We start from the raw sequence: 57,671 nt of genomic DNA, 5'->3' as shown, positions 1-57,671 counted from the left end.
CTCGCAACGCACTAAACAATTTTAAGACATCAGGACAACGCATTTATGTGGAATCCGAAGGAACATACGGTCTTCTTACGATGCCTTCGATGTTTGAGATCGGCTTCAACTATGCCCGTTGGTTCTACAAAATGGCAGACGACACACTCATTATTACAAATTACACAACCGTCGATTCGCCTGAGGTACGCCTTCACCTTCGTTCGGTTAAGGGACAAGCTTATCGATATTTGGTTACGAACCAAGTTTCCATGAACAACAATGAATATGAGCTGCCGTTCCACATGGAGCTGGTGGATGGCGTATTTACTTTCAAGGCTGACCAAGCATCCATAAGCTCCCCAATATTCCCTGATATGCAATATCGGATGTCTGTTAGCGGTGCTGACATGACAGCAGGAGACGAAAGCTTGCTTGTCAGCGGTGCAGCTACAGGTTCAGCATCGCTTGTCGTGATGCAGCTTGGTCAAAGTGCGGAGTGGACGATTACGATGCAAGGCCTCTTGCATGGCGAAACGCTGCCTCTTGCTGAGCGTAAGGCGGATATGGAAATCGAGCGCTATCGTGAGTTTTTCCGAAATGTAATGAATGGCTTCCGCCTCTCATCAGAGGGATCTGCTCAGGCTGCAGCTGAGCTGGATAAAGTTAATGCGCTGGCTTGGTGGTACACACACAATATGCTCGTCCATTATTCGGTACCTCATGGACTTGAGCAATATGGAGGTGCAGCATGGGGAACTCGTGACGTTTGCCAAGGGCCGACGGAGTACTTCATGGCTATGAACAAATATGAGCAGGTTGCAGAAATCCTGAAGACCGTCTATTCCCATCAATACGAGGATGACGGCAATTGGCCGCAATGGTTCATGTTCGACAAGTACTTCCACATCCAGCAAGAAGAGAGCCATGGCGATATTATTGTCTGGCCGCTGAAGGTGCTTGGCGACTACTTGGCTGCAACGAAGGATTACAGCATTTTGCAGGAGCGAGTACCTTACACGATCCGTCATAAGGGCGAATTTACAGCAGAGCCTTCGACGCTGCTTGACCATGCGATGAAGGAAATTGCTTATATGAAGAGCCACTTCCTGCACGATACGCATTTGTCTTCCTATGGAGATGGAGATTGGGACGATACGCTCCAACCAGCCAACGCGCAGCTTAAGCAATATATGGTCAGCAGCTGGACTGTGGCGCTGACATATCAGGTTATTGCTCAGTTTGGCCGCGTGCTGGAAGAAGTTGATGCGGTACAGGCAGCCGAGCTTAAACAGCTGGCGTCTGCTATTCAAGCAGATTTCAATCAGTATATGCTGCAGCAAGAGGTTATCCCAGGTTTCGTTTATATGGAGGAACCAGGCGATGCGAAGTTGATGCTTCACCCGACGGATACGACAACAGGCATTCAATATCGCCTGCTTCCGATGACGCGCAGTATGATTAGCGAATTGCTTACAGAGGAGCAAGCTGCTGAGCATTACCAAATTATTAAAGAGCAGTTGTATTGTCCTGATGGCGTAAGGCTAATGAATCGTCCTGCACAGTATGCGGGCGGCGTTAGCACGAACTTCAAGCGGGCAGAGCAGGCATCTAATTTCGGCCGAGAAGTCGGCTTGCAATATGTTCATGCTCATATCCGTTATGTAGAGGCAATGGCGAAGCTAGGTAAGACGGATGAAGTGTGGCAAGGCCTTCTTATGATTAATCCAGTTGGCTTGCGCGACGTTGTACCTAATGCAGAGCTGCGCCAAAGCAACTCCTATTTCAGCAGCTCGGACGGAAAGTTCAACAATAGGTATGAGGCGCAGGAGCGTTTCGGAGAGCTTCGTGACGGTACAGTGCCTGTTAAAGGCGGCTGGAGAATTTATTCGAGCGGTCCCGGAATTTATATGAACCAATTGATTTCGAATGCACTCGGCATCCGCCAGTCAGAGGGTGATCTGGTCATCGATCCGATTTTGCCATCCAAACTAGACGGCATGCACTTCGATTTCATGTGGAACGGTTTGCCGATTACTTTCGTTTATCGTCTTAGCGATGCGGGTCAGGTAACGAAGGTGACAATTAACGGCAAGGATGTTGAATGGAAGAATTCAGCTAACCGCTATCGTACAGGCGGCGTTCAAATCACCGAAGAACAATTGAAAACAAACCTTCATTCGGAATCAAACCGAATCGAAATATTTATGTAAGCAGCTGACTGGCGGTCTCCTAGAACCGCCAGTCTTTGTGATATAGTGAAGGAACGATGAAAGATAGGAGCGAATGCTGTGGTTAGTATTAAGGATATCGCTAAACAAGCGGGGGTCTCGATCTCGACGGTATCATACGCGCTTAACGGCAGCCCAAAGGTGACGGATGAGACGACAGCGCGAATATTGGCTGTTGCAAAGGAATTGAACTATATCCCGAACGCTGCTGCAAGGTCGCTCAAGACGAGAGAAACGAAAATTATCGGTGTCTTTCTTACCGACTTCAGCGGCGCATTTTACGGCGATCTCTTGCAAGGCACGAAGGAAATTTTATCAGAAAAGGGCTATGACTTGATCGTATGCAGCGGGAAGCAATCCCATCGGATGCTTCCCGAGCGAATGATTGACGGAGCCATTATACTGGACGAGACCTTCGGGAGCACAGAACTGCTGAGCTACGCGGAGCGCGGACATAAACTTGTTGTGCTGGACCGTGAGCTGCAGCATCCGAACATTAATCAGGTGCTGCTTGATAACAAGGCAGGAGCGAGGCTGGCAGCGGAATACCTCATCGAGCAGGGCCATCGGACGCTGTACGTAGTGACCGGACCTAGCGGCTCATATGATTCGAGGCAGCGGCTGCAAGCTGTTACGCAAGCGGTGGAGCGGACCGCTGGCGTTAAGCTAAGCGTTATTGAGGGCAATTTCAATAAGTCGGCAGGGGAGCAGGCTGCAGCGAAAATTATGGCTGAGAGCAGCGGTACTACTGCGGCTGTGTTTTGCTTTAACGATGAGATGGCTATCGGTATGTTTAATTTTTTGGCGGCGCATCACCCGAACATACAGATCGGTGAACACATTCATATTGTGGGATTCGATAATATGGAGCTGGCTTCGTATACACAGCCGCGCTTGTCCACAATAGATTATTCCAAGCGCCAGTGGGGCGCCCTTGCTGCTGAACAGCTGATCAAGCTTATTAGCGGCGATGCCATTGAGCATGAACGGATATATGTTTCTTTAATAAAAGGGAACTCAGTTAGGTCAGGCAAAGAAAGCTGAATAGAATGAAAGCAATTGAATCGTTGAACGGTTTGAAGTGAAGACTAGCTTCAAGCCGTTCTTTTTTTCGGAGCATGCTTGTTATGACCGCCTAAAAAAATTCGACAAGAGAGTTGACAACTGTTTCAAAATATATTATCTTTAATTCAAGATAAATTAATTAAAGATAAATCGGCGCAGAGGGGAGTGATAATCATGGCAAACGAACAACAAAATGATTCATTAGATCTCTTCATCGCGCTGTCTAGAGCGAGCCAATGGGTGAATGCTCATGCAGATCGCGATATTCGTAAAAACGGCTTAAATCGGACGGAATTTGGAGTACTTGAATTGTTGTATCATCGGGGACCGCAGCCCTTGCAGCAAATAGGCGAGAAAGTGCTTATGAGCAGCGGTAACATCACTTATGTCGTTGATAAGCTGGAGAAGAAGCAAGCGGTACGCCGCAGAGCTTCGACATCGGATAGACGTCTCATTTATGCAGAGCTGACTGACGAAGGGAAACAATTTGTAGAGGATGTTTTTCCTGCTCATACGGAAGCGATCGAGCAAGCGGTAAATGGGCTTTCGACAGAAGAGAAGCAGCTTACAAGCAAGCTGCTCAAGAAACTCGGAAAGTTCGCACAGGAGCACTACAAGTAGCTGATTTAACAAAAGTGCAAAGATACAGGGTGTAATCAGTTGCTTGGTTTCACTGCATACAATGATGGCTGTTATAGGGTAGCGGCGATCATTGATGTTTGTCATATATCTTAAAATAGAGATTCTTTAAATAGTGGTAAAAGAAGAGCTATGGAGTTCGTCTAAGTAAAAAATTTAAAACAAAATGGAGGAGTTTAAATTGAGTATTGCATTGGGATTGTTGGTTGTTCGTGTCGTTGTGGGTCTGTTGTTCGTAGGGCATGGTGCACAAAAACTGTTTGGTTGGTTTGGCGGTTATGGTCCAAAAGGAACGGGCGGCTGGTTAGAATCAGTTGGCATTAAGCCAGGGGTCGCAATGGCTGTTGCAGCCGGATTAATGGAGCTTATCGGGGGGCTGTTATTCGTCGCTGGTCTGCTTACACCTCTTGCCGCGGTTTTGATTGTGCTTACTATGCTCGGCGCAATTGTGAAGGTGCATGGTCCTAATGGAATATGGGCAACAGCAAATGGTTATGAATATAATCTTGTTCTCGTTGCCATTGCTATAGGTATCGCATTAACAGGCGCTGGCGAATATTCAATTGACGCGCTTATCGGCTAATCGGTTTTAGAGTTAGTTACATTACTTTTCATATTCATATAAAATAAGGAGTGTCATTGAAATGACTAATCAAACTGCTGGTATTCACCATATAACCGCCTTTGTTCGGAATGCTCAGACGACTGCAGATTTTTATGCAGGTGTACTAGGTTTGCGGTTAATTAAGAAGACGATTAACTTTGACGCGCCTGAGGTTTATCATTTATATTTTGGCAACGAGATCGGAAGTCCGGGCACTATTATTACGTTTTTTCCTTGGGAAAATTCGCGTAAAGGCAAAATTGGCGGCGGGCAAGTGGGAATAACCACTTACGTTGTACCTACTGGGGCATTCGATTTCTGGAAAGAGCGCTTAGTTAAGTTGAATGTGAAATTTACACAGACATCGAGATTTGGCGAGCAGTATTTGCAATTCGAAGATCCTGACGGTTTAAAGCTTGAAATTGTAGCTCGTGAGCAAGGAGCGGACAGTAAATGGTCGTTTGGCGGCGTTCCGGCGCATAAAGCGATTAAGGGTTTTGGTGGTGCTATTCTTTACACGACTGCTCCAGCCAAAACCGCTGAGCTCCTTGTTAACGTAATGGGACTGGAGAAACACGGGGAAGATGAAGGTTATGCTCGTTTTAAAGCAACCGGCGATTTGGGCAACCTGATAGACATTAATGTGGCGAGCATGGAGCCAGGTCATGGTGGTGCTGGCACCGTTCATCACATCGCATGGAGAGCAAAGGACGATGCAGAGCATGCAGAATGGAGAAGCCATGTTGAGAGCCACGGCTTACAGCCTACACCAATCGTGGATCGTCAATATTTTAATGCGATTTATTTCCGTGAAGCCGGCGGCATATTATTCGAGATTGCAACAGACCCACCGGGTTTTGCTCGCGATGAAGAGCCGGCGCATCTCGGTGAGAAGCTGATGCTTCCGGAATGGTATGAGGAGCATCGTACACAAATAGAGCAATTATTGTCACCATTTGAAGTTAGAGTATTGGAGGAGGACAAATAATGAAACATATATTTAAACAAGGAACGGATTCAACTGCATCCGTACTGCTGCTCTTGCATGGAACGGGAGGTACTGAGCGGGATTTGCTCCCGCTCGCTGATCTTGTCTCGCCTGCTTCGTCTGTGCTGAGTGTGAGGGGAAATGTGCTGGAGAATGGTATGCCGCGCTATTTCAGAAGGCTTGCTGAAGGCGTATTTGATCTAGAGGATCTTATATTCCGTACGAAGGAGCTAAATGATTTCCTTGATCATGCAGCAGTCGAATATGGATTCGACCGCAATAATATAGTGGCAATCGGTTATTCCAATGGAGCTAATATCGCAGGGAGCCTGCTGTTCCACTATCAAGGCACGCTTCGCGGAGCCATATTGCATCACCCGATGGTACCGATTCGCGATGTTAAGCTGCCTGATCTAGCTGGCGTGCCTTGTTTCATCGGCGCCGGCTCGAATGATCCGCTTTGTACACCGAAGGAAACGGAAGAGTTAGACCGTATGCTGCAAGCAGCAGGCGCGCCCGTTACGGTACATTGGGAGACATTCGGACATCAGCTGACGAGTACAGAGGTAGCTGCTGCAGCGGCTTGGTTTAACAAAACTTTTAATGGCTAATAGAAGCAAGCCATTCGCTTTGAAAGGGGAGCACATCATGTTATCCATTGATCCAACGAGCCAGAGCGTGCAGGATAATTACAAGCTGTTGATTGGCAGCATTGTGCCGAGACCGATTGCTTTTGTAACTACGCTCTCCAGTGAAGGAGTGCTGAACGCAGCCCCGTTCAGCTTCTTCAATATCATTACAGCTAATCCGCCTATGGTAGCGGTATCTGTACAACGCAAGCCGGGCGGTATTCAGAAAGATACCGCCCGAAATGCCGCCGTCACAGGCGAGTTTGTTGTTCATATCTCTGATGAAAGCTATATTGAAGCGATTAATTTAACGGCGGCACCTTTGCCTCCAGAAGAGAGCGAGGTCGAGCTTGCAGGGCTAACGGCTATTGCAAGCGACCTTGTAAGTGTGCCGGGTGTAGCTGAAGCGAGAATCCGGATGGAATGTGTACTCGATCAAGCGCTCCCGCTTGGCGGTACTGAGGATTCGCCAGCTTGCGATCTATTGATTGGCCGAGTCGTGCGCTTTCACGTAGATGAGGTTTTGTACGAGAAAGGGCGGATTAACGCTGAAGCTTTGAAGCCGGTGAGCCGGCTTGCTGGAAATGACTATGCGAAGCTAGGGGAGCAGTTCACGATTGTACGGCCAACTTGATGAGCCATAAATGTAGCGGCAGCCGCGGACATGAGAATTAGGTCCGTGGCTGCTGCTTTGTTATTGCAATTTAATGCCCAATATAGAATATGAGCCAATAAAATCAAGTATGGAGTCATTAACCAAAGCCGGATTTTCTCTAAGCATATGAGGTCTGTGACTGCCGCCCTGAACAACGAGAGATCGTGATCCTTCAATCAGGGAACTTAAATGTTTTATCTTCGCTTCACCAACAAAAGGGTCATTTTCTCCAGTAATAAGCAAGGAAGGACAACGAATGCTGCTAAGCTGTTCGCTCGTAAGCTGAGGATATAGTCGCCAATCGTTCGCAGACTTCCGCATATGCTCCTGCCAATTTCCTCGATGAGCTTCTTCGTGTCTTTCAATCATTTGATTGATGGTCGCTTGCTGCCCGTGTTCCAAAAGCCACTCCGGTTCGAATTGCTCGACACCTGTTGGATCAGCAAAGCCGCTAGTGCCTATGGTAGTCAAAGTAGCTACTCTTTCTGGATAATGAACTGCACTATACAATCCAACATTCGCACCCAAGCTGTACCCGATAAAATGTGCTCTGGCTATGCCAAGCATGTCCATAAAACCAATCGTATCCTCTACAAGCTCTGGCGTATTCCATTCGAGGCTGTTGCACCTCGTTCTTCCATGACCTCTGAAATCTGGATAATAACAAGTGTATTTGCTCTGGAAATCAAGCAATTGGCTGGCGAAGGCTAAAATCCCCCGTGAGTAGCCGCTATGCAAAAAAATGATGGGCTCACCTATCCCCATTTTTTCATAAAAAACGTCCAAATCTTTGAACTGAATGTATGGCATGGTGGCGCCTCCTCCAAAAAAAGAGAGAGTCCAGCTCTCCCTTTTAGACCTTAGTTATGGATTAATCAGTATGGATTGCTCCGGCACCTTGCCTGGGTTCTTGGCATGAGGGTTTTCTGAGCTTTCAATGGGAACTAAATAGTATTTCTCTGCTTTCAAATCAATAGGAACATATCGGTTATAAGAACTTTCAGGCGATATTTCCGCCGTATTTGGGTATATTTCGGTCCCGGATTCACTTACAATTTTAAAAGCAATGTGGTTTGCTTGTTCCGGCCAGTCATAATATAGGATCGTTGAGATGGGTGACACGACCATGCTTTTTAGATGAATCGATTGTCCGTTTCCAAGTGATATGTCCTGTTTGAATGTAATCGTTTCACTTGTCACTGCCAATTGTTTAGTTGGAACATTGATATCAAAAGTCCAAGGATTTTCTATCGGCTTCACTTCCGAGTCTATGCTCCAGTCTAAATTATCGTACGTAATTTGAAACGCTATCGTTTCACCGATAGGAAGCTCGGACATTCTAACCTCATTATATATTGTATACATGGAATCGTGTACTTTAATCGATTGCCCAGCGGTTCCTAAAGTGAGGCTCTGTCCATTCATGAGTACGGTAGGCATCGGATGCATTTTGTAATGAAAGTCGACCCCCTTGGCGGGCTCATAAGTGGAGCTGATGAGCAACCGTCCGTTATCAATCAACGCCTCATCTAATGTCCATTTACCGTACTTATTTTCAGCAGTGGCACCAATTTCAGTTTTGAACGGGGCATAATCTGTTTGCTCATTTGCATTAGTTGCCATCAACCGTTCAATTAAACCCCCGACGAATGGAACATTTGCAAAAGTCACTGTCCCCGTGCTAATTGAAATCCCTGCTGCTAAAATAATGGCCACCGCAACTCCTGCATATTTCTTTTTATTTGTGGTTTTATGATTTCTAATTTTGCTCAGTACGCGACGTTCCCAATTCTTTTTTTGGACACTGGTGAGCTCCTGTTCTTCATACTGGCTTACATCTAAATTTAGATCATTTAGCTCTTTATAAATCGACATCGTATCACTCCTTATCCTTGATTATTTTTGACTAAAAAACTCTTCAGTTTTTTACGTCCTCTGGAAAGCTTGTTGTAAACCCAAGATTCCTTGGCATTATAGTGCTCCGCGATTTCATGGGAAGGTGTTCCCTCTAAATAGTATTTTTCGAAAATCTCTCGTTCACGCGCTGATAATTGGTCAAACAGCTCATCAACTTGGCTTGTGCCTGCTGCTTGGCTTGTTTTGAGCATGCCATCATCTATTTCGGAAACAGAAAACTGTTGAGTTTGAAGCTTGATTTGTTTTCTTTGATAATCAATCGCTTTATATTTGGCAATCGCTGCAAGCCATTGTTTAAAGCCGTTTTTCTCCGGATCAAAATGATGGATGTTATTCCAGATAGATAGCAAAACGTCATCCAAACATTCCTCATAATCCTGCTGCTGGTAATTTAATTGTCGTTTAATAATTACGGTAAGCAAGCCTCCATACTGATTGATGATGAAGGAGATGGCTTTTTCGTTTTTGTTCTGTATTTGTTGTACAACATTGTCCTCTGTAATTTTCAATTGTTCACCCCTCCTTGCATTAATTATTGGCGCCTACTATGTAATACGAACGGAATGCGATAAATCTATCACAAGGGAATAAAGACATTGTTGCTATTAAAAAAAAGAGTGCTTGAGAGGTGATAATACCTCCGAAGCACTCTTCATTGTATGCTTATATGTCTATCGCTTCAACGAGCAGGTCTGCATAAAACTCTGCTCCGTGCTTTTTCAAATGCACGCCATCGGCAGCAAAGAAGTCCTTTTTCCCTTTGCTTGCTGTATACCAGTCTACGATGGTAACATTCGCTGACTTTTTCGCTGTTGCGGCGAGCATTTTGTTTACGGAATCTTGCCATTTGCGCGGAACACGTGTATTGATGAAAATAATTTGACGCTCTGTGCCTAAAGCACTTAGCAGCCCATTCATCTGTTTAGTCGTAAAAGCACCGTTCGTTCCGAGCTGAATGACAACCGTATTTCCAAGCTGATTATTTTTTTTCAAGTCCTCGATAACGGCAGAAGCCTGCCCAAACTGTCTTCCTATTTTACCATCAATTACGATACCCGGAACGAGCTTCTCCAAGAAGGGGCCGGCATCGAGCAGAACGGAATCACCGATAGCTGTAACGCTGTTTTGGTCGATAGGAGCAACAGGTTTTTTACCTGGTACAGGTTCGTTATCTTTGCTTCCCTGAGGGTTATTGCTGGTTGGTTTGTCAGTATCCGTTGGTACAGGTTTCGACTTATCAACGTCAGTGGCGGTACCAGTGCTTGGCAGCTTCGGATCGATTACAGATGGATCAGTTTGATCAGGTCTGCTGCCTGCGGGAGTTTTAGACTGATCGGGTGGCTCCGTCGCCTGCGGCGGGGTTTGTTTCTCTGGTTCTGTAGGCTTCGGGTTGCTCACTGTCTCATTTTGTCCGGTCTTGTCGGGTTCGCGCTCTGTGTCAGGAGTAGTTTCCCCCGAATCATTCGGCTTGACGGGTGTAACTACGGATGTTTCATTGTTCTTGCCATTACCGCTGGCAGATTGCAAATTCACACTGCTCGTGCAGGATACGCTCGAGAAGACAATCACAAGCACGGCGAGATAAGTACTCGCTTTTTTTAGTCCAAGCACGCGAATTCGTTGAATGGTTTGCCGTTTAAACAGGGAGTATATTTTCCCAAGCGCACCGTGCCTTATAGGCTCCTCTATAAACCGCCAAGAAAGCTCAGCAAGGGCAAAAGTAAGGATCACTTGAATGAGTGCTCTTGCAAGATGCAGCTCACCGCTCTCGGCGGTTGGAGTGGTCAACACGATGATCGGATAATGATACAAATAAATGCCGTAGGAACGGACGCCTACCCAAGCAAGAGCTTTGCTGCCGATTATATTTGCGAGTTTACTTGCAGGATGTGCCAGCGCAGCGACGACAACCGCAGTAGCAAGAGAGAGAAGCACCATGCCTCCGCGATAAAGAAAAGAATCATATTCGCTGGATTGATTAATCATAACCAAAATGATGACGAAACCGAATGTACCTACAGCATCCATAACAATACGACTGCGTTTGGATAGGGTCGCTGACAGCTTCCAACTTGGCCAAACGATAGCAAGCGCTGCGCCGATGAGTAGGGCAAAAGCTCTTGTGTCCGTTCCATAGTAGACTCGGCTCGGATCTGCGCCTGGCTGGTACAGCAGCGTCATTGCACCAGCAGATACTGCCGCTGCGGCTAGTGTCCATAGAGCAAGTTTGCCACGTTTCGGAGAGAAGCGAATAACCGCTAAAAGCACTAATGGCCAGATTAAATAAAACTGTTCTTCAACGGCTAGCGACCATAAATGACCGAACGGAGAAGCAGGGCCGAAGCTCTCAAAGTACGAAACATCATGAAAAATAAGATACCAATTGCTTATATAGAGCAATGCCGATCCGATATCCCCCTTTAGGGACAATAACCGACCAGTATCACTAATCAATAGCCATAATGAAACGACAGCTATCATGAGGAACATCGCAGGTAGCAGTCGCCTAGCACGACGAATGAAAAAAGTTTTTAGATCTAATGTTTTTGATTGACTAAGCTGTTTTAACAAAATGTCCGTGATCAGATATCCAGAGAGGACAAAAAACATGGTAACCCCTAGCAGTCCGCCTGGCACCCATTGCAAATTCAAGTGATAAGCGATGACAGCAAGAACAGCAATGGCGCGCAAGCCATCCAGTCCCGGCATATAGCGACTACTGTTGCCGATTGGTTTAGGCATGGCGGAATCCTCCTATATTGATTCGAATGGGGAGAATTGCAGCAAGGTCGATGAGAAGAAGACGGTGGGAAAAGCGATGATTACGAATAATACCGATGGTAAAAATGATGTTCAGCCCCTCTGGATGATAAATCGTTGTAAATCAATTATATGGCGAAAGCTAATAAAATTCGTAACAGAACAGTTACAAATAGTTATCAAACTGGAAACAAAAATCTTAAAAAGTTTCAGACATAATAGGTGCATGATTCAACCGCCAAAGGGAACGGTAACCATAAGTATTTTTTTAGGAGGTTCCCCAAAATGAAAATCGTAAAAGTTTGGATCGCCTTGTTGCTTGTGCTGGTCATGATGTCGAGCGGAGCGGATATCGCTGCAGCGCCGAATGGGGGACATGAGCAACTGCTAAGGGCGGCTTTTGTGCGTAATGGTGACCTTTGGTTAAAAGCAGGCAATGCAGAGAAAAAGCTGGTTAGCGGACCGCTTGTGCGTAATCCAAGGTGGTCATTTGATGGAAAATGGCTTGCTTATACATTGGGAGAAGCAGAACAAGAACTATGGGTACTACAGCTTCAAACTGGCCAAAACAGTCTCGTTGCTGTGAATGTTGGGAAATATTTTCAATGGGCACCGAATGATAAGCTGTTAGCGTATCAAACAAAGGATCGGTTGCAGTATGTCGACGTGAGCATGCCGGACAAGCCGCTAGGTTCCGCCGCTGCAATTGATAATTTCTCATGGCTGCCAGATGGCAAAGGTTTTTTTGCTTCTTCACAGTCAGAACTGCTCCCGGACGGATGGACGCCGATCCGCCTTTATCAAATACCTCTCGGTACATTGGACGATCCTCGTACCTATACAACCGTTCATGTGCTGCCAGCACCATCTGATGATTTTTTTGCGGTAGGCACTAGTATATTCAAATGGTCTGCTGATGGTCGATGTATCGCTTTCCTCGCTAAGCCAACCGCATCATTGTCCGCCGATAGCAACATGCTCTGTGTGATTTCATCTGACGGCGTTGTTTTTCGAACACTTGATGAGATGGTGAATAATCCACAGTGGTTCTCATGGGCAGAGAGCGGAAACCGACTTGCTTACATAGCAGGTATCGGGCGTGAGGCTACTCGTAATAAACAGCTAAAGGTGCTGGAAGTGACCTCAGAAAAAGGGGCCGCATATACGCCTAAAGGCTTCGTTGATCAGGCATTTGCATGGCAGGATATGCAGCATATTATCGTGTCGAGAGCAAAGGAGTCTAAACAAGAAGACGATCAGCATCCACCAGCTTATCCTTACTTAGTGAGGGTGGAACTGAACAATGGAATGCAAAAACATATGACAAAGCCCTCTCGAAAGCAAGGTGCTTATAACCCGGTAGTACTTCACTCGAAGCTAGTTTGGGTGAGGAACGATCATACAACAGCAAGTGTAATCATGGCAGACATAGACGGACGACATGTTGTTGAATGGATTAAAAGTATCGACCAAGCAGATTCCTACTACGGGCAATGGGACTGGCCTGAGGTCATCACGTTCTATTGAGTCCATAAATGCGTATAACGCAAACCATAGCATATAGATTTTTTTGGAAATATGCTCAATTGATAACATACTCTACATGCTATAAAATAGGGATGTAGTGGAGACAAGCTGGAGTATGAGCATCGAGTTCGAGTTTGGCAATTAGTCATACAAGGGAGTGGAATGAGCAATGATTAGTAAAGTTGGCCAAATTATGTTGTATGTAAACAATCAAGATACGGCAGTACAATTTTGGACAGAAAAAGTAGGTTTTCAAGTCATTTCTGAAGAAAACAATGGTCAAGGATTTCGATGGATTGAAATTGCTCCTACAAAGGGTGCAGATACAACGATCATTCTCCATAATAAGGAATTTGTTGCTAAAATGTCACCTGGATTAAATCTCGGTACACCATCTTTAATGTTTTTTACGGAAAATTTCGATCAATTACATAGTGACTTGTCAAATAAAAATGTCACAGTCGGAGATATTATAACGATGCCTTCCGGTAGAGTATTTAACTTTGCAGATGATGAAGAAAATTACTTTGCTGTAATGGAGAAAAAGGAATAGTCACCCACTTAATCATCAGACTGCAAAACCACAGAAAATGTTTCATCTAACCAATGAATATAAGAAAAAGTATGCCCTCAAGTGAATGAATCCACTTGAGGGCATATTTTGTTAAATCTGAACAAGCAGCAAAATGATAGACGATAGGCATAAGCATGTGCTGATTAGGCAAAGGAACATGACGACCTGCTTATGATTAAGTCCAGCCCGCAAAAGACGGTAATGCGCTTGGCTGGCATCTGCTTGATAGATCGCTTTTCCTTGCAGCATCCGTTTCACGACGACGAATAAATTATCGAAGATCGGTACGCCGAGCGCAAGAATGGGGATGAACAACGACATCAAGGTAGCTTGTTTGAACGCGCCATCCAGAGCAATAACTGCCAGGATAAACCCAAGAAAAGTTGCTCCGGCATCGCCCATGAAGATTTTTGCGGGAGGTTTGTTATATCGCAAGTACGCAATCGTGACACCTACTAAAATAATGGCCATGATAGCGGAGTTGGATTGCCCTTTTGCCAGTGCTACAACGAACAGCGTAACGGCAGAAATAGCCGATAGTCCGCCAGCGAGCCCGTCCATGCCATCCGAAAAGTTAATGACCGTCGTTACACCAAAAATCCACAAAATCGTAAGTGTAAATTGCAGAATAACAGGAAGCAGCACATATTCGCCTGAAAGCGGATTGTAAAAGCCAGTAAATGCTATGCCAGAGGCATAAACGAGCACAGCTGCTGATATTTGTACAATAAATTTAGGAAGAGACGGAAAGTCTTTGCCTTTTGTCTTATACCAATCATCAACAGTACCGATGAAGAGCAGCAGTACGCCCCCTAAAAATATTGCGCCAGTTTGTAGGGAGAAATCTCTTGTTACAAGCAAATAGGTAAAGAAAAAACCGATGAAGATAACATAACTAGCCGTGAGTGGAATCGGTTCCCGATGAAGCTTGCGCTCAACATCCTTGCGGGGCTTGTCCACAAAATCAAGACGAAAAGCTAGCTTTGCAAACGGAGGAATTAAGAAATAAACGATTGCAAAGGAAACTAACAAAGAGAATGCGTATAAAATAATAGTCACCACCGTTAGTTAATGAAGGAACAACAGAATTATACAATTCGTGAAGAAAATTGTCGATTGGAGATTACATAAGTGAGAATATATTAATGTTTAAAAGCGGCTTGCAGCGAGTACTCCATTAAACAATCATGATGCATCCTTCCTGCGATAATTGAATAAAGATAAGCGATAATTTGTTTAAAAGCAGCGGATTATTAATAGTTCAACTATAAAGGAGTGATAGATATGAAGCTGGATTGTGCTATCATCGGCGGCGGGCCTGCTGGTTTAAATGCTGCGCTCGTGCTTGGCAGATCGCGTAGAGTTGTTATTGTATTTGATCACAATAAGCCTAGAAACGCGGTTACGCATGAGTCGCATGGCTTCATTACACGAGATGGCATCGAGCCGCGCGAGCTTCGTCGATTAGCCCATGTGGATATTGCCCAATATCCTTCGGTCACCATTAAGCCAGACAAGGTGACGGAAGTGCAGCGCAGTGAAACGGGCTTTCAACTGATGACAAGCAACGGCGTTATCTATCAAGCTCGTACGCTTATTTTGGCAGCAGGTTTGAAGGAATCATTGCCTGCTATTCCTGGCATACGTGACTTTTATGGGAGAAGCTTATTCAGCTGTCCATACTGCGATGGATGGGAGCTGCGCGATAAACCGCTCGTCGTCATTTCGGAGGGCTCGAATATTTTCAATTTGGCAAAAACAGTGTTTAACTGGAGCAAAAACGTGCTCGTTTGTACAAATGGAGCGAACAGCCTTAGTCCTCAGCAAATTGGTCAGTTAGGACAAAGAGGTATTCTGGTGACTCAGCAAAGGATTAAAGCTCTGCATGGTGAGAATGGCCGCCTTCATCGTATCGTATTTGCGGATAATACCGAGATGGCGCGCGCAGGCGGCTTTGTTACCCCATCATGGGACCAAGCGGCTCACTTCGGGGAAGCGCTAGGCTGTGCGATGACACAGGCAGGCGGCTTCGTTACTGACGACTACGGTAGAACGAGTGTAAGAGGCGTATATGCGGCTGGCGATTCTTCCATCATTGTACCTGCGCAGCTTGTTGTCGCTGCCGGTGAAGGCAGCAAAGCAGCAATCGGGGCCAATACCGATTTGACGCATCAGGATTTTGGATTTTAGCAGCACAAGATCGTCAATAGAAGCGTAATCGTATAAAATTCCACCCATTAAGATTGAATTTTGCTAAAATTAGGATCATCCAATTGTCGTGTTTGTTACATCAATACTTTTTATGGGTATTGGTGTTGGACTGAAATAATTAGACAGCTCTAAAAGTATAGAGGGTATTAATTATCAGTAAGAGGAGGAGGGATCATATGCTAGAAAAACTGCATCCAGATGATCATGTGTTAAACCAATTTCCATTTATGCGAGATGAGCTGCAATATAATTTGATTCATTTGGTTACTGCAATAGAAGGCGCAACAAGCTTGAAGACGTCTGACGGACGGCTGCTCTTTGCAGGCTCGCCTGGACATAACGCTTGGTTATGGTTATCGGATGATGTGACGGACGAGCGAAGAGAAGTGCTGATGCAAGAGCTTATTGCTTATTACAAAGGAACGGATTTGCCCGGTATATGCGGAGCTCCGTCTACGGCAGAACCATTCGCGAAGCGGTATGCGGAGGCCAATCAGCTGCAATATCATGCTTACATGATGATGACAGCCTATTCATGCCCGAAGGTGAATAAGCCCATTAAAGTAAAGGGGAAAATGATTCAAGCCACACGCCAGCATGTAGAGCTTGTCGCGGAATTTCTGGCGGGCTTCTCGGAGGATGCTTACGGGGCATCGGTCATACCTGTTAGTCAGCTTCCGGCTGCCGAGGGAATGGTCATGAGAGGCAATCTATACTTCTGGACTGTCGATGAGCTGCCGGTAGCTATGGCTAACATCGCTCATCGTTCTCCGCGGCATGGACGAATCAATGCGGTTTATACGCCGCCTGTACTTCGGAGAAATGGCTATGCCAGCGCTATTGTAGCGGGGCTTTGCGAGATTTTGGAGGAAGAGAACAGAGAGCCGATGCTTTATGCAGATAATAAAAACCCTGCTTCTAACAAAGTCTATCAAAATATAGGTTTTGTCGAGAGTGGACCGATTGCTGAAATTAGATTTAGGTAGAAGCAAAAGCTCAGAAAGTAGGAAATGACTTGAAGATTGATCGTTTATTGGCGATGACCGTACTGCTGCTTAACCGGGGAAGAATCAGCGCCAAGGAGCTGGCTGACCGTTTTGAAGTATCAACAAAAACAATCTACCGCGACATGGATACGCTAAGCCAATCGGGCATTCCCGTATTGGCCCACCAAGGTACAACGGGCGGGTTCGAGATCATGGAGCAATACACCCTGTCTCGTCATTATTTAACATTAGCCGAAATATCATCTCTTATTGCAGCCGTAAAAGGCATAGGTACCGCGTTAGACGATGCGACCTATGCTGGTTTGCATGAGAAAGTCAAAGCATTGCTGCGTAAATCAGATAAGCTCGAGGATGATCGCCATGGAGACAGCTTGGTTTTTGATTTGAACCCATGGGGGCAGGGACCAGCAGCGCGTGACAAGGTAAACTTGTTCAAACAGGCTATTGAAAAGACGCGGAAAGTGGAGCTTAGCTATATTAACATGAACGGCTCCGAGACAGAGAGAGTGATAGAGCCATATGCGCTGATTTTGAAAGGGAACATATGGTACTTACAGGCTTATTGTACGCTTCGCGAGCAGTTTCGAGTATTTCGTTTATCGCGCATCCAGAAGCTGAATCTGTTGCTGGAGCGATTTGAGCGCCGCCAGACACCTTCGCTAGACGGTTACGCATGGGATGCGGAATGGTCGCAAAATGCCGATACGATCGTAACTCTTATATTCCAGCCGCAGGTGCGCCATCGTGTTGGAGATGCCTTCCATCCGGATCAAGTCACTGTCATGGAGGACGGATGCTTGCGTGTGGAAGGCAAGCATACAGTAGACGAATGGTTTTATGGGATGCTGCTAAGCTATGGTGATCAGGTAAAGGTGGAGCAGCCGGAAGCTCTCGTGGAGCAAATTATTTTGCGAGCCCAAAATATTGTTAATCGTTACAAGAACTAAGACAGACAGCTGTCCAGTTTCCTTAGGTAAAATAAGAGTCAAACCAAGGAAATGGGGAAAGCAGATGAATGAACAAATCGTAGAGAAACCAGCAGTTGCACTTATAGGGGTAACGACACGTACGACGAATGCCGAGGAAGCGGGAGCAAATGGACGTTTGCCTGGGCTATGGGATTCTTATTTCGCCAGCGGTATCGCTGACCGAGCACAGGTGAGTAATGGCCATCTGATCTATGCGCTGTATACCGAATACGAAAGTGATGCAAGTGGTGCATACACGGTGTTAATTGGACATGAGCGGACTAATGCAGAAGCTGAGCTGCCGGATGGATTAGAGCAGGTGACGATTCCGGAGGCTAAGTTTATGGTTTTCAAGACGAAGAAGGGTCCCGTGTATGAGGTCGTAGCGCAAGCGTGGGGTGAGATTTGGTCTTTTTTCGAGCATTCATCCATTGAGCGTACGTATTGCGGTGATTACGAGCTGTATGACGGTCGAACTTTTGACCCTGCGAATGCAGAGGTAGACATTTATATTGCGGTAAAATAAAAAACGGTTGTCTTCATGGGCTTATTCAGCCATGTGGACAACCGTTTTTGGCATGCTTTACGTACGCACGTTGCAGAAATTGCAGTGTAAGTTAAGAAGATAAGTGCGACAAGTCATTCTATTGCAGAAACTGCAGTGTAAGGGTAATTGATTAGGCTAACAGGCGAACTACTCCCCCTGATAATCCTGAACAAGAAGCTCCAGAGCGCCCGTCTCGGGGTCGAGGATAAATCCATGAACCGGAATGGCTTTAGGGAAGAGAGGGTGCTTACGAATCAATTTGACGCTGTGCATGACGCCTTCTTCAGAACTTGCAAAGCCCCGCAAAAATTTCTCCATACGTATGCCTGAATTCTCGAGCGTTTCAATGGCCAGAGGATCGATTCCATACTCTTGAAATTTGCTAACCATGCCTTCTGTATCGAGATTTGTCATACCGCAGCCATGATGGCCGATGACGAAAACTTCGCGTGCGCCAAGCTCGTATACGGCGATCAAGATGCTGCGCATCGCGCTTCCGAATGGCTGAGTCAGAATGGCGCCAGCATTTTTAATAAATTTAGCGTCGCCATTTTTTAAATTCAATGCTTTTGGCAAAAGCTCTACGAGCCTAGTGTCCATACAAGTAAGGACAGCAATCTTCTTATCGGGAAATTTGTCGGTCAAATACGCTTCATAATGCTTTTCTTCAACAAACTTTTTATTAAACTCCAATATTTGCGGAACCATGGACATATAATTCCCTCCAACCCAGTACGATTTTCTATTGTATATTTTTTATTATTCATAGAAAAAGGGGACTAGTCAAATATTGTTCTAGTGAATTAATCCGCTCAGCTTCGCTTTTTCCAGCATTTTGGTAGAATATCGGTTAATCCATTTCTTGAGGGCTAGACCAACCAACAGTGCAGCGCCAGCGAAAATGGCAAGAGCTATTAAATCCCGGGCAACGATATCCCATAAAATGCCGCCTACCGCTTCCCGCATCATGCTGATCGCGTAGGTGAAAGGCAAGAAGGGGTGAATCGCTTGAAAAAACGGCGGTGTTACTTGAATGGGGAACGTACCGCCTGATCCAGCAAGCTGAAGCACGAGCAGGACGATAGCCATCGCCTTGCCGACATTGCCGAATACAGATACAAGTGTATATACAATCAGCATGAACACTGCGCTCAAAATAACGCCAAACAGAATAAACCATAATTTATTAGCGACATACGCCTTAAGCAGCCATATATCGCCGACCGTAACAAGCAGTGATTGCACGATAGCAATCGTAAGGAAAGTCAGGTACCGCCCGAAATAAATGTGATAGCTGCGGTACGCGGTTTCTGCTGGATGAACGTCTACACTAAGCAGCGAAACGAGTAGAAGCGCACCAACCCATAGGGACAGTGTTGTGAAAAAAGGGGACATGGCTGATCCATAATTCGGTATCGGGAATAAACGATTCTCCTTGAGTATGACCGGCTCCGCGAAAAAAGCACCCTCGCGCTCGGCATCATTTTTGAGCAAATCGACGAGCTCGTTCAGATTCCCTTCCTTCTCTAGATCGCGAATGCGCTGAGCGAGTCCTTTGATCCTTTGCTCGGCTACGGGTAAGTTTTTTTGAATTTTCGTGAGCTCTTTCCCACCAAGCTCAAGTCCCTTAGCCGCATCGCTTACGATTAATGCAGCACTCGGAATCGTCTTGTTTGCCTCCGCTAATACGGACTCCGCTGTTGCTGCTGCTTTCTTCGCTTTGTCCGCTGCTTGTTTAATATGCGGTAAAATTTCACTATCATATCGGCGCAGCACATCCGTTAAGAAGGATGAGGTTTCTTTGGATAGGGTGCTTAGGCGATCGATAAGGGTTTGAGCAGGCTTTTCTCCTTTTTCGATAGCCGTATGAATTTGTTTAACAATAGTGAGCTGCTGCTGAAACCTTGTGTTTACCTGCTCTAGTCGATCTATTGTTGACACAAGTGCTTTGCTTGGGGCCAAATCATTCAAGCGATCAAGCAGATCCAGCATCCCGTCAGTTACGATGATTGCGCTCGCCAGACGCTGTTCTGCAAGCTCCAAGCTCGTTTTCACGACTTCAGGATCTATGGTTGTATCTTGTAATATGCCGACAAGCTCATCCATAGCGTTGGCTGTTTGCAGCAGCAGCTGCAAATCCTGCTTAATGAGCGGGCCAGCCGTGTCAAGCGCCGACGAACTTTGATCAAAAAAAGTACCGAGCTGCTTTGAGAATGCTTCACCGTCCTTCGCGAGCTGAGCAGCTTTAGGCAGCTCCTTTTGAACGGTTGCGACGATTTTCTTCGATTTCTCAACATCGGTAACCGCTAGTGCAACGGCTTCATTGATTTGGGGGAATAACGATTCCAATTTGAATACGGTACTGCGAACCTGTTCAATTGCGGGTTTGTTCTCTTCAAGCTCGATGCCAATTTGATTGAATATACGAAAAATCGTTTCGTTTGCGGTTTTGACAAAGCTTGCGCGAACCTGCTCAATAATGCCGCTCGCGCCCTTCTGGGCAATTTTTGGCGATACGGCGTTGATCTTCTCATTTACGGCATAGTCGAGCTCTGCTTGTTGTAAATTGTTTGATAATACCGTAGCCATTTTGGCAGAGAAATCGGCTGGAATCGTGATGCTGGCATAATAGTCGCCATGCTTAACGCCTTCAATGGCTTGCTTGTTCTCAACGAACACCCAGCCGATTTTTTTATTTTCCTTCAAGGAAGCTATAATTTCGTCCCCGACTTTAATGGGTGTGCCACGCAGCTCGGCGCCTTCATCGTTGTTCACGACGGCAATGGCTAGAGAGCTCGTCTGGCCGTATGGATCCCAGGACGCTTTAATGTTGAACCATGCATACAAAGACGGCAAAAAAGCGAGCCCGACAATTACGATGGCAGCTGCGCTGTTCCTGAAAATGCTGCGAAGATCTTTGGCGTAAATAGCGAATATAGGCCCCATGTTCTCACACCCTCAACAATGATTTACTTAGTATTGCTGAATAAGCCCAAAACTACACCACGGAATTGTCGCAGTGTTCCAGTAGGCATGCAGGAAAGCATAGAAAAAGCAGCATCCCAGGCGGTTTACGCCTTTGGATGCTGCTCTTTGCATGATTAACGCGCCTCGTCGGAAGCGGTATGGCTTTCATTAAATATTTCAGCGAGAAGCTCGAAGGAGCGAAGACGCGCTGCATGATCATAAACTTGGCTGACGACAATGAGCTCGTCGGCGCCAGTCTGCTCGATAAGGGAGTTTAGCTTGTCCTTTACGGTTGCTTTTGTGCCGGCAACGGTAAAGCTAAGCTGCTTTTGAACGATCATTTTCTCCTGCTCATTCCATAGGCCATCCATGCTGTCAACTGGCGGGTTCAGCTGTCCCATACGTCCTCGTATCAGGTTCAGGAATGCTTGCTCCTGAGAGGTGGCGAGGAATTTGGCTGCTTCGTCCGAATCTGCGACAATGACATTCAGACCAACCATGGCATAAGGCTTATCAAGCGCTTCTGATGGACGGAAGTTATCGCGATACAGCTTCAATGCGGGTAGGAGAAAATCCGGCGCAAAATGGCTGGCAAAAGCAAACGGAAGGCCGTGGTGACCGGCAAGCTGCGCGCTAAAGCCGCTGGAGCCAAGCAGCCAGATCGGAACATCTAGACCCTCGCCGGGAACAGCACGTGGCAAGACGCCACGTGATTCAGTGCTCGGATTGAAATAATGGCGAAGCTCATTCAATTGTTCAGGGAAATCCTCGCCATTGTTGCCAAGTCCGCGGCGCAGCGCACGGGCTGCAACCTGATCGGAGCCCGGCGCTCTTCCGAGCCCGAGATCGATACGGCCAGGATACATAGACTCGAGCGTGCCGAATTGCTCGGCTATGACGAGCGGCGCATGATTCGGAAGCATAATGCCGCCGGAGCCCACGCGGATTTTTTCTGTTCCAGCAGCTACGTAGCCAATAACAACCGAAGTTGCAGAGCTGGCGATTCCGGGCATATTATGGTGTTCGGCTAGCCAGAATCGGTTGTAGCCCCATTTTTCAGCGTTCTGGGCCAGATCAAGCGTGTTGTGAAAGGAATGAGCCGGCGTGCTTCCAGTAACGATCGGAGCTAGATCTAATATCGAAAAGGGAATGTTATGTTTTGTCATCGTAGCTTTTACCTCCCAAGAAATGCACAGCGGGGTAGCTTCTGCACGGATATAATACGTAAAACCCCAACGCCAGCAAAGGCGTGGGGCAGTATGTTAGGTCTATTATTGCGGATTTGTTGTCCAAATGCCGGCCGTTTTAATAAATACGCGATCAGGCAGTTTCAAGGTTGCAAGAACCAGTTCAGCCATATCCTCAGCTTGCATCATACGATCCTCGTCGCCTATTTTTAAACCTGCGTTTGATGCAAGCTCTGTGTTGACGGTGCTTGGCGTAAGGGCAGTTACACGAATGTTCGATTTACGAACTTCCTGCATAAGCGCCTCGGTCATACCCATTACAGCAAATTTAGAAGCACAGTAAGCGGAGCCTGTTGCAAAACCGCGTTCGCCAGCCGTAGAAGCAATATTAATGATGCTTCCGCCGCTTTGCTCAAGCATGGTCGGAAGTGCTGCGCGAGTCACATAGTAGGTTCCCAAAACATTCGTTTGGATGATGCGCTCCCATTGCTCGTGATCCATCTCCAGCAATGTGCCGAATGTTCCAATACCTGCATTGTTGATTAGAATATCGATGGAGCCTAGGCTCTCTTTGAGTGTCGCAATGGCTTGATCGACCTCGGATTTAACAGCCACATCGGCGGTTGCAATGAACACTTTCACCCCGTAAGTGCTTGAAAGCGAGGCTTGTAATGTTTCTAGGTCAGCGCTCGTGCGAGCAATAATCCCTAGGTTGACGCCTTCTGCTGCTAGCGAAGTGGCAATTGCTTTGCCGATGCCTTTTCCTGCGCCTGTGATGATAGCTGATCTATTTTTTAATTCCATGTTTATCTCTCCTCTATTCCATGTAGATTGATTGATTCGTATGAAGCGGCATAGATATGATATCCTCTTAATAAGGAATTTACTACGTTGTGTTTTATTATTGAGTTATATTCTACGAATTGCAAGTAGCAACTTTTTATTTGAAAATAGGTCAAAATGATGATGACGTTTCTTTCTTATGACTGCAATTATGTGATATTCAGCCAATTAGACGGATCATCGTTTACATTTGTAGGTTCGTAATATGTTTTGACGAAAGGAGTCGTATGTTTTGGGAGATCAGCATTTTAAAGAAACAGTAGAGTTGACCTTGAAAGTCATAGGCGGAAAATGGAAGCCAGTTATTCTTTGTCATTTAACCGATGGAACACATCGATTTGGCGAGCTAAAACGGGAGATGCCGGCCATAACGCAAAAAATGCTTACGCAGCAGCTGCGAGAATTAGAGGATGATGCGATCATCGATCGCAAGGTTTATACGCAGGTGCCGCCTAAGGTAGAGTATTCATTAACAGAGTACGGTCTAACTGTAAAGGAGCTGCTGAACGTCATGTCGCAATGGGGCGAGCAGCACCAAGAAAGAACAGCTCAGCTGCACGAAAAATGAATGGAATGAATTCTTATAGTTCCCATATGGGTACTACGTTACATAAAAGTGCGTACTTTTGTTTTCAGCAGTAACTCTCTACAATAGGCGTTGTAAGCTAAACAAACAAAACCTATGAGGAGTGAATAATAGATGAAATTGCAATTAGCATTGGATCTTGTTGATATTCAAGGGGCTATCGAAGTTGTGAAGCAGGTTGAGCCTTTTGTTGATGTAGTAGAAATTGGTACCCCGATCGTAATCAATGAAGGCTTGCACGCGGTCAAAGCGCTTAAGGATGCTTTTCCTAACATGACTGTGCTTGCGGATTTGAAGATCATGGATGCGGGCGGCTATGAAGTTATGAAAGCTTCCGAAGCTGGCGCGGATATCGTAACGATTCTTGGTGTAGCAGAGGATGCGAGCATCAAGGGTGCGGTCGATGAGGCTAAGAAACAAGGAAAACAAATATTGGTCGATATGATTGCCGTTAAAAACTTGGCAGAGCGTGCTGCTGAGGTTGATGCACTCGGCGTTGATTATATCTGTGTTCATACGGGCTATGATCTTCAAGCCGAAGGTCAAAACTCCTTTGAGGATTTGCGAACGATAAAAGCAGTAGTCAAAAATGCGAAGGTAGCTGTTGCAGGCGGTATTAAGCTGAGCACATTACCGGAGGTTATCGCTGTTGGTCCTGATCTGATCATCGTAGGCGGCGGTATTACAGGACAAGCCGACATCAAAGCAGCAGCTGCTGAAATGCAGCAATTGATTAAGCAAGGTTAATTCGAATGATGCCTAACCAACACAGTCTAGCTGCCATCATACAAGAGCTGAATCAAGCTTCAGATCAGCTTACAGAGGAACAAATGGAGCTTCTCTCTGAAGCTATTGGCTCGGCTGGACGCATATTTGTAGCAGGAGCAGGCCGCTCGGGACTGATGATGCGGGCATTCGCGATGAGACTTATGCATCTCGGCTTGGATGTGTACGTCGTAGGCGAGACGGTTACCCGCAGCCTAAGCAAAGGCGATCTGCTCCTGATTGGCTCTGGCTCCGGCGAGACAAAATCGCTGGTGCCGATGGCGGAAAAAGCGAAAAGCTTGGAAGCAGCGGTAGGTGTATTAACGCTCTCACCAGCATCGACAATCGGCACTTTGGCTGATGTTGTCGTGAAGCTGCCAGGCGCCCCGAAGGATCAAGCAGCGAATGAAGCGACTACGATTCAACCGATGGGCTCATTATTTGAGCAGATGCTGTTGATTGTATGTGATGCGATCATTTTGCGATTGATGGAGAAGCAGGCATTAAGCGGTCAGGCGATGTATGGCAATCATGCTAATTTAGAATAACAATGGTGTAGAAGGGACGTTCACTTCGGTTTAATTTGGCCGGTGATCGTCCCTTTTTGTATTTCTAACGACTAGGATCTATTCGTAATAAGGGCTCGATAGCGAAGGCGATCCGGAAGCGAAGGCTCTCCAATGGATCTTTGAGCTTTATGCCCATCAGCTTCTCACATTTGTCTAAACGATAAATAACAGTATTGCGGTGCACAAAGAGCCGTTTAGCCGTTTCGACGAGCTGGCACTGGGTATCATAGTAATTATTCAGCGTTCGCATCAGCTCCTTTTGCTCGGTCTCTTCAATAGAAGAGAAGCACTGAAACGTTTCCGCATAAAATTGCTTCAGCTCATCATCTGGAATCATCCGGAAGAGATAGCTGATATCCTTGGATTGATAAGACTGAATAAACCTCGTTTTTTTCATTTGATAGCCGATTTGCAGCGCTTTGACTGCCTCGTTATAAGAGAGTCCAATGTCGAGTACGTTAGTCACAGGGTTGCCGATGCCAAGCGAGATGCTAAGCTGGGATTGCTCAAAGAGCTGAGAGCTCATAGCAGACAGATGCTTTAGAAACACGCTTTCCTCCCATTCGGTCTCTTGAATGAAACAGAGCATGCCGAACAAATCATTTTTGGTAAACATGACGAATACTTCACCCAGCAAAGAAAAATGGCGCTTAATCAGCTCATATTGTACATCCCGCTCAGAAATTAGACGCTCATCGAATAAAGATGCAGCGTTATTTGTTATGTCCTCTCGCGAGCCAGTCTGCTCGTCTTTCCGCGCGGCTAAGAGGAGATATTTTCCTTTTTGCTTTAGACCGTATTTCTTGCCACGATGCAGAGCCTCATGCTCGGAGCCGATGAAACCATCAATTAAATCGGAGAAAAATTCATTTTTGTACCGACGTGAGCGTTCCTTCACCGCCTGACGCTTCGACATTTCCATACCAATGACATTAGAAGCCTGTTCTAGCGTTAAGTCATGCTGGTTGGAAGAAGCCTGTTTAGGCTGGAATGCAATCAAATAACCCTCATGCCTATAGGTGGATATCGGATAAATCGCTACATGGCGATATTCGTGTAATGCGGGATCGAGCAAGCAGTGATGCACTGCGGTTTGCAGTGAAGGTAGATTGCTTAGAACGTCTTGGGCAGCTGATATGAGCGGCAGCATCCTCGTTTGCTTGAAGTGATGGGAGTGTGCAGTAACCTGCAGCTTGCTGCTAAGCAGCAGTACAGGCGAGCAAAGCAGCTGCGTTAGAGCGGTTATGATCTCGGGAATTCCGTTTCCTTTCATGATCATTGAAGCAAATTGTTTGTGGACTGTGAGGGAGTGCTGCAGTTCATCATTTTTATTATCTAAAATAACGCTGGTCGAGCGCTGCAAGATTTCTCCGAGTGAATGCTCGACCGAAGAGATTTCGATAATCGGAAACTGAATACGATCAGCCTCGTCCTTGACCTCTTGGGGGATGTCGAGTGCAAAACGTCTCGTTTTCACCGCCAGACCGGAGCATTTCAATTGATTCATCATCGTCATAAGATTAAGCAGCGTTTCAGGCTTCTCCTTCATGAAGTAGCCGTTCGTAAGCAGCAGCTCACCGGGTCTCAAGAAATGGATGATATCAGGGGCATCCATAATATTTACGGTTTGAACGACACGTGATAAGCCGCTATGGCCTGCAATGACCTGTGAATTGGAAAATATAGCATTGGACAGCAATTGCTCGAGCAGCACCCTCATCCATCCTTCTTTGTTTTATTTTATGATATAAAAACTAACATCAATTTATGATGATGTAAAGAGTATGCTGGATGTTTGATCTAAAATAAAGACAAATTTTTGGATCAATCGAACAATGACAGTTCATATGAGAGAAGGGTATGCTCTTTTCAAGGGATTCAATGTTAAATAACATAACATGAACGATGGGTGAGCCTCTTCATAAGACTCGTCTCATCATCCACATGAATAGTCATAAACAGAGGTGAGGGCATTGCTCGATTTACTCCTTATGCAGGTACGTTTACAGAATGAAATAAGGCTCATGGATATTGGGATTCGGCAGGGAAAGATCGAGTACATAGCTCCGAGTGGAGGTGAGTTTGTACCAGATGCGCATCTAATAGAGCACGCTGCTGGCGGGATGCTGCTGCCGGGTTTTGTGGAGCCGCATATTCATCTTGAGAAAGCTTATCTGCTCTCGCGGATGGCTCAGGAAGCAGCCTCTTTATCTGATGCGATTCGAATGACTGCTGATATGAAGCATGGCTTCACTCGTACAGATATGGAGGCTCGTTCGCTTGCTGTTATTCGCGAAGCGATTCGCAGCGGGGTCACTCATATGCGCTGTCATGCGGAGGTTGATCCTATCCTTGGTTTGACTGCCTTTGAGGCTGGGCTTGAGCTGAAGGAAAAGGTAAAGCATGCGCTTGATATACAAATTGTCGTGTTTCCTCAGGAGGGAATATTCAAAAGTCCAGGTACGGCTGAGCTCATGGATGAAGCGATGCGGTCCGGAGGCGACGTGGTAGGCGGCATTACGTATCAGGACGCTAATCTTGAAGCGCATCTGCAGTTTGTCTTCGAGCTGGCGGAGAAATACGGCAAGCCGATCGATTTCCACGCTGATTTCTCTGATAACCCTGAGCAGCTTGCCATTTCTGATATTGCTGGCAGAACGATTGCAGCAGGGATGCAAGGACTTGTCTCCGCAGGACATGTAACCTCGTTAGGTTCGCTGGAACGCAGGCAGGCGGAACCTGTTGCAGAGCTGATCAAGGAAGCAGATCTTCATATTATGAGCCTGCCGGCTACCGATTTGTTTATCAACGGCCGAGGTGATCAGGAGAAGCAGCGGCGCGGGCTTACGCCGATAAGTTTGCTGCTAGAGAAGGGCGTGAATGTTGTGGTCGGCGTTAACAATGTACGCAATCCATTTACCCCGTTCGGTAAAGCCGATCCACTTGAAACCGCATGGCTGCTTGCGGTAACCGCATATATGGGCGGTGAAAGTGATGCTCGTCAACTGATTAAAATGCTGACGGAAGGGGCCGCAAGGGCGCTTGGGATTAAGAGCTATGGACTGCGGCTGGGTTCACAAGCGGATATGGTGTTATTTGCGGTACCGACCGAACGGGATATTCTACTGGATAAGCCGGAGCACAGAACGGTGTGGAAACGCGGTGTTAAGGTGGCGGAAACCCGAGTCACGAGCAGCTTGCAAGGTATGTAAGAACCGTAAACGGCTTTGCCGTCCTTCGGATGCGAAATAAATTCTTATATTATTAAAAACCAATATAGAGGAGTGTGTTTTCGGATGAGGAAGCTTACAAGCAATAAATGGACGTTAGGATTGCTGGTTGTTGTCATGATGTGGGTGCTGGCTGCATGCGGCGCTGGGGGAAATGGAAAGGAATCAGAGGCAGCGGGAGCACCTGCTGGAAATGAAGCAGCGGGGAGCAAGGAGCCGATTTTAATCGGAATGTCGACGGAAGCGACAGGCGATAACGCGATGAACTCGGTTAACCTTTATCAAGGCGTTCAAGTAGCGGTTGATCAGATCAATGCGAAAGGCGGCATCAATGGACGCCTTGTTGAGCTCGTCGTACGCGATACGGAGCAAAACCCAACACGCGGTATCAGCATCATTCGTGATTTTAGCCAGAAGGAGAAAGTGCTTGCTGCAATCGGCGGTTTCCATAGTACCGTTATGCTGGCACAATCGCCGATCATTATGGAGGAGAAGTTCCCGTTCATGGTTGCAACTTCGAATGTCCCTGCATCCGTGGAGTCCGGCATGCCTTGGACATTTGGCGTACGGATGAACGCTAACATAACGGCGCAATATGCGCTCAAATTTATCAAAGAACATTTTAATACGACAAATATCGCGGTATTGCACGAGAATGGCGGTTACGGTAAAGGTGCCGCAGCAGCGATGACCAAGGTGCTGGAATCGGAAGGATTGAAGCCCGTGGCAGTCGAGTCCTTTGACAATGCGAAGGATAAAGATATGACGGCACAAGTTAATCGTGCGAAGCAAGCGGGAGCAGAAGTGATTTACTTGTTCGGCCAAGGGGCAGCTAATGGGTATGTTCTGCAAGCAATGGATAAGCTTGGCTGGAAGGTACCGATTGTAGGCGAGAACGGCATGGCGAATAAAGGAGCTCAAGAGGTTGGCAAGGAGCTGGCAGAAGGAACGTACGCGATCCAAACGGCAAACTTTAATGTGGAACAAACTCGCGAGACGGCAAAGGTGTTTTTGGCGGACTTCACAGCTAAGTTTGGCCATATCCCGACGACTTTCGCATCGGCTGCGCAAGGTTATGATGGAGCTATGATGATTTTTCAAGCTATTGAGAAGGTTGGCTTGACTGGTGATTTGAAGAAGGATCGCGAGGCTATCAAGAATACGCTGGAGACAAATCTTGGTGCTTACAGCGGTGTTATTAAAGATTGGGAGCAGGCGTTCACATCTGAAAATCATGATGCAGTAGATGTGAATTCTTATCTGATGTGTGTGTGGAAGGACGGAAAACTCGTTATTGCAGATAAGCAGTAAGTCATTAAATAGGAAAGAGGGATGGACATGTCGCTTATACTCCAGCTCATGATTAGCGGGCTCTCGGTTGGATGTCTATATGCCTTGATCGCGCTTGGTTACAGCTTGACGTTTGTGGTGAATGGAACACTGAATATGTCGCAGGGTCAGCTGGTCATGCTTGGCGGAGTGCTTATGTACGGCTTTGCCGAGCTTCTGCATCTCCCTTTCTTCATCTCCTTCGTACTTGCTGCACTTATCGTAGGTCTGCTGAATCTAGGCATTGAGAGACTTGCGATCCGCAAGTTCGACAAAGGCGCGAATTCGATCGAGTGGGTGCTCAGCACGATAGCGGTAGGCATTATCATTCAAGATGTTTCCCTCTACATTAACGGTCCGGATGAAGGGGTAACCCCTTCTCCGGTAGGTGATGAGATGCTTCGTATATTTGGCGCAGGCATCTACTGGAAGGAATTTATTTTTCTGCCGGTCGTAGGTATCCTGCTGCTGTTGTTGATTTTGTTTTATAAGAAATCACATTGGGGCTTATGGCTTCGAGCGACTGCAGACAATCGGACAGCAGTCGAAATCATGGGTGTGAGCAGCAATAAAATTGTTGCGGTTGCTTATGTGCTGAGCGGCCTGCTGGCAGGCATCGGAGGAGCTTTAATGTCTACCAATTATGCGGTTTCTGTCGATATCGGGCTGCCGCTGGGACTTAAGGCCATTTCTGTAGCTATTCTAGCGGGTGTTAATAATCCGAAGGGCATTGTTGCAGCCGGACTCATGTTGGGTATTTCTGAAGCTTTCATCGGGCAATACATTTCGACGGCGTTCCGAGAAATGTTTGTTTATGGATTAGTTATTCTAGTGTTGTATTGGAAGCCTATGGGCTTGTTCAATGCTCGCAAAACGATCGTGAAAGTGTAATTTCGAACCGTCAGGAGGTGCGCAGTTGAATCAACTTACAGGAAAAAGTTTTAGTTACCGCGCTGCAGCCGTGTGGATTGTCGGTATTGCAGCCATAGGGCTGCTTGCCGCAGGGCCTTGGATGGTCGATACGTATTACCTTAACCTAATGTTTATGATCGGAATTTTCGTTATCACATGCACAGGCATGAATATTTTAATTGGCTATTGCGGTATCGTCTCCATCGGTCATGCGGGCTTGATGGCAATTGGCGCTTACATGTCTTCCTTTCTTAGTACAAAATATGGCTTGTCGTTCTGGACGGTGGTGCTGATCGGTATGCTGGTATCCCTACTCATTGGCAGCTTGATCGCCATTCCAACCATCAGAGCGGGAGGCGTTTATTTATCGATGATTACAATCGCCTTCGGTGTCGTCATACATGAGGTGCTCATTCGTTGGGATGCCTTCTCAGGCGGGCCGCTAGGCATTTCTGGTATTGCGAAGCCGCAAGTCGCCGATTATATTTTCGATCTGAAAGGGATGTATTTATTCGTACTTGCTGTATGTGTAGTTGTACTGCTGCTCGCTCGTAATTTACGCCGATCTTCATGGGGAAGGGCAATGATTGCAACGAAGGAAAATGAAATTGCCGCAGCATCGCTTGGTATTCGCAAGTTTGCGGTTCAATACGCTGGGTTTGCGATCAGCTCCGTGCTCGCTGGTTTATCAGGTGCTATATACGCACATACCAATAGCTTTATTAGTCCGGACACATACCATTTTCAGACTTCTGTTCAATTGGTTCTAATCGTTATTTTGGGCGGAGCGGGCAGAGTGCTGGGACCTGTTATAGGAGCGATTATTATCGTGTTTTTGCCAGAGGTGCTCGATATGGAGAAGCTTCGGATGGCTCTATACGGCGGTATTATGTTCGCGGTTCTATTTTTTCTGCCAAAAGGCATTGTCGGTACGATTGCTGGCTGGTTGGCGCCGCGCAAGGGCAAGCTTGCGGGTGAAGGGGAAAGGATGTCATCAGGGAAATCAGCTGAGGAAATCGAACTGTTTGCGGCAGCGCTTCGGGCAAGAAATAAGCAAATGCTTGTTCTTGAAGGCATCAATAAACATTTTGGCGGACTGCATGCATTGAAGGATGTGAGCCTTTCGGTAACCTCCGGTACAATTCATTCGCTGGTCGGTCCGAACGGAGCAGGTAAAACGACGCTGCTTAACGTAATTTCAGGATTGTACGCCTCTGATCAAGGCTCGTTTAGCCTACATGGGGAGAAGCTTATTCCTCGTTCATTATCTGCCGTTGCGGAACTTGGCATTGCCCGAACATTTCAGCATTCTCGGTTATTCAAGGAGCTGACAGTGCTCGAGAACGTCATGACCGGCATGATGAAGCGGGAGCGCAGCAGCCTAGCATCGTCGCTTATACGATCGCCAAAGCAGCTTCGAGCAGAAAGGCGAATGGAGGAGCGCTCGCATGCACTATTGGACCTTATTGGCTACGCGGGTGATCGGCAAATGCCAGCAAGTCAGCTGCCGTACGGTCATCAGCGGATGGTGGAAATTGCGCGTGCTTTAGCTACAGCGCCAAGCCTGCTTTTGCTGGATGAGCCGGCAGCAGGAATGACTACCGCTGAGATTGAGCAGCTGGAGCAGCTGCTGCGCAAGCTTGTTAAATATGGGATGACGGTCATTTTAATTGAGCATCATATGGACTTTGTACAGCGCGTATCCGATACGGTTACTGTGCTTGATTTTGGCAAAATTATCGGAACTGGCCAGCCAGAGCAAATGCTAAGCGATCCCCGCGTTATTCAAGCTTATTTAGGCGGAGAGGAGGTTGCTGTCAGTGCTGAGCATTAAAGGATTAGACGTTCGATACGGTGCCATTCACGCGTTAAAAGGAATTGACGTAGAGCTAAATGAAGGCGAGATTGTAGCGGTTATCGGCTCTAACGGTGCTGGTAAAACAACGCTGCTGCAATCGGTGCTTGGGCTTGTTCGCCCACATGCAGGTGTAATTGAGCTGGACGGAACGCCGATTACCTTTCTATCTGCGAACCGAACATCAAACCTTGGTGTGTCACTTGTGCCGGAGGGCCGCGAAGTGTTTGGTACGTTATCAGTTGCTGAAAACCTGCGAATGGGGCTCAAGAGGAAAATTGGCTCCGTATCAAAACCTCAGTTTGAAAAGGAGCTGGATCTTGTATTTGAGCGGTTTCCTCGGCTATTTGAGCGGAGGAATCAGCTTGCTTACACACTAAGTGGCGGTGAGCAGCAGATGCTTGTGTTATCGAGAGCTATGATCAGCAAGCCTAAGCTATTGCTGCTCGATGAGCCTTCACTTGGGCTCGCGCCTATCATTGTGAATGAAATCTTCGCCACCATAAAAGCATTGGCTGATGATGGTACATCGATTCTGCTTGTTGAGCAGATGGCACATAAGGCGCTATCGATTGCGAAGCGCGGTTATGTTGTAGATAATGGGAGTATAGCAATGCATGGCTCGTCCTCCGTATTGCTGCATGATGATCGTATGATAAAAGCATATTTGGGCGCACACTAACGAAATAAAGAGGCAGAGGGTGACAGAAATGAGCATCACACAACTAAATCGAGTTCTTATTAATGATCGTTTATTTGATATTACGCTAGATTTACAGAAGGGTATTATTTCAAAAATAACGGCAAGCAGTAGTGATTCTGCGGGCGTGAATACAGATGGCGTAAGGGATGCTGAAGGCCTGCAATACTTGCCGGCGACAACGGATATGCATATTCATCTGGACAAACATTTTTTGGGTGAGCCGTGGAAACCGCTGCAGCCTTTCATAACATTGCCTGGGCAATTATCGTTTGAGAAGTCGATGCTTGCTTCGCTTCCGACTACGGCAGCAGAGCGTGCGCGTCGGCTTATCGATCTGCTACTCAGCCATGGTACCACCAAAATTCGGACGCATGTGGACGTTGATCCAGAGCTCGGTATCTCGCATTTGGAGGATGTGCTTCAAGTTCGAGAAGAGTACCGCGGGGTCATGGAAATGGAGATCGTCGCTTTCCCGCAGCAGGGACTGCTTCGATCAGATTCTTTGCAAGTAATGAAGGAGGCCATGCGTGCAGGTGCCGAATACGTCGGGGGTGTCGATCCAGCGGGACTGGATCGCAAGGTTGATCGAAGTCTTGAGGCTATATTTGAGCTCAGCGCTGAATTTAATGCCGGCGTAGATCTTCACTTGCATGATCCAGGTCACTTGGGCTTGTATACGATTAGCCGCTTCGCCGAATTGACAGCACAAGCGGATAAACGCGGAAGAACGGCTGTCAGCCATGCGTATTGCTTGGGGCAAGTGACCGAAGCAGAGTCCAAAGAGCTTGCCCAGCAGTTGAGGTCAAATGACGTGGCGATCATTACGAGTGTTCCGCTCGATAGACCAATGCCGCGCGTTGATCAGCTGGTTGTGGAAGGCGTCCGCGTTCATGTCGGTTCTGACAATATTCTTGATGCTTGGAGTCCTTTCGGTAACGGTGATTTGCTTGCAAGAGGCGCCAAGCTGGCAGAAAAATTCGGCTGGATACTTGATGATGAGCTGCTGCAAACCTATCCGCTTATTTCCGCTGGGACGCTAGAACCGAAGGAGGGCGACCCTGCTAGCTTTATGCTAGTGGCTGCTTTGAATGCGAAACATGCGCTTGCATATGCTCCGGCTCGTACCGCGACTTTCTCTAATGGGAAGCTGGTTGGCGGCAAATGGGCGGAGCAGAGGCTTAAGGGATCGGCAAATGGATATACTAGCGATTGTTTCGGTTTACTTATTTGACACGAAACCAAAAGGTGTCATATAATCTCATTACGAAACCAAATGGTTTCGTAATGTCGAAAATAATATGCAAAAATACACCTTATGGAGGTCATATAATGGAAAACAACAATAAGCAGGGCACGCTGCCTGATATTAGACAAACGCTGGTTCTTAACGCGCCGATTCAGAAAGTATGGGATGCAGTCGCAACATCTGAGGGCATCGCAGCCTGGTTTATGCCGAATAATTTTCGAGCTGAGTTGGGCTATGAGTTTCATTTGGAAGCAGGACCTTTCGGCAATTCTCCTTGTAAAGTAACCGTACTTGAACCGCCGACATGCCTTACTTTTGAATGGGGCAAGGATTGGTCGTTGACCTTCGAATTGACTGATTTGCAAGGCAAAACGGAGTGTACACTTATTCACTCCGGCTGGGATGTGAATAAGGTTACGGAATTCGGACAGTCGCATGAGGAGGTTCATGGTAGAATGTCTGGTGGCTGGATCGGTCTTGTTCAAAATCTAAGCAAGTATGTAGAGGCCTAAGATGGCTGAGCCCGCACCAAAGCATGATGTTTTTCAAGCAATTGCTGATCCAACGCGTCGCAAACTGCTGCATTTGCTTGGAGACGAGGAGCTGCCGGTCACCGTTATAAGCGGTCATTTTACGATGAGTCGTACAGCAGTATCCAAGCATTTGCGTGTTTTGGCGGATGCTGGACTCGTGAAGGACCGGAAGGTTGGGCGGGAAACGCGGTATCGGCTCGACCCGGAGCCGCTCCTTGAGCTGAAACGGTGGCTGGCCTATTACGAGCGTTATTGGGAAAATAAACTGTTCGCGCTTAAGCGCTTTGTCGAAGCAGATGACGCCACCTCTGAGGACACCTATTAGCCTTGAATTGATAAAAGGTATTCGTATTGTCAGTTATGAGTTGATACGCTCGGCGTTTAACCCTTTTTTTGTAGGGAGTGGCGGCTGAGTGCGTAGGGTGTGCGCTTGTAAAGTGTGCAAGGAGTGTGAGTGTGGATTGTGCGTGCACCGCGCGTGGAGTGTGAATAAGCGCAGAAGTGCACCTGTTTTTAACAAATCAGATGGAAATGGCGCAACTAGGTGCATAAGTGCATCTAGTTGAGCAGATTTGAAAAGTAGTTGGCGGAATAGGTGCATTTATGCGCTTAGATGAAGCTGCTGCGGCTAAGCGGGGTGCTCACTTAGCTAGCTTGGCTAGCCAGGCTTTGTATTCACGGCTTTTTTTAGGGAGTGGCGGCTGTATGCGCGGGAGCGTGCGTGAAGCGAGAGTGTACCGTGTGTAGTGTGTGTGAACCGTGAGTGGAGTGTGAATAAGCGCAGAAGTGCACCTGTTTTTAACAAATCAGATGGAAATAGCGCAACTAGGTGCACAAGTGCATCTAGTTGAGCAGAATTGAAAAGTAATTGGCGGAATAGGTGCATTTATGCGCTTAGATAAAGCTGCTGCGTGCAATGCGGGGGGCTCCCCCATCCCAAGCAGACCTTTTTCAAAAAAGATCAGACTTCTAATATCTTTTGGTCCGATTGCTGTTGTGGAGCGGGATTCTAGCAAATAAGATGAGCGCGCGCTATTGATTTGTTTAAGTGGATGACAGCGTACCTGTGGACTCATTTGATCTGGTAACAGTAGTAGTAGAGCGTAATGCCAGCAAATAAGGTGAGTCTGAGTTTAAGCGTTTGTCGAAGCAGAGCAGCACGCATATGAGCTAGCTAGATGGGACGGGAGTGGACTTTCTACTGCAGAAAGTGCAATAGAATGCAGCTAAATGGCCACTCGTAAGAGCTACATTGCATAAAATACAACAGAATGCCGCCAATTCATCGGAATTGGCGGCATTTTTGGCGATTCTATTGCACAAAGTGCAACGTAGCACATTAGCGGTTGTTTGTTGGGGTGTTGCATTGCAGAAAGTGCAATGTAGCGCATAAGTTGAGCTAAATGGGTCGTTTAGCGCAGCAGCGATAGGTCGAAGCTAGGCACAAGTCCTTCCTCAGCAGCGCGTCCAAGCAGCGCTGTTACCGCGGCATATCCGTCATCTCCTAGGTTCGCAGTAAAGTTATTTACGTAAAGATCGATATGTGCTTGAGCGACGTCCGGTGAGAGTTCCTGTGCATGCATCATAATATAGGAGCGAGAAACCTCAGGATTAGCCCATGCATATTCAACCGATGCGCGAACCCATTCAGTAATGGCATCCGTGTCTAGTGAACGCTTAGCGATGATTGCTCCAAGCGGAATAGGGAAACCTGTGTCGGACTCCCACCAGCTGCCCAGATCAGTCAGCATGCTGAGTCCATACGTGGGATAAGTGAAGCGTGCTTCATGGATAACAAGTCCTGCGTCCATTTGGCCATCGCGAACAGCAGGCATAATTTCGTGGAAGGGCATGACTACAATTTCGAGATCCCCGTTCGGAATATGCTGAGCAGCCCATAATCTGAACAACAGGTAAGCGGTCGAGCGCTCACTGGGAACAGCGACTCGCTTACCTGCGAGATCAGCAGCGCTTTTTATTTCTCCTGCGGTTAATACGAGCGGTCCGCAGCCTCTGCCCAGCGCGCCTCCGCAAGGCAATAGCTTATAATCTTCCAACACCCAAGGCAATGCCGCATAAGAAATTTTCATGACTTCGGGGCCTTTGGATTTAGCAGCCCAATTATTCGTAATATCGATGTCGGCATAGGTAACATCCAGTTCAGGAGCGCCGGGAATAAGTCCGTGCGTCCAAGCGTGGAAAACGAAAGTATCATTTGGACATGGTGAATAAGCAATATTCATTCTAAAAAACCTCCCGTATGGCTTTACTAGCTGCTTCTAATGAGGCTAATGCTTCTCCAATGCGCCAAGCCGAGCGATCCCGTGGTCCAACCGCATTGGAGATCGCGCGAATTTCAGTAACTGGAATGCCAAGTCCAGAGGCTGCTACAGCAACGCCATGCCCCTCCATCCCTTCGGCAGCCGCACCGCTAATACGTTTGATTAGCGCAGCAGTGGTCTCTGCAGTACCTGTTGCTGTTGTTACGGTAAGAATAGCGCCGCTGCAAACCGATAAACCATCCGATTGAATTGCATTATACAAACGATCATTCCAAGTGGCGCTTACGGGAATACGTGCTGAACCGAACCCCAGCTCGTCCAAACTAAGGAAGCCATCCTGCGTCTCGGCGCCCAAGTCAGCAGCAACAATCAGATCGGCAACGACCAATGAGCCAATCTCTGCTTTTGGAGCAAAACCGCCGCCAATGCCAGCGCTTATGACTAGATCGTAATCGTCAGTTGCTGCAGTTAAGAAGGTAGCTGTGCTAGCTGCCGCTGCTGCTGCACCGACTCCAGCCGTAATGACGTCAACACCTTGTAGTCCTTGTAACCCACGAACAACCGCTTCGCGCTCGGCATCAACAGCTGTTACGATTAGCACTCGTTTTCTGTTATTGCGCCATTCCTCATGAGAAGCATGTATAGAATCGGTATGCGAATTTAATATCATAATGACGTAAACTCCTTTAGTAGCCTTAACGACTAGCCTGCAACTATCGTATCATTCACTAGATTATTGATGCAAATCTGAACCTAACCAATCGTGATTTTGCCTTCAGGGAAGCGGTAAAGCTCCTTTTTGGAACGTGTGTTAAGCGCAAAAGCCAACGTGACAGGTCCTAACCGTCCGACAAACATAAGCAGAATAATAATTATTTTACCAATATCACTTAAGTGGCTCGTTAGTCCCGCTGACATGCCAACCGTACAGTAGGCAGAGGTAGCTTCAAACAATATAGCCAGAAAGGATCCTGTCTCCGTTATGGAGAGAATCATGGTCGCCCCGCAAATGATCGAGAAAGCAATCATTGTGAACATAATAGCCTGATGAATTTGAGTTTTGGAAATGCGATAACGGAACAAGACGACATCTTCTCTTCCCCTCATCATCGCAACGATTGCGCCAATGAGAATGGCAAAGGTCGTTACTCGAATACCACCGCCCGTTGAGCCGGGACCCGCACCGATAAACATGAGCAGGACGATGAAAAACTGTGTAACCTCTCGCAGTTGGCTAGGATCAATCGTACTCAGACCAGCTGAACGAGCTGTAACGGATTGAAATAAAGCGCCGAGAGTCTTTCCGATAACCGTCAAAGGCTGAAGCGTGTTGGTATTAGAAAACTCAAGTGCAAAAATAACGATCGCGCCCACTGCGGTAAGAATACCGGTTACGGACAAGACGACTTTACTATGTAAGCTGAGCTTTCTGTTTTTTGGATAGGTTACGAGCTCTGATATGACGATAAACCCAATTCCGCCAAAGAAAATCAGCAGCATGGATACGATATTTACGAACGGGTCCTCCACGTAATGGATCAGACTGCTTGCTCGTTCGGGAAACTGCGAGAACAAATCAAAGCCTGCATTGTTAAAAAAAGAAATACTATGGAAAATGCCAAAATAAATTGACTTACCGATCGGCATTTCCAGCATAAAATAGCCGCTAAGCAATACGGCGCCAGTTAACTCGATGACAAGGGCATAAAGTAAAACTTTACGAATCATGCGCACGATGCCTTCTGTGGAGCCGTAGTTCATCGATTCTTGCAGCACAAGACGTTCGCGAAACGAAATCCGCTTGCGAAACAGTAAAGCAAATAAGGTTGCCATCGTCATAAAGCCTAATCCCCCGATTTGAGCTAATACGATGATGACAACCTGACCGAATGTGGAGAAATGAGTGCCTGTGTTTAGTACTGTAAGCCCTGTAACGCAAGTAGCGCTGGTCGACATAAACAAAGCATCCAAATAAGAAAGCGAAACGTCATTCGTATAAGATATAGGCTGTGATAGGAGCTGGGCACCGATCAATATAAGAAATATAAAGCCGAAGGTCATCACTTGCGGAGGACTTGGCCGAAAACGCAAAATGTTGCGCAAAGCAGCAAATTTAAACATGAAGTCATCCCACCTATCTCTTTCATGCTAGTATGGTTATTTATCTTGGTTTGCATGTACACGCTCTTGGCTCGACAAATGTACGGCGTTCCGTCCGCTATTTTTGGAGAGGTAGAGGGCAACGTCTGCTTCACTTATCAGTGCCTCTAACGGAACATCGACGGTTTTTGCCTCTGCGACTCCAAAGCTGGCTGTCATTGCTATCGCTCTGGACGCGCTATAGAGTGGGTTTCCAGCGATGGATGCTCGAATCTGTTCAGCAGCTTGTCCCGCTTGCAAAAGCGATGTATTCGGCAAGCTGATCGCGAATTCTTCGCCGCCGTAACGTCCGAATAAAGCATCAGCCGGGAGCGCTTGCTGGCAGATCATCACGACGTGCTGAAGAGCAAAATCGCCTAAGCTATGCCCATATTGGTCATTGATTTGCTTGAAATAGTCGATATCAAACAAAATAAACGAAAGCGGCTGCTTGGTTTGATGGGCGGAGGCGAGCAGTTGTCTGCTTTTTTCCATAAAAGAAGTACGATTATAAATTGAGGTGAGCCCATCGATTTCCGCAAGGTGACGCAGCTTATTCTGAAGCAGCGTATGCTCTGTAACATCGATCATAACGATAGTTCTGCCTGCAAGCTGGCCATTCGGCTTCAATAGGTTGGAGGCTCTTATCCGATAGTAGAACGTTTCTCCGCCTCGAATCCACTTGAACTCCTGCTCATACTCTCCGGTTTCGTCCATCCCAAAGGAAAAGGCGCCGGATTCGGCTCCACGCTTCCAGATGTGATCGAGCTTTTGACCAATCGCTAGAGGAGTGAGCGCTGGGATAATCGTCGTGGCCGCGCCATTAAAATCCATGATTTGGTTTTCTAAATTAAGAACGAGAACGCCGTCACGCATACTCTCAAAGATATGTTCCCGTGCTATAGGTGCAACGGTCAGCAGTGCAGTAGAGAAGATGGATGTGACATACAAAATGGACGTAATGCACATTAGGACCGGAACAGGATCCATCCCATGTGGAGTAAGTCCAAGTACGTACAATAACGCTCCAAGCATAGGGAGCGAGATGCCTATGGCGAGCGTAATCATTTGTTTGCGATAAATGGACTTCGTCTTCTGCCAGTAGCGTGCCAATATAAACAAGCTGACTAACATAGACCCAAAGGTATAGCCGCCATGTACGTAATACCAAATACCAGGTATCACATCCACCATCACTGTTGTTTCTTGAGGCCGCACATATAATGTTTTATAAAAGAGATGGTGAAACTCGTTTGTCGAGACCATTAGCAGAGTAATGGCTGGAATGAAGAATAAGCCCCACGATTTTTTGATTTTGTTGAATTTATCCAGCCCAACATAGTGCATAATGAGCAGCAGGCTGCAAGGGGCGATAAAGGGCATGCCTATGTATTCAATATTTATCCAAAATCGAATTTCCTGAAGCGAGTCGCTGGCAAGCTCAAACGCAAAGGCAAAAGTGTAAACCGCGGACAGAACGGTCATCCACATAAATACGTTCATGCCTGAAAATTTAGTCTTGTTGTAATAAGCATATATGGCAAGCAGCACGCTAAGAACGCCTGAAATAATGACAACAATAATATACTGTGACACAGGGGAATTCATAGTCATAACATTAGTGACTCCCAATGTAGCGGAATGATAAGACGTACTTATTTATAAAATCTTTCGATAGGTAAAGGGCTACGGACACATTTTACCATAGTAATTTAATTTTCTACAAAATTATATAAAACTGGACAGCTGGGGAAATTCCCTAGCTGTCCGCTGGCAATGTTATTTCAACGCAAGTGCCGGAACCAAGCTCGCTGTGGAACACAATTGTACCCTTGTGAGCGGCAATAATCTGCTGGCTTACCATAAGGCCTAGCCCATTTCCGCTCGTTTTTTTCGTAAAGAAAGGTTCTCCTAGGCGTTGCAAGTCACTTTCAGCAATTCCGCAGCCTTGATCGATAAACTGCAGGATGATTTCATCATTTGCAGCGCACTCTACCTTGACGGTAAGAACGCCGCCGCCGGTCATTGACTCTATGCCGTTTTTCATGATGTTTACGAAAACCTGTTTTAACTGATTGGCCTCGCCAATAACCTCAGGAAGCTCGGCTTCCGCAAGCAGCGCGAGCTGAACGTTGCTCATCTTCGCTTCTGAATCAAGCAGCATCATAATATCGCCAACGAGGCGAATGATGTTCACCGGCTGATAGCTGGTGGCTTGCGGCTTAGCGAATACGAGAAACTCACTCACAATCATATTGATCTGATCGAGCTCGTTAAGCATGATCTCAAGATGAGCAGGCGATAACGATCCGGTCTGCTTGTGGAGCTGTACAAAACCTCGCAGTGTGGTAAGCGGATTACGTACCTCATGTGCAACGCCTGCTGCAATTTGGCCTACGACAGATAGTTTCTCAGAGCGCCTAATGATCTCCTCCGTTTGCTTACGGGAAGTAATATTCCGAGAAATAGTAGCAATCGCAATAATAGTGCCAAGCTCGTCGCGAATAGGAGAAATGGTGATGCTTAGATCGATGAGATTGCCGGACTTGGTGTATCGGACCGTTTCATAGTCGGTAACGGAGCCGCCTCGCAGTACAGTAGCCTCGAGCTCTTTGTGCGAGCTCAAGTAGTCGCGCGGAACGTTATCTAGCGGTATGCCTAGAACTTCTTCTTGATTCCATCCGTACATTTTTTCGAAAGCGATGTTGACCTGAATAACATGGCCTTCCAGATCCGTCACGTGAATGGCATCCGATGTATGATTGACGAATGATTCCAAATATTGCTTCGTGCTTTGCAGCTCTTCCGCCGCAGCTTTAAGTTGAGTTGTATAATGATTTAGATTACTGCCCATCGTATCGACGCGAGAGGCAAGCAATCCTAATTCATCCTCGCTGCGAATCGTAATGACTTCCCCAAAATCGCCTGAAGCAATCGCATTTACTTTTCGCATAACTTGATTGAGACCGCGCAACATGAAGCCTGCTATGAAATAGCTCGCAATCAGTGTAATAAAGACGAGCCCCAAAGAGATGACAAATTGCATAATCAGCAACTGATTAACAGGTTTTTGAATGGCTTTCTGATCAAACACGACGCTAAAAACATAGTTTTTGTTCATTTTTTTAATTGGAATGAAGTTTTTGATGACCGGAACACCATTGATATTTCTTTTGACCGTGAGGGCTTTGCCGGTTTTACTTACTTGTTGAATATTCAAAAAATCGTTAGGTTGATCCTGATAGTTATAGTCGCCAAACGGGATTGCCCGAACGTCCAAATTGTAAACGGGAATGCCTTGTTTGTATTTGATAATTTTGTCCTTGCCGTAAAACTCAAGGTCGAATCCGGTAACTTCCAAAATATCGGACTGATCGGCAATGATTTTATTAACAATCGCGTCTGTCCCGATGGTGTAGTCGAAATCAAGCAGTACCTGAGCGTTAACGTAGGGATTGATCATATAGTTTGTCGAGCCGTCATAATAAGACCCCCACTTACGAATTTCTGACGGATCTGAGGTTGAGAAATTAAATGGTCCCGACCAGAAATTTTTGAGCTTCTGTCCCTGCACAATGTCTACTTCATGTTTGTCGAACAGCTGTAGAAAGGCAACATGCCAATAATCCCATGTTTTTGAACTCAAGTTGATTTCATTGGGATCAGAAGAACGCATGGCGATAACATCGTTGCCAAAGCGCTGCCATAAGGTAATATGATCGACGCCAAGCTGCGCGCTAAGCTTAACGAGCTGCTTGTTTGTCACATTTTTAATATCCGGATCGAGCTCAGCTTTAGCCGCAAGAGAGGCGATACGCAGCTTATCACCGAGCGTGTTCTCCATATACTGTCGAGCGTTCTCCGATGCCTCCACAGTGATGCTTATTTGTTTAGCAATATTAGTAAACTGAGCCTCAAGATTAGCTTCAGCCTCTTTTTTGGTTGTGAAGTAATAGAGCAAAGTACTTAATATTAGTATGACAGCTACTATTACGGATATGGAGAAGGATAGCTTAGCTTTTATAGACAAAAATGATTCCTCCCATGGTCTAAGATGCTCCTACTACAATTAGACACGGAACGACAGAAATCCTGTTTAGACGCACAGAAAAAAGGAGAAACAACAAACGTTTCTCCTTTTTTCGGCGATACGGGTTTTAGTACCTATGAACAAACGCTCGTAGTCTTGTGCCGACTATGCACGTGAGAACTGCTCTTCTTCTAAGTACTGCAAGGCTTCCTCGTACGTTTCGAAAGCTGATTCTAGATTCAAGTCGGCATATAAATACCAAAGATCTTCTTCAAACAGCAGGGTAAGCACGGCGTTATCGGGTCCGATCCAACGCTCTTCCTGCGGAGCCTTGCGTTTATTCTTTTTCTTCGATTCCGGTTTCTCCGGTGGTGCGATAGCAAGAGAACGGATTGATTTCTCAATAAGCGAGCGAAGCTCATCCTCGCTGAAATCACGAATATTGACTAGGCCTTTATCGTCGGTTGTTACACCAGGAACCAAGCCGGCAAAAACATAACCGTTTCCGTTCGGATGCAGATGGTGCACGACCGACTTTTTCTCATGCGCGCTCTCTTCGTAGTGGAAGTTAGTGCGGCCAAGAGAAACGTCCTTCCGTTCTAATTCAGGAAAGCCTTCAATAATAGCAAGCTTTTGTTCAAAAGACAGCATCTTTCATTTCCTCCTAAAGGTTTGCGAAGCAAACCACTTCGTAAGCATAAACCTAGGTTTGCGAAGCAAACCACTTCGTAAGCATAATCTAAGGTTTGCGAAGCAAACCACTTCGTAAGCATATGCACAGGTTTGCGATGCATGTGATTATACCATACCACAGGAGGAGTTGTTATATGTCTTTCTTCTTCGTCAGCAGGATGATAGCGCCGGCGAGAATAAGTATGATAGCAATGATCGGTTGGCTAAGTAGAAACTTGCTGTAGAGGGAACCAATCGAGAAGACGGCGAAGAAGAGCAGAGATAACACGGTCAAAATGTTAATTGGAATAAGCAACCATTTGTTGCGATTTCCGAACCAATAAAATTCGAACAAGCCTATGGCAACGGCGAGAATAAAGCCCGGCCACATGTACCCCCAATTGTTGAATAGCATGGCGATCTGACAAACGACCCCTGCGGTAAACAAGATGCCTCCCGGTATTAATAGGCCAGATCCGCGTCTGCCGATCATGGAGAAGTACAGCCAGTGAAAGAAAAGTCCGACCGGTATGACGAATAACGATGGCCAGAAGTAGGCAAATATTTTGCCTGGGCCGAATTCTTCGCCTTGGTTTAGAAATAAGACAGCTCCGAGCAGCAGGAGGACAAACCCGCTAATGGTTTTTAGTTTCATCGTTCTAGAGCACCCCAATCAACGTTTTATTAGCTTATTTCAGCATAGCATACATTGAAATTAACTGTCCTCCTGCTGTAGGTAAAACGGCTAACTGGACTAAAGTCCAGTATTAACTCCTCCCAATACATAGGGGTTGTCAGTGCTGGATTAAAATTTGACGCTCAGAGGCATTTATAGAATAAGCATCATCCATTTGGTCTGGGAGTATACTTAGTCGCTCAGATAGCCGATTGCCCTCAAAGGCCATCATAAAGGGAATACCGAGTATTGCTAAAATAACGAGAAGAACGCCGGTATGGCGCAGTTTGCGCAGCCAAGGCCGGTAAACGGGCGGTGCTTCTGCAGCAAGCTGATTGCGATGAGTTTGAAGCATCCAGACCATACAAGCAATAAACATAAAAAATGTTGTCGTCATCGTCACCGTAGACCAGCGGAATGAATTAGGCGGCATTAAAGCAAAGTAAAGCAATGCTAATGAGAATAGCGGTGCTAGTTGAAACGGAACGATTAATACGGGATCAGACGCTTGGCGGCGGCGGGCAACATCATTATCCAGCTGTGTCCGGGCATTCGTTCGCTGCATGAGCCTGCGTATTTTCGGATAGGAGCCAAACCAAATGAGGAGGAAAGGAATAATGGCAAACGGTGTGTGAATGAGCAGACGTTGTGTCCAAAATTGTGGATGCGTCATCGAAGCAAGCATCAAATCAGCTGCGGCCATCCCTGCCGTAAGCAGGCTTAAGGAAACAGACCAAAATAACAGTTTTCGCGTTTTGTGATAAAGCTGCTGCTCCGTTTGGTTATATGCGAGTTTTGACGCTTTGGCCGCAGCTATTAATGAAAAAATCACGTATAGCATTAACGTACCTAATTCCAAATGAATCCATAAATGATACATCGAGTGAGCCCCCTGAAAAGATTGATTGCAACGAATACAACGACATCGTAGTTATTAGTCGATATTCATCTTATCTAGTTCATCAGCTATGTAAAACCGCCGTAAGTCGGAACGAAGTACTAGACCTCTGGCGGGGAAAAAAGTCGAAAAAAAGCAAAAGGAATCGAACATTACAAAAAGCGAAAATAGTTCCTATGAAACGACATTTTACACCTCTTGTTTAGTTCTATGAAAGCGCTATTATTAAGGTAATAAGAAGTAGGAGGTGAATAAACATGAGCCAAGAAGAAGAAGTAGTTCAAGAAGGCGCGGAAGAAACCGCAGAACTGATTTCGGAAGAGGCTCCAGCTGAAGAAGTAGTAGAAGCTGTTGAGGCTGAACTGGAAGAAGAAGCGGAAGAAGCTGCTGCTGCCATTGAGGAAGAATCCTCTGAGGAAGCAGAAGAAGAGTCAGCTGAGGAAGAAGCAGCTGAGGAAGAGTCTGAAGAGCAATAATGATATCTATCATTTTATATTATAAAGAGGAAGACTGTTCGAAGGTTGCCTTGGCGACCTGAGTGCAGTCTTTTTTTATAGGCATAAAATGACAGTTTTTAATAGTAGAATGGGCCTATTTTCAAAAGAGATAAAGGAATGCGTTTACATAAGATCTACCAACATTTAATTCGTGTAAAACTGCGATTCTAGCGTGCAATAAGCCATTTTATATGCTACGATACCTTGTGCTTTACTTTTCATATTAGAAGAAGGTGACAACATGACAACAGCAGAGGCTGGTAATGGAACAGGGCAACGGGATCAGAAAGGCTTAAACTTATTTTTTCTGACATGGCCCATATTTTTGGAAATCTTTTTGTTTATGCTCATGGGTATTGCAGATACGCTGATGCTGAGCGCGATTTCGGATAATGCTGTATCTGGCGTCGGAGCATCAAATCAATATTTGCATATAGCGATCTTACTATTAGAGGTAATCGGCAACGGGGCATCCATTGTAGTTGCGCAATATATCGGCTCTCGCAAGTTTGTAGAAGCAGCGAAAATATCAGCGCTTGCTATTACGCTCAATCTAGTAGTCGGGATATTTATAAGTCTTATGTTCGTGTTGTTCGGTGGACATTTGTTGCAGACGTTGAATTTGCAAGGTGAGATACTTGAACATGCGAAGAGCTATCTATCGATTGTAGGCGGAATGATCTTCCTTCAAGCGATAATTAACTCCATATCCGCAATTATTCGTGTACACGGTTTTACAAAGGAAGCGATGTTCGTATCGCTAGGTATGAATATCGTTCATATCATCGGCAACTATTTGCTTATTTTCGGGAAATTTGGTTTTCCGGAGATGGGCGTTCAAGGCGCAGCGCTGTCATCGGTAATTAGTCGTGGTTTGGCGCTCATCGTCTTTTTCTGGATGCTGTATCGGATTATGTCGGTGCGGATTGAGATCCATTACTATTATGAGCTATCCAAGGAGTATATTTTAAAAATACTGAGAATCGGCATTCCGTCTGCTCTGGAGCAGGTGATGTACCAGACTTGCCAAATAGTGTTTTTATATTATGCGACGTATCTTGGGGCTGCTTCATTGGCTGCCAAAAATTATGCCAACAACATTTCGATGTTTACATATCTATTCGCGTTCGCGATCGGTATGGGAACGGCGATCATCGTAGGCAGGATGGTCGGTGCAGGCGAGCAAACGATTGCCTATCGCCAAGTATGGAGAAGCGTACGCTGGGCAAGCATTGTAACTTTGATCGCCGTATTGCTCGTGATATTGTTCCGTGAGCCGCTCATGCGGATGTTTACGGACGATGAGGAAATTGTTCGGCTAGGCATAAACGTGCTGCTGCTGAGCATCGTACTGGAGACCGGCCGTACGATTAATATCGTGCTTATCAATTCACTGCGTGCGTCAGGCGATGCGAAGTACCCTCTGTATATCGGAATGGGTTCTATGGTCGCAATGAGCTTGCCGCTCGGCTACTTCTTCGTATTCCAGCTTGATTTGGGCTTAGCTGGCATTTGGCTGGCAATTGCAGCGGATGAATGGCTGCGCGCGGTTATTATGTTCTTCCGGTGGAAGAGCAGAAAATGGGAAAAATATGGGCTCGTCAAGCGTGACAATAAGGAGAAATCCTCAGTATTGCAAGGATAAAAATAAGCTAGGACGCCAGAGAAGTTGCTTCAACTTCTCTGGCGTCTTTTTTTTGTAAATACAATTGACAAAAATAGGTTTAAACAATAATATATACATATTATAAGTTAGTTGATTTTAAAAAGTAAGTTAATAATAAATTATACATAGGAGGAATTTTAAAATGGCAAAATCACAATGGACGGTTGATTCCACGCACAGCAGTATCGATTTCTCGGTAAAACATATGATGATCGCAAAAGTAAAAGGTGCTTTTCATGCTTTTGAAGCCAATATCTCCGCTGACGCGCATGACCTGACTTCGGCTGACATCCAGCTTACGATTGACCTCGAAAGCGTGGATACACGCAACAAAGATCGTGATGCACATTTGCGCAACAGTGATTTTTTTGATATCGAGCAGTTTCCAAAGCTCGTATTTACATCAACAGCAATCACAAAAACAGACAACGGTGAGTATTCCGTACTTGGGGATGTGAACCTTCACGGTGTGACGCGTTCCGAGAAATTTGCTGTTAGCTTCGAAGGTGCAGGCAAAGATCCTTGGGGCAACGATAAAGTAGGCTTTAGCGCGACAGGCAGCCTGAAGCGCAGTGACTACGGCTTAACGTATAATACTGCTCTCGAAACAGGCGGCGTACTCATTGGCGACGAAGTGAAGATCTCCATCGATATTGAAGCGATTCAACAAGGCTAATATAAATAGAAGTACATCTAATTAAACGGCTTATCGGGCGATTGCCCCGGTAGGCCGTTTTTTGTTGCCGTAAAACGCTTTCAGCGGTAGGATAAGAAAAGGAATAGCTAGTAAGGGTAAGGGGACATGTTTAATGGAGCCTAATGCTTCAACACATATACGAAACATCGGAATATTTGCTCACGTAGATGCAGGAAAGACAACCACAACAGAACAGATTTTATTCCATAGCGGACGCATTCGATCGCTTGGCAGTGTGGATGCGGGGACGGCGCAGACGGATTTTCTTGAAGTGGAACGATCAAGGGGTATATCGGTACGTGCAGCTGCAACTCGTTTCTCTTGGCAGGGTGTAACCATTAATTTGATTGATACCCCGGGTCATGTCGATTTTCTCTCGGAGGTCGAGCGTTCACTTCGCGTCATGGATGGAGCGGTACTTATTTTGTCAGCGGTGGAGGGTGTACAGGCGCAGACAGAAGTCATTTGGCATGCCTTACGGGAGAGAAATATTCCTACGCTTATTTATGTGAACAAGATGGACCGAATCGGAGCCGATCCATTAGGAACGATCCAGCAAATCAGGCGGTTGCTATCCAATCAAGCAGCGCCGGTTCAGGCCCCGCTTGGTATCGAAGATAGCTTTAGCGGTGCAGTTAGCTTGCTTGGGGCTGGAACAGCGGAGAGTGAGACGGAGGAAGCCCAGATCTATTTGCAGCAGCTGGAGGAAACCATGGCAGAGCACGATGAATCACTGCTTCTGCAATATTTGGATAGCGGCACGCTGCCGAAAGCGGAGCTGAATCAACGGCTGCCTGCGCTTACACAGCGTGGTGAGCTGTTTCCGATTCTTTTTGGCGCATCGAATCGTGGGATAGGTATCGAGCCGCTCATGCAAGCGATGATTACACTGCTGCCTCCACCCAAAATCGTCTCAGAAGGTCCGGTGTCGGGTGTTGTCTTCCGTATCGAGCGTGATGCGGCGATGGGTAGAATCGCTTATGTTCGCCTATACAGCGGCATCATTCGCAATCGTGATTCCGTCCGCAATGAGACGCAGCAGATCGAGGAGAAAATTACACAGATTCGCAAAATCGATGGGCAGAAGGCCGAGGATGTGGGACTGCTCGCGGCAGGAGATATTGCAGCTGTTTGCGGCTGGACTCAGGCACGCATTGGCGACATTATAGGCAGCGCAGAATATGTGCCTGGTGAGACGCGGATGGCCGTACCGCTGCTGACGGTACAGGTGCGCTGGAGCAACGAAGCCGAATATCCGGCTGTCGTTGCGGCGCTGCATGAGCTTGCGGATGAGGATCCGCTGCTCGATTTACAATGGCTGCAGGATCAGCGCGAGCTGCATCTGAAAGTAATGGGGCCGATTCAGATTGAGGTGCTTACGCATGTGCTGAACAATCGGTACGGCCTAAAGGCTGAATTCGATCAGCCGTCTGTCATTTATAAAGAGACGCCTGCTCAAACAGGCGAGGGTTTCATTGCCTACACAATGCCGAAGCCATGCTGGGCAATACTGCGGTTTTATATTGAGCCCGGTGAACGGGGGAGCGGAATAACGTTCAGCTCTGTTGTTCGCTCGGAGCGTCTGCTTGACCGCTATCAGAACGAGGTAGCAAGAAGTGTACCTGAAGCGCTGCAGCAGGGGCTTTTTGGCTGGGAAGTAACGGATATTAAGGTTACTCTCGTCGAGGGTGAGCATCATGTGTGGCATACCCATCCGCTTGATTTTGCGGTAGCAACGCCGATGGGCATTATGGATGGTTTATCACGTATTGGGGTAAAGCTGCTGGAGCCTATGCTGTCCTTCCGCCTCTCTGTTCCGGAAGAGACGGGTGGCAAGCTGATGAATGAGCTCATTCTGATGCGGGGTGAGTTTGACACGCCAGTCGTCAGGCAGGAACGAATGGAAATCGAAGGGATCATTCCTGTGGCTACGTCGCTTGAGTTTCCTGCGAGGTTCGGATCGCTTACAAAGGGCAGAGGCGCGCTGGCAACCTTCTTCGCCGGATATCGCGAATGTCCGCCTGATGTAAAGGCGGAACGGGTAAGGCGAGGTGTCAACCCGCTGGATCAGTCGAAATATATATTAGCTGTTCGTAATGCGCTTGCCGGCTCTTAGCCGCAAGCGTTTTTTTGTTCATTTATAACGGATAAGGCATATAACTAGGAAGATATGGGTGGAAAAATCGAGCAAAGCAATTTAATATAAGGTAATATATGGGTGATTATAGTGAAATGCGTTGACCATAAGGGAGGATTCCAATGATCAAACGTTCCCTTGAAGAAATCATAAACATGGCTGAAGGTTATGCGTGGCAAGAAACGCTGCATGCATCAGGCTTTTGAGGGGGGTGCAGTCGCTTCCTTATGGTAAGCAGACCATACACCGCCTCCAGAAGGATTGCCGATTATTATAGTAAAAGATACGTTAAAAGCGCTGCAAAGCATCGCCAAGGTATATCGAAGCCAATTAAATTGGAGTGTCTGCGAATACTTCGTAAAGATGATGTCGTTTTAGTTAAAGGATCTCGAGGTATGAAGCTGGAAGAGGTCTGTCACCTTCTAAGTAATGAGTAGCGATAGGCTGAAGGAGAGGGTTTTATGTTAAAAAGAGTGAAGGAGCTCCCAACGGACAAAAGAATTGCTGGCATACACAGTATTCCTTTGCTTGATGATGGGTCGATCGTGATGGTATGGGATCGCAACGAACAAACACTAACGACGGTTGGCGGCAGAATCGAACCGGGCGAGAGTATAGACGAGGCGTTAGATCGGGAGACGGTGGAGGAAGCCGGCCTGTTATTGATGCCAAAGAGAATACCTTTTGCCTGCTGGTATTGGACGGAAACAGATACGTATACTGTATTTGTTATCGCTAAGGTTCATAGCTTTGTTCCTATGCCGGAAGGGTTTGAGACCACTGGCCGCGTTACCTTTAATTTTGAAACGGCTAAGCAAGTTGTGAATCGAATAGAGGGGCATGGTGAACGTATCCATATTTTGGACTACGCCGAAGAACTTGCCTCTCAGATATTCACAAACACTTAATCGTTTAACGATAAAATGAGGTTGATATAAACGAGTGTTGGCTGTCGATCATAACGGATTGGCAGCTTTATTTGTTAACGGTGATCCAAATGCAACTCTCTCTCTTTTTTTTCGTCTAATTAAGGTACAATGCAGGGAGGTGCAACCATTTGAGGAAGTTTATGTTTTTATTTAGCGTTTTTTTCGCAGTAAGTACATTGGTTGCTTTAGGGTCGGCACATGCGGATTGGGCACATCGCTTTGTTGTGAACGACGGCAAGTCTTATATCATTTCGGACACTTGGGTGGAATCATCGCAAATTGGCGATAAAATCGGAAAGGTAACCTCCTATTCAGATGAAGAAGGGACTTACTCTGGCAACTTCTCAAACTTTTATCCGAAGGGAACGGAATACTACGCAATCAAGGATATAGATATTAATGAGGCCATTGCGATAAAGGCAGACGATGGTTCTTTCATTAAGGCAGTGTATGGGAGCGAATATGAGGGAAAAGCATTCAGCTTTAAAAAGGTGCTTTTTTATGTAGGTGGCATATTTTTGTTGATTATAGCTATTTTGCTTGTGAAAAATAATTGGAGACGAAATTAGAATGGTTTGGCCAAATAAATCGTCTTGAGAAGAGGTTGATACGATGAGCACAAAACATTATTTTGCGATCTGGCTGGTTATCCTATTTTTTGAATTAGGGTACCTGTTCGATTTAACCCACCGTGTCCACAATTCAGAAGATACTTTAGTTGTTATCGTGGTTATTGCCGTTACGCTTGTCGTTGGCAATGCCTTTATAAAAAGTGTAAAAAAATAATGGCTCCGTCCGGATAGAGGGAATGGCATGATACGTAAAGTAGCTTCAGTATTGATGGGGCTCCTATTTTATCGCTCTCCTGTATTTAATTTCTCTGATGATGAAATCAAGGAATATGAAAAGTTGTATTCGGACGCCGTTCGCAATAAGTCTGAAATTATGTATTCCAGCACTTATCCTAAGTTCCGTTTTGTACAGTATATAGCAATGACGAAGCCCGTAATTATGCACGGGTCAAATCATAAAAATATTGAACAATTCGAGTTGAGAAGACAGACACTTTTTAACGGTAAATATGTGGACGCTGTATTTGGCACAAAAGATGGCATCTGGCCGTTGTTTTATGCTGTTTTTGATCGGAGTAAATTGGTAGGAAACTTTCGAAATGCATGTTTAAAAGTGAATGCATCTAGTAAATATTATTTCTTCTCGTTAACCAGCGACACTATGAATAAAGCCCCATGGAGAAGTGGATGGTGTACTTTCTACCACAGGAACCGTTTAGATTGGTTAGTCATTCGATCGTTTCATTTGACGAGTGGATAAGCGAAGCGCCGGTTCAACCTATTACAAAAATAGAAATAGATCCTCAGGATTTTTATTTCATAAATAAGGTTGCAAGCCATAATGCAGAGGAATCGATTTTCACCTCATGGTTTTTCTATAAAAGCAGAATTAAGCGAAGTGCGAGGGGAATTTTATGACGATTATACAAATAGAAGGTGCAAGTGCAGTTGGCAAGACGACGACCTCTAGCGCGTTAGCATTAAACTACGATGGTTATCATATTCCCGAAGTGAATACGTGGTGGAAACGCCCTGAGCATGAGTATCCTGAATGGTTCTTTGAACGTCAGCTTGATCGCTTTAGAATAGCACAGGAGAAATGCAGGGATCATCGTTTTGTTGTTATTGACATCGATCTATTTCAGCCGTTCTGGTACAACTGGGCTTTTGGATTTACTCTCTTTGACGGACAGTCGCTTGATTTCATAACGGATTATTACCGTAAGCAATTGCTTGCTCGTAAGATTGGATTTCCAGATAAATATTATTTATTAAATATAAATGAAGCTGAGCTGCGTAGACGCAAGGAGGGAGACACGACCAGAGGACGAGGAGGATTTGAAATGCATTTAACTTTTATTGAACCGCAGAGGCATTACTTTGAAGCGCTAAATTCATTTAATCCGGGTTTGGTTAGTTTCATTGAATCCGTGTCGGTTGAAGACAATGTAAAACAAATTGTTGAGACAATGCCGGCTGGGAACAAAGAACATATGTACTCTATAGAGCTGTTTAATTTTATGACGAGTTGGCTGCGTGAAAATAAAGCTTCTGATTTTTTAAGAGGATAATAGGGAGGTCAAAGTATATTCATTCCAATTACGCGATTAGAAAAGAGGATAATATGCGGATTCGACAGGCGACGATTGATGATGTACCTGGTATCTCTCATGTTCATGTAGCGAGCTGGAAAACCACCTACAAGGGGATAATCTCGGATGAATATTTGTCCAAGCTCAGTGTCGAAAGCCGTATTAACAATTGGAATTGGGTATTTAATCGTTCGAATCCCGATGAAGTGATTTACGTTATGGAAAGTGATGATGGAGCAATAGTTGGGTTCGCAAACGGTGGGAAGTGCAGGAGTGAGCAATATCACTACGACTCAGAGCTTTACTCCATATACTTGCTCGAAGAATACCAGGGACTGGGATATGGAAAAGCGCTGTTTTCCGCTGTGGTCAATCATTTGAAACGACACCATTACCAATCATTAATGGTATGGGTTTTAGAGAAAAATTGTGCAACAGCCTTTTATTACAGATTGGGTGCGGAGGCTTTTACGAAAAAAGATATCCAAATTGGTAATGACACCGTTACCGAATTAGGGCTTGGCTGGAATGAGCTTCTGTAACTTATTTCCTTTTTAATACGTCATAGCAGTTAAAGGGGCGATGTTATGAGGAAAATCATTATAATCGTTTGTATGATGTGTTTAGTGGTTACAGGATGTACTTACGGCGGAGGTTCGAATGAGCAAAACGATGCAACGATAACGTTAGAACAAATAAAGAACGTATTCAAAAAACATGGCATCCCGTTAACCGAAAAAACCGATATCAATCCGGATGCTGTATTTTCGAGAGCCTATAACGATATTAAACCGGAGCAATTTAGCTATAATACTAGTCAGAATATCAGTATTTATATGTATTCATCAAGCAAAGAGGCTAAAAAGGGATTAGAGGATTTCGCTGGTAGTTGGGCAGCAGCGGATTTGGAGCCATATCGTTCACACCATGTAGCAAATGTGCTGTTTTTTTATGGAACGGAAACTACGTTGGGAGAGGATAAAGTAACAATGGCGGTTGAGGTGTTAAAGTCTCTTACGAAGGAATAGAAAAAGGATTCATACCAAACAGTCCACGATATGATGACAAGGTGGACTGTTTTTTTGTACATTTAATCTACAATCGGCGTCTATTTCTTTACGGTACCTACTAAGGGTTAACGGCAATAATGCCGTATACCTGAGGCTCCTCGGCCGATGCGCCAAACCAAAGCTCACCGTCTCCGACCATCACCCCTTGATCGCGAACGAACAAATCCTCAACCTTCTGCGCGGCTAGCGCCTCTTTCACGGACTTGGTCATGATTAAATCATATTTCTCAATAAATTCCGCTTTGGACGTAATTTCCATAGGCGTTTTCCCGTTTACACGAAGCGGCAGTAGCACTAGCTCTGCAACTGCATCTTTCTCATCAGCGGCAACAGCTGCCTTAGCCGCCTCGAACATTTTGATAAAAGCCTGGGGATCATTAATGCCTGCAGCAGCGAAGGGATTATCCGCCTCGGATACAGCGTTCGTTTCTTCGTCTAGATTAGCGGGTGCGATTGCAGCGGAATCCGGATTAGGCGGAGCACCCATTTCGCTCGTTCCTGTTTGTCCGCAGCCAGCTAATAAGGTCATCGTGATTCCAAAAGCAGCGAAAGACGCAAAACCTTTTTGTCTTCTATTCTTACGCGGTATTGTCGTCGTCCCATTCAGCATGAGGAGCCTCCTTCGTGAAGGGCTTGCTTGATCCGGCCCATCTTTATGTCTCCTTATTATTTTAAACGAGTCGCCGTGTTCTCAACCATAAACCTTGAAAAACACATCAGCGTCGCCGCAGGTTTCCTTTGTGGAATCGTTTTATTAGAAAGAAAACGGTAACCATTACTGCAGCAACAACTAGGGGAATCATAATAAAATTGACTATTTTATTCATCTTTTTATATTCAGCAATATCTTCAAGATCGTAACTCGCAAGCGATAATGGTTTTGTTCCCCCACACCAAGTATCTGTAGCGATCTCACCTGGTTCATACTTGTATAAATAATTGCTTTTCGTTGTTTGATAAGCATATACAAGATAGTCTGTGCCTTCAGTAAAATCACTGCCGACAGTCGTTACAACGGTTACTTTATCGGTGGAAGTGCCTTTCAATGTCGATTTCACTTCAAAGGTTGTCCTGCTTTTGGGATTCATACCGCCTGTGTCCTCATAGGAGGTCTCCATGGCTTTTGCAATATATACAAAATCATGCCTTTTAAACAATTGCTTGGGCTCATCGCTCTCCATACATGACCATGCGAAGCTTTTAGATGGTGTAGTCATAAGAAATAGGGATACAGATACGAGTAAAATGAGAAGAGTGCTGATCCATTTCATTAACACCACGCCTCATTTCTTTCTAATATAAGAAAAGACCAGTACTCCTTGCTCATTTTATAATAGTACCCAGCGCTTCTGCATCCTCTTTAGTCGTTTTTTTATAAGAATGAGTACCGCTTATATAAATCTCAGCAATATCGTTCGTAAACCAAATTTCATATAATACCGCTTTTGCTTCTGAGCCATCTGTAGGCTGGAAATGAACTTTGTAATCGGCGGATCGTGACATCTCGAATTTAACTTTTTCCCATTCTCCTTCTTGTAAAATGCTTTTAACGGTAGAAACGGATTTCTCCTCGTTAATTTCCTTATGGTCCTCGTATCGGTTTTCCATTCCGACTCTTTTTTGAATGATTAATTTATCATTTGATTTTTGAATCGATTCCGTAAGCGGCTCGTTCTTTACTTGCTCTGAATTAATGGTTAAAGCGTTGTTTCCTTCCGAGCTCTCACACCCCACCAGCCCAAACATGATGAGTACGAATGTAAATAGAAGACTATATCTCAATACATGCCCTCCCTTCTTCTTATCATTTATTGACTGTTAAAAAGTGGATAAAGTTGCATGCAAGGTTTTCTAAAAGAGTGAATTGGAATTTAATTTCCACAATGGCACTTGTGTTGGTCTCATATAATATGTTATATTACTACAAAATTAATTATCGGATCACGCCAGTGAAGAGAATCCAACTCGGAGGCGTTCTCGTCAAGGGGAGGGAAGCACCTTCCCCCTAAGTTTACCGGGCCCGCCCGTTATCGCGGAACAAAGAGGATTGAACAGTGCGTCTGTTTGGTCAATTTGGGTGGCACCGCGAGTAAAAAACGCTCCTCGTCCCATAGGGATGAAGGGCGTTTTTTGTGTTTTTCTAATGAAAAGGAGCGCGGGTGACATGTTGGACATGAGATGGGTAAGGCAAAATCAGGAGCAGGTACAGACGGTGGCAAATCAGAAGGGGATACAGATTTCTATTGCTGAGCTGCTGCTCTGGGACGAGAAGAAACGTCAGTTGATGCAAGAGTCGGAAGCTTTGCGGGAAATTCGCAACAAGCTCTCGAATCATATTGGTACGCTGGTGAGGCAGGGTGCTCTGCCTGAAGTGGAGGAAACCAAGCAGAAGGTAAAGGAAACGAATGAGAAGCTGAGCACAGTAGAAGCGGAGCTTGCAACAGTAGAGCGGCATGCTACTGAGCTGCTGGAACTAGTACCTAACATCGTATCGCCAGACACGCCAGATGGACGATCGGATGCGGATAATGTTGAGCAGAGGCGTGTTGGCGAAGCCCCGAGTTTCCCATTCGAGCCGAAGGATCATATGGCGCTGGGCGAGCTTCACGATATGATTGATGTGCAGCGAGGCGTGAAAGCAGCAGGCAGTCGCAATTATTACTTGAAGGGGGCAGGCGTTCTGCTCCATCGCGCCGTGCAGCAGCTTGCTATCGATTTACTGCTGAAAAAAGGCTTCACACTGCTGGATGTGCCATTAATGGTCCGTACCGATGCGATGAATCACACT

General features: G+C 46.0%; 57 protein-coding genes (2 of these 57 only partly in view). 36 read left to right on the top strand and 21 right to left on the bottom strand.

The genetic code is table 11. The features are described from left to right. The 7 genes from AC787_RS15610 to AC787_RS15580 form a co-directional block, all read left to right on the top strand. A protein-coding gene (locus tag AC787_RS15610) for a GH36-type glycosyl hydrolase domain-containing protein (protein ID WP_054025621.1) crosses the window boundary here: on the top strand, window positions 1-2,192 show its 3' portion. The gene continues 1,198 nt to the left of window position 1, outside the view; only the last 2,192 of its 3,390 coding nucleotides appear in the window; its start codon lies off the left edge, out of view; it ends in the stop codon at window positions 2,190-2,192. Between the two features lie 78 nt (window positions 2,193-2,270). Continuing rightward, window positions 2,271-3,254 carry a LacI family DNA-binding transcriptional regulator gene (locus tag AC787_RS15605; RefSeq protein WP_054025620.1) on the top strand — a complete coding sequence of 328 codons (984 nt, stop codon included), beginning with the start codon at window positions 2,271-2,273 and terminating at the stop codon, window positions 3,252-3,254. A gap of 195 nt (window positions 3,255-3,449) precedes the next feature. Next, the gene (locus AC787_RS15600) at window positions 3,450-3,896 is read left to right on the top strand and encodes a MarR family winged helix-turn-helix transcriptional regulator (RefSeq protein WP_054025619.1); all 447 of its coding nucleotides are present in this window, start codon (window positions 3,450-3,452) and stop codon (window positions 3,894-3,896) included. Window positions 3,897-4,095: 199 nt separating this feature from the next. Continuing rightward, window positions 4,096-4,497, top strand: a complete 402-nt coding sequence (locus AC787_RS15595; protein WP_414730951.1) for a DoxX family protein — start codon at window positions 4,096-4,098, stop codon at window positions 4,495-4,497. A gap of 61 nt (window positions 4,498-4,558) precedes the next feature. Next, on the top strand, window positions 4,559-5,506 hold the full coding sequence (locus AC787_RS15590) for a ring-cleaving dioxygenase (protein WP_054025617.1): 948 nt from the start codon (window positions 4,559-4,561) through the stop codon (window positions 5,504-5,506). Continuing rightward, window positions 5,506-6,117 (top strand): alpha/beta hydrolase, encoded by a 612-nt coding sequence (locus AC787_RS15585; RefSeq protein ID WP_054025616.1) that lies wholly within the window; start codon window positions 5,506-5,508, stop codon window positions 6,115-6,117. Before AC787_RS15590 ends, AC787_RS15585 begins: the two co-directional genes overlap by 1 nt. 37 nt (window positions 6,118-6,154) lie before the next feature. Then, on the top strand, window positions 6,155-6,769 hold the full coding sequence (locus AC787_RS15580) for a flavin reductase family protein (RefSeq protein WP_054025615.1): 615 nt from the start codon (window positions 6,155-6,157) through the stop codon (window positions 6,767-6,769). Window positions 6,770-6,829: 60 nt separating this feature from the next. On the opposite strand, the gene AC787_RS15575 is transcribed toward AC787_RS15580, so the two are convergent. The 4 genes from AC787_RS15575 to AC787_RS15560 form a co-directional block, all read right to left on the bottom strand. Beyond that, window positions 6,830-7,600 (bottom strand): alpha/beta fold hydrolase, encoded by a 771-nt coding sequence (locus tag AC787_RS15575; protein ID WP_082360788.1) that lies wholly within the window; start codon window positions 7,598-7,600, stop codon window positions 6,830-6,832. A gap of 54 nt (window positions 7,601-7,654) precedes the next feature. Beyond that, on the bottom strand, window positions 7,655-8,665 hold the full coding sequence (locus AC787_RS15570) for a DUF4179 domain-containing protein (RefSeq protein WP_054025614.1): 1,011 nt from the start codon (window positions 8,663-8,665) through the stop codon (window positions 7,655-7,657). Window positions 8,666-8,676: 11 nt separating this feature from the next. Further along, window positions 8,677-9,216: a sigma-70 family RNA polymerase sigma factor gene (locus AC787_RS15565; RefSeq protein WP_054025613.1), complete on the bottom strand. Its 540-nt coding sequence runs from the start codon at window positions 9,214-9,216 to the stop codon at window positions 8,677-8,679. Between the two features lie 154 nt (window positions 9,217-9,370). Next, window positions 9,371-11,449: an acyltransferase family protein gene (locus tag AC787_RS15560; protein ID WP_054025612.1), complete on the bottom strand. Its 2,079-nt coding sequence runs from the start codon at window positions 11,447-11,449 to the stop codon at window positions 9,371-9,373. A 303-nt stretch (window positions 11,450-11,752) separates the two neighbouring features. Between AC787_RS15560 and AC787_RS15550 the strand changes: the two genes are divergently transcribed. Both AC787_RS15550 and AC787_RS15545 read left to right on the top strand, forming a co-directional pair. Beyond that, the gene (locus AC787_RS15550; protein WP_054025610.1) at window positions 11,753-12,994 is read left to right on the top strand and encodes a PD40 domain-containing protein; all 1,242 of its coding nucleotides are present in this window, start codon (window positions 11,753-11,755) and stop codon (window positions 12,992-12,994) included. A gap of 169 nt (window positions 12,995-13,163) precedes the next feature. Further along, window positions 13,164-13,547, top strand: a complete 384-nt coding sequence (locus AC787_RS15545) for a VOC family protein (RefSeq protein WP_054025609.1) — start codon at window positions 13,164-13,166, stop codon at window positions 13,545-13,547. A gap of 111 nt (window positions 13,548-13,658) precedes the next feature. Here the strand turns inward: AC787_RS15545 and AC787_RS15540 are convergent, their stop codons facing one another. Continuing rightward, window positions 13,659-14,627, bottom strand: a complete 969-nt coding sequence (locus AC787_RS15540) for an MraY family glycosyltransferase (protein ID WP_414730950.1) — start codon at window positions 14,625-14,627, stop codon at window positions 13,659-13,661. Window positions 14,628-14,852: 225 nt separating this feature from the next. On the opposite strand from AC787_RS15540, the gene AC787_RS15535 reads away from it, so the two are divergent. The 4 genes from AC787_RS15535 (at window position 14,853) to AC787_RS15520 (ending at window position 18,280) form a co-directional block, all read left to right on the top strand. Next, window positions 14,853-15,758 carry an NAD(P)/FAD-dependent oxidoreductase gene (locus AC787_RS15535; RefSeq protein ID WP_054025608.1) on the top strand — a complete coding sequence of 302 codons (906 nt, stop codon included), beginning with the start codon at window positions 14,853-14,855 and terminating at the stop codon, window positions 15,756-15,758. A gap of 197 nt (window positions 15,759-15,955) precedes the next feature. Next, on the top strand, window positions 15,956-16,765 hold the full coding sequence (locus AC787_RS15530) for a GNAT family N-acetyltransferase (RefSeq protein WP_054025607.1): 810 nt from the start codon (window positions 15,956-15,958) through the stop codon (window positions 16,763-16,765). 29 nt (window positions 16,766-16,794) lie between these two features. Continuing rightward, complete coding sequence (locus AC787_RS15525; RefSeq protein WP_054025606.1) at window positions 16,795-17,733, top strand: helix-turn-helix transcriptional regulator; 939 nt, start codon at window positions 16,795-16,797, stop codon at window positions 17,731-17,733. Between the two features lie 64 nt (window positions 17,734-17,797). Next, window positions 17,798-18,280 (top strand): GyrI-like domain-containing protein, encoded by a 483-nt coding sequence (locus AC787_RS15520; protein WP_054025605.1) that lies wholly within the window; start codon window positions 17,798-17,800, stop codon window positions 18,278-18,280. A 168-nt stretch (window positions 18,281-18,448) separates the two neighbouring features. On the opposite strand, the gene AC787_RS15515 is transcribed toward AC787_RS15520, so the two are convergent. The 4 genes from AC787_RS15515 to AC787_RS15500 all read right to left on the bottom strand — a co-directional run bounded on the left by AC787_RS15515 (window position 18,449) and on the right by AC787_RS15500 (window position 23,259). After that, window positions 18,449-19,015, bottom strand: coding sequence for a beta-class carbonic anhydrase (locus tag AC787_RS15515; protein WP_054025604.1), 567 nt, complete (start codon window positions 19,013-19,015; stop codon window positions 18,449-18,451). Window positions 19,016-19,096: 81 nt separating this feature from the next. Beyond that, complete coding sequence (locus AC787_RS15510; RefSeq protein ID WP_054025603.1) at window positions 19,097-21,247, bottom strand: YhgE/Pip domain-containing protein; 2,151 nt, start codon at window positions 21,245-21,247, stop codon at window positions 19,097-19,099. A gap of 155 nt (window positions 21,248-21,402) precedes the next feature. Continuing rightward, complete coding sequence (locus AC787_RS15505) at window positions 21,403-22,434, bottom strand: LLM class flavin-dependent oxidoreductase (protein WP_054025602.1); 1,032 nt, start codon at window positions 22,432-22,434, stop codon at window positions 21,403-21,405. A gap of 105 nt (window positions 22,435-22,539) precedes the next feature. Further along, window positions 22,540-23,259 (bottom strand): 3-ketoacyl-ACP reductase, encoded by a 720-nt coding sequence (locus AC787_RS15500; RefSeq protein ID WP_054025601.1) that lies wholly within the window; start codon window positions 23,257-23,259, stop codon window positions 22,540-22,542. Between the two features lie 271 nt (window positions 23,260-23,530). Between AC787_RS15500 and AC787_RS15495 the strand changes: the two genes are divergently transcribed. The 3 genes from AC787_RS15495 to hxlB all read left to right on the top strand — a co-directional run bounded on the left by AC787_RS15495 (window position 23,531) and on the right by hxlB (window position 25,197). Then, window positions 23,531-23,866, top strand: coding sequence for a winged helix-turn-helix transcriptional regulator (locus AC787_RS15495; protein WP_054025600.1), 336 nt, complete (start codon window positions 23,531-23,533; stop codon window positions 23,864-23,866). A 132-nt stretch (window positions 23,867-23,998) separates the two neighbouring features. Continuing rightward, window positions 23,999-24,631: a 3-hexulose-6-phosphate synthase gene (gene hxlA, locus AC787_RS15490; RefSeq protein ID WP_054025599.1), complete on the top strand. Its 633-nt coding sequence runs from the start codon at window positions 23,999-24,001 to the stop codon at window positions 24,629-24,631. 8 nt (window positions 24,632-24,639) lie between these two features. Beyond that, on the top strand, window positions 24,640-25,197 hold the full coding sequence (gene hxlB, locus AC787_RS15485) for a 6-phospho-3-hexuloisomerase (protein ID WP_054027087.1): 558 nt from the start codon (window positions 24,640-24,642) through the stop codon (window positions 25,195-25,197). Window positions 25,198-25,261: 64 nt separating this feature from the next. Here hxlB and AC787_RS15480 read toward each other — a convergent pair whose 3' ends face one another. Beyond that, on the bottom strand, window positions 25,262-26,932 hold the full coding sequence (locus AC787_RS15480) for a PucR family transcriptional regulator (protein ID WP_054025598.1): 1,671 nt from the start codon (window positions 26,930-26,932) through the stop codon (window positions 25,262-25,264). A 259-nt stretch (window positions 26,933-27,191) separates the two neighbouring features. On the opposite strand from AC787_RS15480, the gene AC787_RS15475 reads away from it, so the two are divergent. From AC787_RS15475 to AC787_RS15440, 8 genes are all read left to right on the top strand, one after another. Continuing rightward, window positions 27,192-28,430: an amidohydrolase family protein gene (locus AC787_RS15475; RefSeq protein ID WP_054025597.1), complete on the top strand. Its 1,239-nt coding sequence runs from the start codon at window positions 27,192-27,194 to the stop codon at window positions 28,428-28,430. Between the two features lie 84 nt (window positions 28,431-28,514). Continuing rightward, window positions 28,515-29,759 (top strand): ABC transporter substrate-binding protein, encoded by a 1,245-nt coding sequence (locus AC787_RS15470; RefSeq protein WP_054025596.1) that lies wholly within the window; start codon window positions 28,515-28,517, stop codon window positions 29,757-29,759. Between the two features lie 27 nt (window positions 29,760-29,786). Next, entirely contained in the window at window positions 29,787-30,668 is an 882-nt protein-coding gene (locus tag AC787_RS15465) for a branched-chain amino acid ABC transporter permease (RefSeq protein ID WP_054025595.1), read from the top strand. A gap of 25 nt (window positions 30,669-30,693) precedes the next feature. Further along, window positions 30,694-32,523, top strand: a complete 1,830-nt coding sequence (locus AC787_RS15460; RefSeq protein ID WP_054025594.1) for an ABC transporter permease subunit — start codon at window positions 30,694-30,696, stop codon at window positions 32,521-32,523. Further along, entirely contained in the window at window positions 32,510-33,226 is a 717-nt protein-coding gene (locus AC787_RS15455; protein WP_200930714.1) for an ABC transporter ATP-binding protein, read from the top strand. The genes AC787_RS15460 and AC787_RS15455 overlap by 14 nt, the downstream gene beginning before the upstream one ends. A gap of 28 nt (window positions 33,227-33,254) precedes the next feature. Further along, the gene (locus tag AC787_RS15450; protein ID WP_082360990.1) at window positions 33,255-34,478 is read left to right on the top strand and encodes an amidohydrolase family protein; all 1,224 of its coding nucleotides are present in this window, start codon (window positions 33,255-33,257) and stop codon (window positions 34,476-34,478) included. Between the two features lie 98 nt (window positions 34,479-34,576). Further along, complete coding sequence (locus AC787_RS15445) at window positions 34,577-35,005, top strand: SRPBCC family protein (RefSeq protein ID WP_054025593.1); 429 nt, start codon at window positions 34,577-34,579, stop codon at window positions 35,003-35,005. Between the two features lies 1 nt (window position 35,006). Next, window positions 35,007-35,351, top strand: coding sequence for an ArsR/SmtB family transcription factor (locus AC787_RS15440; protein ID WP_054025592.1), 345 nt, complete (start codon window positions 35,007-35,009; stop codon window positions 35,349-35,351). 1,087 nt (window positions 35,352-36,438) lie between these two features. On the opposite strand, the gene AC787_RS15435 is transcribed toward AC787_RS15440, so the two are convergent. From AC787_RS15435 to AC787_RS15400, 8 genes are all read right to left on the bottom strand, one after another. Next, window positions 36,439-37,269, bottom strand: a complete 831-nt coding sequence (locus AC787_RS15435; protein WP_054025591.1) for a 1,4-dihydroxy-6-naphthoate synthase — start codon at window positions 37,267-37,269, stop codon at window positions 36,439-36,441. Between the two features lies 1 nt (window position 37,270). Continuing rightward, on the bottom strand, window positions 37,271-37,978 hold the full coding sequence (locus AC787_RS15430) for a futalosine hydrolase (RefSeq protein WP_054025590.1): 708 nt from the start codon (window positions 37,976-37,978) through the stop codon (window positions 37,271-37,273). Window positions 37,979-38,061: 83 nt separating this feature from the next. Then, on the bottom strand, window positions 38,062-39,429 hold the full coding sequence (locus AC787_RS15425) for a TrkH family potassium uptake protein (protein WP_054025589.1): 1,368 nt from the start codon (window positions 39,427-39,429) through the stop codon (window positions 38,062-38,064). 36 nt (window positions 39,430-39,465) lie between these two features. Next, window positions 39,466-41,061, bottom strand: coding sequence for a histidine kinase N-terminal 7TM domain-containing protein (locus tag AC787_RS15420; protein ID WP_054025588.1), 1,596 nt, complete (start codon window positions 41,059-41,061; stop codon window positions 39,466-39,468). A gap of 145 nt (window positions 41,062-41,206) precedes the next feature. Continuing rightward, window positions 41,207-43,477 carry an ATP-binding protein gene (locus AC787_RS15415; RefSeq protein WP_054025587.1) on the bottom strand — a complete coding sequence of 757 codons (2,271 nt, stop codon included), beginning with the start codon at window positions 43,475-43,477 and terminating at the stop codon, window positions 41,207-41,209. Window positions 43,478-43,642: 165 nt separating this feature from the next. Continuing rightward, on the bottom strand, window positions 43,643-44,128 hold the full coding sequence (locus tag AC787_RS15410; protein WP_054025586.1) for a hypothetical protein: 486 nt from the start codon (window positions 44,126-44,128) through the stop codon (window positions 43,643-43,645). A 172-nt stretch (window positions 44,129-44,300) separates the two neighbouring features. Then, complete coding sequence (locus AC787_RS15405) at window positions 44,301-44,804, bottom strand: hypothetical protein (RefSeq protein ID WP_054025585.1); 504 nt, start codon at window positions 44,802-44,804, stop codon at window positions 44,301-44,303. Between the two features lie 139 nt (window positions 44,805-44,943). Beyond that, window positions 44,944-45,705, bottom strand: a complete 762-nt coding sequence (locus AC787_RS15400) for a hypothetical protein (protein WP_054025584.1) — start codon at window positions 45,703-45,705, stop codon at window positions 44,944-44,946. A gap of 275 nt (window positions 45,706-45,980) precedes the next feature. Between AC787_RS15400 and AC787_RS15395 the strand changes: the two genes are divergently transcribed. The 11 genes from AC787_RS15395 to AC787_RS15345 all read left to right on the top strand — a co-directional run bounded on the left by AC787_RS15395 (window position 45,981) and on the right by AC787_RS15345 (window position 54,841). Then, the gene (locus AC787_RS15395) at window positions 45,981-46,199 is read left to right on the top strand and encodes a hypothetical protein (RefSeq protein WP_054025583.1); all 219 of its coding nucleotides are present in this window, start codon (window positions 45,981-45,983) and stop codon (window positions 46,197-46,199) included. A gap of 262 nt (window positions 46,200-46,461) precedes the next feature. Then, on the top strand, window positions 46,462-47,865 hold the full coding sequence (locus tag AC787_RS15390) for an MATE family efflux transporter (protein WP_054025582.1): 1,404 nt from the start codon (window positions 46,462-46,464) through the stop codon (window positions 47,863-47,865). 163 nt (window positions 47,866-48,028) lie between these two features. Continuing rightward, complete coding sequence (locus AC787_RS15385) at window positions 48,029-48,562, top strand: YceI family protein (RefSeq protein WP_054025581.1); 534 nt, start codon at window positions 48,029-48,031, stop codon at window positions 48,560-48,562. Between the two features lie 133 nt (window positions 48,563-48,695). Further along, window positions 48,696-50,699: a GTP-binding protein gene (locus AC787_RS15380; protein ID WP_054025580.1), complete on the top strand. Its 2,004-nt coding sequence runs from the start codon at window positions 48,696-48,698 to the stop codon at window positions 50,697-50,699. 482 nt (window positions 50,700-51,181) lie between these two features. Further along, on the top strand, window positions 51,182-51,628 hold the full coding sequence (locus AC787_RS15370) for an NUDIX domain-containing protein (RefSeq protein ID WP_054025578.1): 447 nt from the start codon (window positions 51,182-51,184) through the stop codon (window positions 51,626-51,628). Between the two features lie 149 nt (window positions 51,629-51,777). Next, on the top strand, window positions 51,778-52,218 hold the full coding sequence (locus tag AC787_RS15365; protein ID WP_235560987.1) for a hypothetical protein: 441 nt from the start codon (window positions 51,778-51,780) through the stop codon (window positions 52,216-52,218). Window positions 52,219-52,261: 43 nt separating this feature from the next. After that, window positions 52,262-52,435 carry a hypothetical protein gene (locus tag AC787_RS34110; protein ID WP_161807545.1) on the top strand — a complete coding sequence of 58 codons (174 nt, stop codon included), beginning with the start codon at window positions 52,262-52,264 and terminating at the stop codon, window positions 52,433-52,435. Between the two features lie 27 nt (window positions 52,436-52,462). Further along, window positions 52,463-52,981 (top strand): hypothetical protein, encoded by a 519-nt coding sequence (locus tag AC787_RS15360; protein WP_054025577.1) that lies wholly within the window; start codon window positions 52,463-52,465, stop codon window positions 52,979-52,981. A 154-nt stretch (window positions 52,982-53,135) separates the two neighbouring features. Further along, window positions 53,136-53,792: a hypothetical protein gene (locus tag AC787_RS15355; protein ID WP_054025576.1), complete on the top strand. Its 657-nt coding sequence runs from the start codon at window positions 53,136-53,138 to the stop codon at window positions 53,790-53,792. Window positions 53,793-53,845: 53 nt separating this feature from the next. Continuing rightward, window positions 53,846-54,355 (top strand): GNAT family N-acetyltransferase, encoded by a 510-nt coding sequence (locus AC787_RS15350; RefSeq protein WP_054025575.1) that lies wholly within the window; start codon window positions 53,846-53,848, stop codon window positions 54,353-54,355. Between the two features lie 45 nt (window positions 54,356-54,400). Then, on the top strand, window positions 54,401-54,841 hold the full coding sequence (locus AC787_RS15345) for a hypothetical protein (RefSeq protein WP_054025574.1): 441 nt from the start codon (window positions 54,401-54,403) through the stop codon (window positions 54,839-54,841). Between the two features lie 100 nt (window positions 54,842-54,941). On the opposite strand, the gene AC787_RS15340 is transcribed toward AC787_RS15345, so the two are convergent. The 3 genes from AC787_RS15340 to AC787_RS15330 form a co-directional block, all read right to left on the bottom strand. Then, window positions 54,942-55,493 carry a hypothetical protein gene (locus tag AC787_RS15340; protein WP_054025573.1) on the bottom strand — a complete coding sequence of 184 codons (552 nt, stop codon included), beginning with the start codon at window positions 55,491-55,493 and terminating at the stop codon, window positions 54,942-54,944. Between the two features lie 106 nt (window positions 55,494-55,599). Next, complete coding sequence (locus AC787_RS15335) at window positions 55,600-56,154, bottom strand: hypothetical protein (RefSeq protein WP_054025572.1); 555 nt, start codon at window positions 56,152-56,154, stop codon at window positions 55,600-55,602. Between the two features lie 52 nt (window positions 56,155-56,206). Continuing rightward, complete coding sequence (locus tag AC787_RS15330; RefSeq protein WP_054025571.1) at window positions 56,207-56,665, bottom strand: hypothetical protein; 459 nt, start codon at window positions 56,663-56,665, stop codon at window positions 56,207-56,209. 382 nt (window positions 56,666-57,047) lie between these two features. On the opposite strand from AC787_RS15330, the gene serS reads away from it, so the two are divergent. After that, on the top strand, window positions 57,048-57,671 hold the beginning of the coding sequence (serS, locus tag AC787_RS15325; protein ID WP_054025570.1) for a serine--tRNA ligase. It continues 654 nt past the right edge of the window; the window shows 624 of its 1,278 coding nt (coding positions 1-624); the start codon lies at window positions 57,048-57,050; its stop codon lies beyond the right edge, outside the window.

Origin of the sequence: Bacillus sp. FJAT-28004 (assembly GCF_001280845.1) — a bacterium.
In the GTDB taxonomy this organism is placed as follows: domain Bacteria; phylum Bacillota; class Bacilli; order Paenibacillales; family Paenibacillaceae; genus Pristimantibacillus.
The sequence above is the reverse complement of the archived record's forward strand: the minus strand, read 5'-3'. Positions and strand labels throughout refer to the sequence as shown.

Coding starts and splice junctions, on each gene's coding strand:
- AC787_RS15360 (WP_054025577.1), top strand. CDS start 52,463: ATGATACGTAAAGTAGCTTCAGTATTGATGGGGCTCCTATTTTATCGC.
- AC787_RS15445 (WP_054025593.1), top strand. CDS start 34,577: ATGGAAAACAACAATAAGCAGGGCACGCTGCCTGATATTAGACAAACG.
- AC787_RS15435 (WP_054025591.1), bottom strand. CDS start 37,269: ATGAATATTGCTTATTCACCATGTCCAAATGATACTTTCGTTTTCCAC.
- AC787_RS15450 (WP_082360990.1), top strand. CDS start 33,255: ATGAGCATCACACAACTAAATCGAGTTCTTATTAATGATCGTTTATTT.
- AC787_RS15465 (WP_054025595.1), top strand. CDS start 29,787: ATGTCGCTTATACTCCAGCTCATGATTAGCGGGCTCTCGGTTGGATGT.
- AC787_RS15385 (WP_054025581.1), top strand. CDS start 48,029: ATGGCAAAATCACAATGGACGGTTGATTCCACGCACAGCAGTATCGAT.
- AC787_RS15335 (WP_054025572.1), bottom strand. CDS start 56,154: ATGAAATGGATCAGCACTCTTCTCATTTTACTCGTATCTGTATCCCTA.
- AC787_RS15425 (WP_054025589.1), bottom strand. CDS start 39,429: ATGTTTAAATTTGCTGCTTTGCGCAACATTTTGCGTTTTCGGCCAAGT.
- AC787_RS15470 (WP_054025596.1), top strand. CDS start 28,515: ATGAGGAAGCTTACAAGCAATAAATGGACGTTAGGATTGCTGGTTGTT.
- AC787_RS15440 (WP_054025592.1), top strand. CDS start 35,007: ATGGCTGAGCCCGCACCAAAGCATGATGTTTTTCAAGCAATTGCTGAT.
- AC787_RS15345 (WP_054025574.1), top strand. CDS start 54,401: ATGAGGAAAATCATTATAATCGTTTGTATGATGTGTTTAGTGGTTACA.
- AC787_RS15520 (WP_054025605.1), top strand. CDS start 17,798: ATGAATGAACAAATCGTAGAGAAACCAGCAGTTGCACTTATAGGGGTA.
- hxlA (WP_054025599.1), top strand. CDS start 23,999: ATGAAATTGCAATTAGCATTGGATCTTGTTGATATTCAAGGGGCTATC.
- AC787_RS15575 (WP_082360788.1), bottom strand. CDS start 7,600: ATGCCATACATTCAGTTCAAAGATTTGGACGTTTTTTATGAAAAAATG.
- AC787_RS15505 (WP_054025602.1), bottom strand. CDS start 22,434: ATGACAAAACATAACATTCCCTTTTCGATATTAGATCTAGCTCCGATC.
- AC787_RS15340 (WP_054025573.1), bottom strand. CDS start 55,493: ATGCTGAATGGGACGACGACAATACCGCGTAAGAATAGAAGACAAAAA.
- AC787_RS15350 (WP_054025575.1), top strand. CDS start 53,846: ATGCGGATTCGACAGGCGACGATTGATGATGTACCTGGTATCTCTCAT.
- AC787_RS15510 (WP_054025603.1), bottom strand. CDS start 21,247: ATGGGGCCTATATTCGCTATTTACGCCAAAGATCTTCGCAGCATTTTC.
- AC787_RS15570 (WP_054025614.1), bottom strand. CDS start 8,665: ATGTCGATTTATAAAGAGCTAAATGATCTAAATTTAGATGTAAGCCAG.
- AC787_RS15500 (WP_054025601.1), bottom strand. CDS start 23,259: ATGGAATTAAAAAATAGATCAGCTATCATCACAGGCGCAGGAAAAGGC.
- AC787_RS15410 (WP_054025586.1), bottom strand. CDS start 44,128: ATGCTGTCTTTTGAACAAAAGCTTGCTATTATTGAAGGCTTTCCTGAA.
- AC787_RS15590 (WP_054025617.1), top strand. CDS start 4,559: ATGACTAATCAAACTGCTGGTATTCACCATATAACCGCCTTTGTTCGG.
- AC787_RS15395 (WP_054025583.1), top strand. CDS start 45,981: ATGAGCCAAGAAGAAGAAGTAGTTCAAGAAGGCGCGGAAGAAACCGCA.
- AC787_RS15545 (WP_054025609.1), top strand. CDS start 13,164: ATGATTAGTAAAGTTGGCCAAATTATGTTGTATGTAAACAATCAAGAT.
- AC787_RS15420 (WP_054025588.1), bottom strand. CDS start 41,061: ATGACTATGAATTCCCCTGTGTCACAGTATATTATTGTTGTCATTATT.
- hxlB (WP_054027087.1), top strand. CDS start 24,640: ATGCCTAACCAACACAGTCTAGCTGCCATCATACAAGAGCTGAATCAA.
- AC787_RS15370 (WP_054025578.1), top strand. CDS start 51,182: ATGTTAAAAAGAGTGAAGGAGCTCCCAACGGACAAAAGAATTGCTGGC.
- AC787_RS15405 (WP_054025585.1), bottom strand. CDS start 44,804: ATGAAACTAAAAACCATTAGCGGGTTTGTCCTCCTGCTGCTCGGAGCT.
- AC787_RS15560 (WP_054025612.1), bottom strand. CDS start 11,449: ATGCCTAAACCAATCGGCAACAGTAGTCGCTATATGCCGGGACTGGAT.
- AC787_RS15600 (WP_054025619.1), top strand. CDS start 3,450: ATGGCAAACGAACAACAAAATGATTCATTAGATCTCTTCATCGCGCTG.
- AC787_RS15400 (WP_054025584.1), bottom strand. CDS start 45,705: ATGTATCATTTATGGATTCATTTGGAATTAGGTACGTTAATGCTATAC.
- AC787_RS15430 (WP_054025590.1), bottom strand. CDS start 37,978: ATGATATTAAATTCGCATACCGATTCTATACATGCTTCTCATGAGGAA.
- AC787_RS15515 (WP_054025604.1), bottom strand. CDS start 19,015: ATGTCCATGGTTCCGCAAATATTGGAGTTTAATAAAAAGTTTGTTGAA.
- AC787_RS15380 (WP_054025580.1), top strand. CDS start 48,696: ATGGAGCCTAATGCTTCAACACATATACGAAACATCGGAATATTTGCT.
- AC787_RS15550 (WP_054025610.1), top strand. CDS start 11,753: ATGAAAATCGTAAAAGTTTGGATCGCCTTGTTGCTTGTGCTGGTCATG.
- AC787_RS34110 (WP_161807545.1), top strand. CDS start 52,262: ATGAGCACAAAACATTATTTTGCGATCTGGCTGGTTATCCTATTTTTT.
- AC787_RS15535 (WP_054025608.1), top strand. CDS start 14,853: ATGAAGCTGGATTGTGCTATCATCGGCGGCGGGCCTGCTGGTTTAAAT.
- AC787_RS15530 (WP_054025607.1), top strand. CDS start 15,956: ATGCTAGAAAAACTGCATCCAGATGATCATGTGTTAAACCAATTTCCA.
- AC787_RS15390 (WP_054025582.1), top strand. CDS start 46,462: ATGACAACAGCAGAGGCTGGTAATGGAACAGGGCAACGGGATCAGAAA.
- AC787_RS15585 (WP_054025616.1), top strand. CDS start 5,506: ATGAAACATATATTTAAACAAGGAACGGATTCAACTGCATCCGTACTG.
- AC787_RS15580 (WP_054025615.1), top strand. CDS start 6,155: ATGTTATCCATTGATCCAACGAGCCAGAGCGTGCAGGATAATTACAAG.
- AC787_RS15355 (WP_054025576.1), top strand. CDS start 53,136: ATGACGATTATACAAATAGAAGGTGCAAGTGCAGTTGGCAAGACGACG.